This window comes from Lutibaculum baratangense AMV1 (assembly GCF_000496075.1).
Classification (GTDB): Bacteria; Pseudomonadota; Alphaproteobacteria; order Rhizobiales; family Tepidamorphaceae; genus Lutibaculum; species Lutibaculum baratangense.
In genome coordinates this window covers 169753-224142 of record NZ_AWXZ01000007.1, presented here as the reverse complement: position 1 = coordinate 224142, position 54390 = coordinate 169753, and the positions used below count along the sequence as shown (strand labels likewise).

46 protein-coding genes and 1 other RNA gene (1 of these 47 only partly in view) are annotated in these 54390 nt (G+C 68.7%); 37 read left to right on the top strand and 10 right to left on the bottom strand.

Translation table 11 applies throughout. The features are described 5' to 3' along the window. A partial coding sequence (locus N177_RS01720) for a methyl-accepting chemotaxis protein (protein WP_040484972.1) occupies nt 1–1528 on the bottom strand: 1528 nt, incomplete at its 3' end. Between the two features lie 304 nt (nt 1529–1832). Then, complete coding sequence (locus N177_RS01715; RefSeq protein ID WP_023430494.1) at nt 1833–2210, bottom strand: winged helix-turn-helix transcriptional regulator; 378 nt, start codon at nt 2208–2210, stop codon at nt 1833–1835. Nucleotides 2211–2303: 93 nt separating this feature from the next. On the opposite strand from N177_RS01715, the gene N177_RS01710 reads away from it, so the two are divergent. The 7 genes from N177_RS01710 to metH all read left to right on the top strand — a co-directional run bounded on the left by N177_RS01710 (nt 2304) and on the right by metH (nt 11016). After that, the gene (locus tag N177_RS01710) at nt 2304–2897 is read left to right on the top strand and encodes an NADPH-dependent FMN reductase (protein WP_023430493.1); all 594 of its coding nucleotides are present in this window, start codon (nt 2304–2306) and stop codon (nt 2895–2897) included. A 58-nt stretch (nt 2898–2955) separates the two neighbouring features. Further along, nucleotides 2956–3585, top strand: coding sequence for a LysE family translocator (locus tag N177_RS01705; protein ID WP_023430492.1), 630 nt, complete (start codon nt 2956–2958; stop codon nt 3583–3585). Between the two features lies 1 nt (nt 3586). After that, a complete protein-coding gene (locus tag N177_RS01700) occupies nt 3587–4225 on the top strand; it encodes a DNA-3-methyladenine glycosylase I (RefSeq protein ID WP_023430491.1) in 639 nt (212 codons plus the stop codon). A 232-nt stretch (nt 4226–4457) separates the two neighbouring features. Further along, on the top strand, nt 4458–5177 hold the full coding sequence (locus tag N177_RS01695) for a B3/B4 domain-containing protein (RefSeq protein WP_023430490.1): 720 nt from the start codon (nt 4458–4460) through the stop codon (nt 5175–5177). Nucleotides 5178–5322: 145 nt separating this feature from the next. Further along, entirely contained in the window at nt 5323–6321 is a 999-nt protein-coding gene (locus tag N177_RS01690; RefSeq protein WP_023430489.1) for an ArsR/SmtB family transcription factor, read from the top strand. Beyond that, nucleotides 6321–7220: a methylenetetrahydrofolate reductase [NAD(P)H] gene (gene metF, locus N177_RS01685; protein ID WP_023430488.1), complete on the top strand. Its 900-nt coding sequence runs from the start codon at nt 6321–6323 to the stop codon at nt 7218–7220. Before N177_RS01690 ends, metF begins: the two co-directional genes overlap by 1 nt. A 67-nt stretch (nt 7221–7287) precedes the next feature. Continuing rightward, nucleotides 7288–11016, top strand: coding sequence for a methionine synthase (metH, locus tag N177_RS01680; RefSeq protein ID WP_152527808.1), 3729 nt, complete (start codon nt 7288–7290; stop codon nt 11014–11016). A 357-nt stretch (nt 11017–11373) separates the two neighbouring features. On the opposite strand, the gene N177_RS01675 is transcribed toward metH, so the two are convergent. Continuing rightward, the gene (locus N177_RS01675) at nt 11374–11859 is read right to left on the bottom strand and encodes a hypothetical protein (protein ID WP_023430486.1); all 486 of its coding nucleotides are present in this window, start codon (nt 11857–11859) and stop codon (nt 11374–11376) included. Between the two features lie 40 nt (nt 11860–11899). Between N177_RS01675 and N177_RS01670 the strand changes: the two genes are divergently transcribed. From N177_RS01670 to N177_RS20850, 3 genes are all read left to right on the top strand, one after another. Continuing rightward, nucleotides 11900–12808, top strand: a complete 909-nt coding sequence (locus tag N177_RS01670; RefSeq protein WP_023430485.1) for an ABC transporter permease subunit — start codon at nt 11900–11902, stop codon at nt 12806–12808. Nucleotides 12809–12867: 59 nt separating this feature from the next. Beyond that, on the top strand, nt 12868–13527 hold the full coding sequence (locus N177_RS01665; protein WP_023430484.1) for an extensin-like domain-containing protein: 660 nt from the start codon (nt 12868–12870) through the stop codon (nt 13525–13527). Nucleotides 13528–13726: 199 nt separating this feature from the next. Next, entirely contained in the window at nt 13727–14698 is a 972-nt protein-coding gene (locus N177_RS20850) for a glycoside hydrolase family protein (protein ID WP_023430483.1), read from the top strand. A 24-nt stretch (nt 14699–14722) separates the two neighbouring features. Here N177_RS20850 and N177_RS01655 read toward each other — a convergent pair whose 3' ends face one another. Continuing rightward, entirely contained in the window at nt 14723–18361 is a 3639-nt protein-coding gene (locus N177_RS01655; RefSeq protein WP_023430482.1) for a hydantoinase B/oxoprolinase family protein, read from the bottom strand. Nucleotides 18362–18526: 165 nt separating this feature from the next. Between N177_RS01655 and N177_RS01650 the strand changes: the two genes are divergently transcribed. The 25 genes from N177_RS01650 (at nt 18527) to recN (ending at nt 46539) form a co-directional block, all read left to right on the top strand. Then, nucleotides 18527–19246 (top strand): TerB family tellurite resistance protein, encoded by a 720-nt coding sequence (locus N177_RS01650; RefSeq protein WP_040484931.1) that lies wholly within the window; start codon nt 18527–18529, stop codon nt 19244–19246. After that, nucleotides 19243–20163, top strand: a complete 921-nt coding sequence (locus N177_RS01645) for a DMT family transporter (RefSeq protein ID WP_023430480.1) — start codon at nt 19243–19245, stop codon at nt 20161–20163. Before N177_RS01650 ends, N177_RS01645 begins: the two co-directional genes overlap by 4 nt. A 53-nt stretch (nt 20164–20216) precedes the next feature. Continuing rightward, entirely contained in the window at nt 20217–21449 is a 1233-nt protein-coding gene (locus tag N177_RS01640) for an FAD-dependent oxidoreductase (RefSeq protein ID WP_023430479.1), read from the top strand. Nucleotides 21450–21459: 10 nt separating this feature from the next. Then, nucleotides 21460–22164, top strand: coding sequence for an N-acetylmuramoyl-L-alanine amidase (locus tag N177_RS01635; RefSeq protein WP_023430478.1), 705 nt, complete (start codon nt 21460–21462; stop codon nt 22162–22164). 155 nt (nt 22165–22319) lie between these two features. After that, nucleotides 22320–23093 (top strand): lytic transglycosylase domain-containing protein, encoded by a 774-nt coding sequence (locus tag N177_RS20365; RefSeq protein ID WP_023430477.1) that lies wholly within the window; start codon nt 22320–22322, stop codon nt 23091–23093. Between the two features lie 125 nt (nt 23094–23218). After that, nucleotides 23219–23596: RNase P RNA component class A (gene rnpB / locus N177_RS20370), an RNA gene on the top strand. Between the two features lie 370 nt (nt 23597–23966). Then, a complete protein-coding gene (gene mraZ, locus N177_RS21985) occupies nt 23967–24452 on the top strand; it encodes a division/cell wall cluster transcriptional repressor MraZ (RefSeq protein ID WP_023430476.1) in 486 nt (161 codons plus the stop codon). After that, a complete protein-coding gene (rsmH, locus tag N177_RS21980) occupies nt 24449–25492 on the top strand; it encodes a 16S rRNA (cytosine(1402)-N(4))-methyltransferase RsmH (protein WP_023430475.1) in 1044 nt (347 codons plus the stop codon). The genes mraZ and rsmH overlap by 4 nt, the downstream gene beginning before the upstream one ends. Next, on the top strand, nt 25489–25836 hold the full coding sequence (ftsL, locus tag N177_RS01610; protein WP_023430474.1) for a cell division protein FtsL: 348 nt from the start codon (nt 25489–25491) through the stop codon (nt 25834–25836). Before rsmH ends, ftsL begins: the two co-directional genes overlap by 4 nt. Next, nucleotides 25833–27548: a peptidoglycan D,D-transpeptidase FtsI family protein gene (locus N177_RS01605; protein ID WP_023430473.1), complete on the top strand. Its 1716-nt coding sequence runs from the start codon at nt 25833–25835 to the stop codon at nt 27546–27548. The genes ftsL and N177_RS01605 overlap by 4 nt, the downstream gene beginning before the upstream one ends. A 17-nt stretch (nt 27549–27565) precedes the next feature. Continuing rightward, the gene (locus N177_RS01600) at nt 27566–29032 is read left to right on the top strand and encodes a UDP-N-acetylmuramoyl-L-alanyl-D-glutamate--2,6-diaminopimelate ligase (protein ID WP_051402208.1); all 1467 of its coding nucleotides are present in this window, start codon (nt 27566–27568) and stop codon (nt 29030–29032) included. Further along, nucleotides 29029–30453: a UDP-N-acetylmuramoylalanyl-D-glutamyl-2,6-diaminopimelate--D-alanyl-D-alanine ligase gene (locus N177_RS01595; protein ID WP_023430471.1), complete on the top strand. Its 1425-nt coding sequence runs from the start codon at nt 29029–29031 to the stop codon at nt 30451–30453. Before N177_RS01600 ends, N177_RS01595 begins: the two co-directional genes overlap by 4 nt. Before the next feature lie 16 nt (nt 30454–30469). Next, nucleotides 30470–31558, top strand: coding sequence for a phospho-N-acetylmuramoyl-pentapeptide-transferase (gene mraY, locus N177_RS01590; RefSeq protein ID WP_023430470.1), 1089 nt, complete (start codon nt 30470–30472; stop codon nt 31556–31558). 4 nt (nt 31559–31562) lie between these two features. Then, nucleotides 31563–32966 carry a UDP-N-acetylmuramoyl-L-alanine--D-glutamate ligase gene (gene murD, locus N177_RS01585; protein WP_023430469.1) on the top strand — a complete coding sequence of 468 codons (1404 nt, stop codon included), beginning with the start codon at nt 31563–31565 and terminating at the stop codon, nt 32964–32966. Continuing rightward, nucleotides 32966–34114 carry a putative lipid II flippase FtsW gene (gene ftsW / locus N177_RS01580; protein ID WP_023430468.1) on the top strand — a complete coding sequence of 383 codons (1149 nt, stop codon included), beginning with the start codon at nt 32966–32968 and terminating at the stop codon, nt 34112–34114. The genes murD and ftsW overlap by 1 nt, the downstream gene beginning before the upstream one ends. Continuing rightward, the gene (gene murG / locus N177_RS01575) at nt 34111–35253 is read left to right on the top strand and encodes an undecaprenyldiphospho-muramoylpentapeptide beta-N-acetylglucosaminyltransferase (RefSeq protein ID WP_023430467.1); all 1143 of its coding nucleotides are present in this window, start codon (nt 34111–34113) and stop codon (nt 35251–35253) included. Before ftsW ends, murG begins: the two co-directional genes overlap by 4 nt. Beyond that, entirely contained in the window at nt 35250–36662 is a 1413-nt protein-coding gene (gene murC, locus N177_RS01570; protein ID WP_023430466.1) for a UDP-N-acetylmuramate--L-alanine ligase, read from the top strand. The genes murG and murC overlap by 4 nt, the downstream gene beginning before the upstream one ends. After that, entirely contained in the window at nt 36659–37621 is a 963-nt protein-coding gene (murB, locus tag N177_RS01565; protein WP_023430465.1) for a UDP-N-acetylmuramate dehydrogenase, read from the top strand. Before murC ends, murB begins: the two co-directional genes overlap by 4 nt. Nucleotides 37622–37803: 182 nt before the next feature. Next, nucleotides 37804–38724 (top strand): D-alanine--D-alanine ligase, encoded by a 921-nt coding sequence (locus N177_RS01560; protein WP_023430464.1) that lies wholly within the window; start codon nt 37804–37806, stop codon nt 38722–38724. A gap of 27 nt (nt 38725–38751) precedes the next feature. Then, the gene (locus tag N177_RS01555; RefSeq protein ID WP_051402200.1) at nt 38752–39669 is read left to right on the top strand and encodes a cell division protein FtsQ/DivIB; all 918 of its coding nucleotides are present in this window, start codon (nt 38752–38754) and stop codon (nt 39667–39669) included. Then, nucleotides 39666–40985, top strand: a complete 1320-nt coding sequence (ftsA, locus tag N177_RS01550) for a cell division protein FtsA (RefSeq protein WP_023430462.1) — start codon at nt 39666–39668, stop codon at nt 40983–40985. The genes N177_RS01555 and ftsA overlap by 4 nt, the downstream gene beginning before the upstream one ends. Before the next feature lie 57 nt (nt 40986–41042). Beyond that, entirely contained in the window at nt 41043–42656 is a 1614-nt protein-coding gene (gene ftsZ, locus N177_RS01545; RefSeq protein ID WP_023430461.1) for a cell division protein FtsZ, read from the top strand. A gap of 268 nt (nt 42657–42924) precedes the next feature. Beyond that, nucleotides 42925–43866, top strand: a complete 942-nt coding sequence (lpxC, locus tag N177_RS01540) for a UDP-3-O-acyl-N-acetylglucosamine deacetylase (RefSeq protein ID WP_023430460.1) — start codon at nt 42925–42927, stop codon at nt 43864–43866. 134 nt (nt 43867–44000) lie between these two features. Then, complete coding sequence (locus N177_RS01535) at nt 44001–44870, top strand: outer membrane protein assembly factor BamD (RefSeq protein ID WP_040484962.1); 870 nt, start codon at nt 44001–44003, stop codon at nt 44868–44870. A 7-nt stretch (nt 44871–44877) separates the two neighbouring features. Continuing rightward, the gene (gene recN, locus N177_RS01530; protein ID WP_023430458.1) at nt 44878–46539 is read left to right on the top strand and encodes a DNA repair protein RecN; all 1662 of its coding nucleotides are present in this window, start codon (nt 44878–44880) and stop codon (nt 46537–46539) included. Nucleotides 46540–46585: 46 nt separating this feature from the next. Here recN and N177_RS01525 read toward each other — a convergent pair whose 3' ends face one another. The 3 genes from N177_RS01525 to N177_RS01515 all read right to left on the bottom strand — a co-directional run bounded on the left by N177_RS01525 (nt 46586) and on the right by N177_RS01515 (nt 48622). Beyond that, nucleotides 46586–47305, bottom strand: coding sequence for a ZinT family metal-binding protein (locus tag N177_RS01525; RefSeq protein ID WP_040484929.1), 720 nt, complete (start codon nt 47303–47305; stop codon nt 46586–46588). A gap of 155 nt (nt 47306–47460) precedes the next feature. Beyond that, a complete protein-coding gene (locus N177_RS01520) occupies nt 47461–48033 on the bottom strand; it encodes a cytochrome b (RefSeq protein ID WP_023430456.1) in 573 nt (190 codons plus the stop codon). A gap of 13 nt (nt 48034–48046) precedes the next feature. Next, entirely contained in the window at nt 48047–48622 is a 576-nt protein-coding gene (locus tag N177_RS01515; RefSeq protein WP_023430455.1) for a YceI family protein, read from the bottom strand. Between the two features lie 164 nt (nt 48623–48786). On the opposite strand from N177_RS01515, the gene ligA reads away from it, so the two are divergent. Continuing rightward, a complete protein-coding gene (gene ligA / locus N177_RS01510; protein WP_023430454.1) occupies nt 48787–50910 on the top strand; it encodes an NAD-dependent DNA ligase LigA in 2124 nt (707 codons plus the stop codon). A 39-nt stretch (nt 50911–50949) separates the two neighbouring features. Here the strand turns inward: ligA and N177_RS01505 are convergent, their stop codons facing one another. Further along, on the bottom strand, nt 50950–52767 hold the full coding sequence (locus tag N177_RS01505; protein WP_023430453.1) for an aminopeptidase P family protein: 1818 nt from the start codon (nt 52765–52767) through the stop codon (nt 50950–50952). Nucleotides 52768–52972: 205 nt separating this feature from the next. Here N177_RS01505 and N177_RS01500 point away from each other — a divergent pair, with 205 nt between their 5' ends. After that, on the top strand, nt 52973–53191 hold the full coding sequence (locus N177_RS01500; protein WP_023430452.1) for a hypothetical protein: 219 nt from the start codon (nt 52973–52975) through the stop codon (nt 53189–53191). Here N177_RS01500 and N177_RS01495 read toward each other — a convergent pair. Together N177_RS01495 and N177_RS01490 are read right to left on the bottom strand one after the other, a co-directional pair. Then, nucleotides 53179–53997 carry a 50S ribosomal protein L11 methyltransferase gene (locus N177_RS01495; RefSeq protein ID WP_244444220.1) on the bottom strand — a complete coding sequence of 273 codons (819 nt, stop codon included), beginning with the start codon at nt 53995–53997 and terminating at the stop codon, nt 53179–53181. The genes N177_RS01500 and N177_RS01495 overlap by 13 nt on opposite strands. Before the next feature lie 99 nt (nt 53998–54096). Further along, nucleotides 54097–54390 carry the end of an ATP-dependent helicase gene (locus N177_RS01490; RefSeq protein ID WP_023430450.1) on the bottom strand. 2058 nt of this gene lie beyond the right edge of the window, so the window shows 294 of its 2352 coding nt (coding positions 2059–2352); its start codon lies off the right edge, out of view — the gene reads right to left on this strand; the stop codon is at nt 54097–54099.

Sequence of the window (54390 nt, the reverse complement as noted above, 5' to 3'; positions counted from 1 at the left end):
GGTCGACGCCGTCCTCGACCTGGCTCGACGAGGTCTCGATCAGCGTCTTGATCTCCTTGGCGGCCTCGGCCGAGCGCTGGGCGAGCGCGCGCACCTCGCTCGCGACGACGGCGAAGCCCTTGCCGGCATCACCCGCGCGGGCGGCCTCGACGCCCGCGTTGAGCGCCAGGAGGTTCGTCTGGAAGGCGATCTCGTCGATCACCCCGATGATCTGCGAGATCTGCTTCGAGGAATTCTCGATCTCCGTCATGGCGCCGACAGCGCTCTTGACGACCTCGCCGGACTGCTCCGCATCGCCCTTCGCCTTCGAGACGACGGAGCTTGCGTGGTTTGCGCCTTCGGAGGTCCGCCTGACCGTCGCGGTGATCTCGTCGAGGGCCGCCGCCGTCTCCTCCAGGCTCGCCGCCTGCTGCTCGGTGCGCCGCGACAGGTCGTCGGAAGCCTCGGAGATCTCGCCAGTCCCCGAACGGATCGCCGCAGTCGCCGCGTTGATCGTCCTCATCGTATCCTGCAGCTGCGTCATCGCCTCGTTGAAGTCGTCCTTCAGCTTGCGATAGTCGCCGGGGAACGCCGCCTGGATGCGGAAGGTCAGGTCGCCTTCCGAAAGCTTGGCCAGACCCGTCCCGATCTCCGCGACCACGATCGCCTGCTCCTCGGCCGCCTGCCGCTCGCGTGCCTCGTTGTGGCTGCGTGCGCTCTCGGCCTCCTTCCGCTGCGTCGCGACTTCCGCCTCCACGCGCTCCTTCTCGACGGCGGCCTCCTTGAAGGTGAGCACGGCCTGAGCCATCTCGCCGATCTCGTCGTGCCTCTCGACATGCGGCACCGCCACCATGTTGTCGCCTGCGGCAAGGGCCTTCATCGTTCCGGTCATGGCGACCACCGGCCGCGTGATCGAGCGGTTCGAATACCAGCCGAGGAAGGCGGCCATGGCGACGAGCAGCGAGACCCCGCCCGCGAGGGTGGCCACGGCCACAGCGGTCGCGTTGTTCTGGTCGACCTCGCTCGCCTGAACGCTCGCCAGCGCCGCGTCGCGGAACGCGTCGAGACCGTCTTCCACGGGCTCTATGAACTGGTCGGCCAGACCCGAGCTCAGGATCTGGACGGCCTCGCCATAGCTGAAGGCCTCAGATGCCCTGGCGATTGCCGGATCCGCGACCTGCGCGTGCCACGCCGCCGCGGCCTCCGCGATGGTTCGGACGCTCGCCTGTGCCTCGGCGTCGCCGCGGCTGAGCTCGGCGATCCTGTCGACCTGGGCCGTGAACGCGTTGTAGTGGTGCTTCACCCGGTCGGCATAGTACTGGTCCTTGAGGATCAGGTAGCCGCGCAGAGAATTCTCCTGCCGCGTCACGGCGGCTCGGGCCTCGGCCGCGGCGAGCACGATCTCGGTCTGCAGCTTCGTCCTCGCCTGCTCTTCTTCCAGCCGGCCCAGGCTCATGTACACGGCCGCGCCCATGATGGCAGCGGCAACGGTCATGACGGCGAAGGACATCGCAAGCTTCGCCGACAGTCTCAGATCAGTGATACGCACTTCCCACTCCACACATTCCGGCCGACACCGGTTCGCCCCCCGGCGATCCGTGGTGCATCGACACCCCCCGTGCCGCGTCCACACATCTTTCGGTGCTTGTCACGGTCGATCGACGGCGATCGAGATTGCTCCGAGCCGCCCGACGTCATCGAATGTAGAGATGAAGTTGTTGCTGCCAGCTTAAGCAGCCGGCGAGCGTCTACTGGTTTGCCGCGGAATTTCCGTGCCGGCTAACGGCCGAGTGCGAGGAGCCGAACTGCTCCACGGGGAAAATTAGGAGAAAGACGGCAGAAAGATCTTCTGGCTACGTGGAACCGCCGCACCGGCCGTCGAAATCTCGGCGGGCTGCGTCGATCCTTTCTCCGTGCCGCCGCGCCCAGTCGCCGAGAGCCGCCACCGGCCCCAGGAGGTCGCGTCCGAGTTCGGTCAACTCGTAGTCGACGCGCGGCGGGACCGTCGGGAACACCGTGCGCGTCACGAGACCGTCGCGCTCGAGGCCGCGCAGGGTGAGCGTGAGCATGCGCTGGGAAATGGAACCGATCGCGCGCCGGAGCTCGTTGAAGCGCATAGGGCCGCTGCCGAGCGTCACGACGACCAGCACGGTCCACTTGTCGCCGATCCTCTGCAGGATCTCGCCGACCCGGCGGCAGTCGGCGGGAACATGGATGTCACCAACGGACACGAAAGTGCCTCCTTGCGAGCCTCTCCCGGTAACCTATTTAGTGCAGGTCACAAAAGGTTACCACTGTCCTGCCACGGCAAGAAGGATCGGCTCATGACTCTCAAGCTCAACATCATCGTCGCCAGCACGCGGCCGGGCCGCCAGGGGCCTGCAGTGGGCGACTGGTTCGAGGAGTATGCGCGGGGCCATGGGGCGTTCGAGCCCGTGCTGCTCGATCTCGCCAAGGTCGGCCTGCCGCTCTACGACGAGCCGCGTCACCCGGCGATGCAGCAATACGAGCACGAGCACACGAAGCGATGGGCGAAGTCGGTCGCCGCGGGCGATGCGGTCGTGCTCGTGACGCCCGAGTACAACCACACAATGCCGCCGTCGCTCGTGAACGCGCTCGACTTCGTCTACAAGGAGTGGAACTACAAGCCGGTGGGCATCGTCAGCTATGGCGGCGTCTCAGGCGGCCTGCGGGCGGCGCAGACCGCGCGCGAGATGGCCGCGACGCTGAAGATGATGCCGATCCCGGAAGGCGTCCCGATCCCGAACTTCGCCCAGTCGATCGAAGAGGGGCGGTTCAAGTCGAACGAGCTGATCGACGCCAGCGCGAAGTCGATGCTCGACGAGCTCGCGAAATGGGCGAAGGCGCTGAAGCCGCTGCGCGAGCCGGCGCGCACCCCGGAGCCCGCCGCGGCCTGAGCTTGCGGGGAGGGGCGTTCGGCGCTATCGGCATGGAGGTCCGAGCGAGGATCTCCACATGCCGCTGCACACCTGGCTGCTCTTCCTGCCCGCCGTCTTCGCGATCAACGTCTATCCCGGTCCCAACAACCTGATGGCGCTCGGCAACGGCGCGCGGCGCGGCGGCCGGCAGGCCTTCCTCGCCGCCGCCGCGAGGCTGCCGGCCTTCGCGGCGATGATCGCTCTGGTCGCGCTCGGTCTCGGGGTCGTGCTGGCGGCCTCCGAGACGTTCTTCGTCGTGCTCAAGTGGATCGGTGCCGCCTATCTCGTCTATCTCGGGATCAGGATGATGCTCGCTCCCGTCGACGAGGCGGCGGTAGGGCGGGCGCCGGCGGAGCCGCTCGCCCGGCTCGCCCGGCGGGAGTTCCTGGTCGCCGCGACGAACCCGAAGGCGATCGTCACCTTCACGGCGTTCTTCCCTCAGTTCCTGACTCCGGGCGGCGAGCACTACGTCGAGATGGCGCAGATGGGGCTCGCGTTCCTGCTGCTCGAGGCCGTCGCCATCCTCATCTATGCCGGCCTTGGCAGCCGCATCGGCGCGCTCGCCGGCACCGCGCGCCGGATGCGTCTCGTCAACCGCCTGTCGGGCGGCGCTCTCGTTGTCGCGGGGGCGCTTCTGGCGCTGGCGCGCCGGCCGCAGGCGGTTTGAGATGGCCGGTCCCTCCGAAGCCGGGCTCGAGGCGACGTGCCCATGGCACGGCGGAGATCCGCTCTACCGCGCCTATCACGACGAGGAGTGGGGGAGGCCGGTGAAGGACGACCGGCGGCTCTTCGAGAAGCTGTGCCTCGAAGGCTTCCAGGCGGGTCTCTCCTGGCTGACCATCCTGCGGAAGCGCGAGAACTTCAGGCGCGCCTTCGAAGGTTTCGATATCGAGCGTGTGGCTTCGTTCGGCGAGGCGGAGGTGCGCCGTCTCCTGGCGGATCAGGGCATCGTCCGCCACGAGGGCAAGATCCGTTCGACGATCAACAATGCGCAGCGGACGCTGAGCCTCGTCGCGGAGGAAGGCTCGCTCGCGGGTTTCGTCTGGGCTCACGAGCCGGCGCCCGCCACCAGGCCGACGCACGTCACGCGTCAGACGCTCGCCGAGATGACGACGAGCCCGGAGTCGGTCGCGTTGTCGAAGGCGCTGAAGAAGCGCGGCTTCACCTTCGTCGGGCCGACGACGGTCTACGCCTTCATGCAGTCGATGGGTCTCGTGAACGATCACCTGTCGAACTGTCCTATCCGCGCGATCGTGGAAGAAAGACGCGCCAATTTCGTCCGTCCGGACCAGGCCTCTACCGGATAATTCGCCTTTCTGTCTGATTTCAGACAGAGCGGGTTGAATTCCCGTCCCCGAGGTCTCACCCTCTCTGAACAGAGATTTGCCGCTCATGTGTCGGAGTGCGGCCGGCCGGTCCCGAATGCCGGCTCGCCCGCCCCTGCACTTTTCCAAGGCACCGGCCGAGATTTCGGCGAACGGCATGCCGACACTGCCCGGCCCGGTAGCCCCACCCTTCTCCCCGACGAGAAAGGACCCGATGAACATCGACATTTCCGAGCTCGGAGAGGTCTATCCCGACTTCCGGGTTGCCGCGGTCACCTGCTGCAACCTGAGGATCGACGAGCAACGCTCCGAGGAGCTCCACGACGTGATCGCATCGCGCGAGGAGGAGGTCCGGCGTCGCTGGGTCGGCGTGGAGATGGGCGAGATCCCCGGCATCAAGGTCTGGCGCGATGCCTATCGCCGGTTCGGCATCAGGAGAGGCAGCTACCGTTCCTCGGTCGAGCGCCTGCTCCGGAATTGCGTGAACGAGCGGGCGCTGCCCCCCATCAACGCCTTCGTCGACGTCTACAACGTCGTCTCGCTGACGCACGTCCTGCCGGCCGGCGCGAACGACCTTTCCTGTGTGAAGGGTTGCCTGTGCTACCGCTACGCGGCGAAAGGCGACACGTTTCACGACCTCGCCGACAGCGGCGAACCGGTGGATAATCCCCCGAATGAGGGGGAAGTCGTCCTGGCGGACGACGAGAAGGTGCTCTGCCGGCGCTGGAACTGGCGCCAGGACAGCCGGTCCTTGATCCAGCCCACCACGCGCGAGGCCGTCGTCGTGATCGAGGACAATGGCTGCGGCAACATCGAGGCCGCCGTCGACGATCTCGTCGATCTCCTCGGCTATTTCTGCCGTGCGGACGCGGCCATCACCACGGCGACGGCCGAGGATCCCCGGCTCGAGCTGCGGCAGCCGGCCCCGGCCTGAGACGCAACGCCTCCGAGCGACCTTGCATGTCCGGTTCCGAGGCTCTCTGCTCCAGGGGCGCCGCCGGGCGCTCTCCTTGACAGTATAAACATATCTTTATATCGTTCTCCGCACATTGGCTCGCGAGGCAATTGGAGACACGGTATTGGCCGGCGTTTCGAGTGATCAGCTTCTTGCCGCGCTGCGTGCGTCAGGCGAACCGACACGGCTGCGGATCCTCGCGCTCCTCGCGGAGGGCGAGCGCAGCGTGAAGGATCTGACGGATATCCTGGGCCAGAGCCAGCCGCGGATCAGCCGGCATCTCAAGCTGCTGGTCGATTCGGGGCTCGTGAAGCGTCACCCGGAAGGCGCCTGGGCCTTCTTCCGTCTCGCGGAGGACGGCGGCAGCGTCGCCTTCGTGCGCCAGCTCCTGGCGGCGCTGTCCCCGGAGGACGCCCTCGTGGCGCGGGACCGGGAGCGGCTCGATGCCGTGCGGCAGGGGCATTCGGAGGCCGCGCAGGCCTATTTCGCCCGCCATGCCGGCGTCTGGGACCAGATCCGGTCGCTGCATGTCGACGAGAACGAGGTCGAGGCCGCCATACTCGATCTCCTCGGGGACGAGCGGTACGACACGGTCGTCGATCTCGGCACCGGCACCGGCCGGATGCTGCAGCTTCTCGCCGATCGGGCGGAACGGGGCATCGGTCTCGACGTGTCGCACGACATGCTGTCCTTCGCGCGCTCCAGGCTCGACGACGGCCGCCTGCGCCATTGCCAGGTCCGCCAGGGGGACATCTACGCGACGCCCCTCGACAGCGACGTCGCGGATCTCGTGATCGTGCATCAGGTCCTGCACTTCCTCGACGATCCGGAGCGCGCGATCGCCGAGGCGCGGCGGCTTCTGAAGCCCGCGGGCCGGCTGCTCGTCGTCGACTTCGCGCCGCACGATCTCGAGTTTCTTCGCGACCAGCACGCGCACCGGCGGCTCGGCTTCGACCACGACCACATGAGCGCCTGGCTCACGGGGGTCGGGCTCGAGCCCGACCGCCACATCGAGCTCGCCGGCACCGGCGACCGCAACAGTCTGACGGTGGTGGCGTGGTCCGCCCGCGACACCCGTTCCGCCGTCCGGACCCCAGATAGACTTTCAGAGGAGGCCGCGTGATGACGCAGCAGGATCCGAAGCCCTTGGCGCCCGACTTTTCGGTCTCGTTCGAGTTCTTTCCACCGAAGAACGAGGCGATGGAGCGCACGCTGTGGCGGTCGATCGAGCGCCTCGCGCCGCTGCAGCCGAAATTCGTTTCCGTCACCTACGGCGCCGGCGGCTCCACCCGCGAGCGGACGCACAACGTCGTCGCCCGCATCGTCAGGGAGACGCCGCTGCGGCCGGCCGCGCACCTGACCTGCGTCGGCGCATCCTGCGACGAGGTCGACGAGGTGGTCCGCCTCTATCACGAGGCCGGCGTACGGCACATCGTGGCGCTGCGCGGCGACCCGGCCGAGGGCGTCGGCGCCTGCTACGCGCCGCACGCGCAGGGCTATCAGACGACGGCCGACCTCGTCGCCGGCATCAAGCGTGTCGGAGATTTCGAGGTGTCGGTCTCGGCCTATCCGGAGAAGCACCCGGAGTCGCCCGATGTCGACGCCGACCTCGACGTGCTGGAGGCGAAGGTCGATGCCGGCGCCGACCGCGCGATCACGCAGTTCTTCTTCTCCAACGAGCACTTCTACCGCTACCGCGACCGCGTCGCGGCCCGGGGCATCGATGTCGATCTCGTGCCGGGCATCCTGCCGATCTCGAACTTCGCGCAGGTGAAGAAGTTCGCCGGCATGTGCGGCGCTTCGGTCCCGGACTTCCTCGGCGAGCGCTTCGAGGGTCTCGACGAGGATCCGGAGACCCGGCAGCTCGTGGCCGCTGGCGTCGTCGCCGAGCAGATCCTCGACCTGGCCGCCAACGGCGTGAAGGAGTTTCACTTCTACACGCTGAACAAGGCCGAGCTGTCCTACGCGGCCTGCCACATGCTCGGCCTGCGGCCGCACTTCGCGACCGACGCGGCCGCCTGAGGGCGGCTCCGGGACGCTTCATCCAAGCCTCAAGAACAAACCCCAAAAGGGATTGTGACCAGTGAATATTCCGCTCTCAGACGTCGACGCCGAGATCCGCAAGCTCGCCCGGGAGCGCATCCTCGTTCTCGACGGTGCCATGGGCACCATGATCCAGGAGCTCAAGCTCACCGAGGAGGACTATCGGGGGGATCGCTTCAAGGACTGGCCCTGCGACGTGAAGGGCAACAACGACCTCCTGACCCTCACGAAGCCGGACGCGATCAAGGAGATCCACAAGGCCTTCCTGAAGGCCGGCGCGGACATCGTCGAGACGAACACCTTCTCGTCGACCTGGATCGCCCAGGCCGACTACCAGATGGAGGAGATCGTCCACGATCTGAACGTCGAGGGCGCACGAATTGCGCGCGAGGCCGCCGACGAGGTCGGCCGCGAGGAGGGCCGGCGCTGCTTCGTCGCCGGCGCGATCGGCCCGACGAACCGGACGGCCTCGATCTCGCCCGACGTGACGGATCCGGGCTATCGCGCCATCACATTCGACCAGCTCGCCGACGCCTATGGCGCGGCCGCACGGGGGCTGATCGAGGGCGGCGCCGACCTCCTGCTGATCGAGACGATCTTCGACACGCTGAACGCGAAGGCAGCGATCTACGCGATCGAGGGCCTGTTCGAGGAGATCGGACGCCGCGTGCCGGTCATGATCTCCGGCACGATCACCGACCGCTCCGGCCGCACCCTGTCCGGCCAGACCCCGACGGCGTTCTGGAACTCCATCCGGCACGCCAGGCCGATCTCGATCGGCCTGAACTGCGCCCTGGGCGCCAGCGAGATGCGGCCGCACCTGGCCGAGATCGCGAAGATCGCCGACACGCTCGTCTGCGCCTATCCGAACGCGGGCCTGCCGAACCATTTCGGCGAGTATGACGAGAGCCCGGAGGAGACCTCCGCCCAGATCCGCGAGTTCGCCGACAGCAATCTCGTCAACATCGTCGGCGGCTGCTGCGGCACGACGCCTGCCCATATCGCGCGCCTCCGCGAGGCCGTGGAGGGGCTGAAGCCGCGGGAGATCCCGACCCCGCCGCAGTATATGCGCCTGTCGGGCCTCGAGCCCTTCGTGCTGACGCCGGAAACGAACTTCGTGAATATCGGCGAGCGCACGAACGTCACGGGCTCCGCGCGCTTTCGCAAGCTCATCAAGGAGGGCGACTACACCACCGCCCTCGACGTCGCGCGCGATCAGGTCGAGAACGGCGGCCAGATCATCGATGTGAACATGGACGAGGGCATGCTCGAATCCGAGCAGGCCATGAAGACCTTCCTGAACCTCGTCGCCGCGGAGCCCGACATCGCGCGCGTGCCGGTCATGATCGATTCCTCGAAGTGGACGGTGATCGAGGAAGGGCTGAAGTGCGTCCAGGGCAAGCCGATCGTGAACTCGATCTCGCTCAAGGAGGGCGAGGAACAGTTCCTGGCGCAGGCCGAGAAGCTGCGCCGCTATGGCGCGGCGGTGGTCGTCATGGCCTTCGACGAGACGGGCCAGGCGGACACGTTCGAGCGCAAGACCGAGATCGCCAAGCGCTCCTACGACCTGCTGGTCGAGAAGGCGGGGATCCCGCCCGAGGACATCGTCATCGATCCCAACATCTTCGCCGTCGCGACGGGGATGGAGGAGCACAACAACTACGGCGTCGACTTCATCAACGCCACGAAGTGGATCCGCGAGAACCTGCCCCACGCCCACGTCTCTGGCGGCCTGTCGAACCTCTCGTTCTCGTTCCGCGGCAACGAGCCGGTGCGCGAGGCGATCCACTCGGTCTTCCTCTACCACGCGATCCATGTCGGCCTCGACATGTCGATCGTCAATCCGGGTCAGCTCGGCGTCTATGACGAGATCGACCCGGAGCTCCGCGAGCTCTGCGAGGACGTCGTCCTGAACCGCCGGCCGGATGCGACGGAGCGTCTCGTGGAGGCGGCCGACCGCTTCAAGGGCGACGGCTCCAAGAAGGAGGAGAAGACCCTCGAGTGGCGCTCGCTGCCGGTCGAGAAGCGCATCGAGCACGCGCTCATCAAGGGGATCGACGAGTTCATCGAGGAGGACACGGAGGAGGCGCGCCAGAACGTGGAGCGGCCGCTCCACGTCATCGAAGGCCCGCTGATGTCCGGCATGAACGTCGTCGGCGACCTCTTCGGCGACGGCAAGATGTTCCTGCCGCAGGTCGTGAAGTCCGCGCGCGTCATGAAGAAGGCCGTCGCCTATCTCGAGCCCTTCATGGAGCAGGAGAAGATCGACATGGGCATCGTCGACAAGCCCGCAAAGGGCAAGGTCGTGATGGCCACCGTGAAGGGCGACGTTCACGACATCGGCAAGAACATCGTCGGCGTCGTGCTCCAGTGCAACAACTACGAGGTCATCGACCTCGGCGTGATGGTGCCGGCGGAGAAGATCCTGCAGACGGCGAAGGACGAGAAGGCCGACATCATCGGCCTGTCGGGCCTCATCACGCCGTCGCTCGACGAGATGGTGGGCGTGGCGACCGAGATGGAGAGGCAGGGGATGGACCTGCCGCTGCTGATCGGCGGCGCCACGACGTCGAAGATCCACACCGCCGTCAAGATCGCGCCGGCCTACAGGAAGGCGCAGGCGATCCACGTCACCGACGCGAGCCGCGCGGTGGGCGTCGTCTCGAACCTCCTGTCGGAGACCGAGCGCCCGAAGCTCTACGAGAAGGTGCGCGAGGAGTACGCGAAGCTCGCCGCCGGCCATTCGCGCAAGCAGGACAACAAGTCCCGCCTGCCGATCAAGGCGGCGCGCGAGAACAGGCTGAACGTCGGCTTCCGCGACTACGAGCCGACGCGGCCGGAGTTCATCGGAACGAAGACCTTCGAGGACTACGACCTCGCCACCCTCGCGAAGTACATAGACTGGGGGCCGTTCTTCCAGACCTGGGAGCTCGGCGGCCGCTTCCCGGCGATCCTCGACGACCCCGAACGCGGCGAGGCCGCGCGCGCGCTCTACGAGGATGCCCAGAAGCTCCTGGCCGAGATCATCGACCAGAAGCTCCTGACCCCGAAGGCCGTGATCGGCTTCTGGCCGGCGGAGACCCACGGCGACGACATCCGTGTCTTCGCTCACGAGGACCGGCACGAGGAGCTCGCGACGCTCTTCACGCTGCGCCAGCAGATGGCCCGCGGCGACAGCGAGCGCTCGAACCTCGCGCTCGCCGATTTCGTCGCGCCGCATGCAACGGGCGTGCGCGACTATGTCGGCGGCTTCGTGGTGACGGCGGGGCACAACGAGGACAAGGTGCTCGACCGCTTCGTTCGCGCGAACGACGACTACGGCAAGATCCTCTTCCAGGCCTTGGGCGACAGGCTCGCGGAGGCCTTCGCCGAGCACATGCACGAGCGGGTGCGCCGCGAGTTCTGGGGCTATGCCCGCGACGAGAACCTGTCGAACGAGGAGCTGATCGCGGAGGCCTATCGCGGCATCCGGCCGGCGCCGGGCTATCCCTGCCAGCCGGACCACACCGAGAAGGAGACGCTGTTCCGCATCCTCGACGCGGAGGCGCAGGCCGGCGTGAGGCTGACCGAGAGCTTCGCCATGTGGCCCGGCTCCTCCGTCTCGGGCCTCTACTTCTCGCATCCCGAGAGCCGCTATTTCGGCGTCGGCAAGATCGACCGCGACCAGGTCGAGGACTATGCGCGCCGGAAGGGCTGGTCGATGGACTATGCGGAGCGCTGGCTTGCCCCGTCGCTCGCCTATAGCCCCGGCGAGATCGCCGACAAGGCGGCCTGAGCGAGGGTCTTCGCGGGCGCCGGCGAGACCGCTGCCACGCTCCGCCTGAAACAGGTCCGGGAGGGCCGCGCTTTGCGGTCCTCCCGGCGTCCGTGGATCCCGTGTGGTGTGGTGGTGCGAACTCGCGGCGCTTGACTTAGAGGGCGCCGATCACGATCGCAGCGATGAACACGAACGCCGCACCCGCTGCGAGGAGGTTGTACCGCTGGACGTAGTTCATGGCGGTGCGTCCTTCTCTTGGCCTCTTGGCATGAGTCCCTCGGAGGGGCCCATGTCGCAAAACGGTAACCTTGATTAACGACTTGACAAAGCGCTTTCGTCGCTGCGGTGCGAAAATGGCTTTCGGGGCATTGGAAGCTACTGGGAAACCTGCGCTTTCTCGGCTTCGGGGTTGCGGGCATAGCCCGGGCCCACGGTGAGAGGTGCGCCGGGCAGCGCCTCCTGCCCGACATTCGAGCGGAAGCTGCGCTCGTGGCGCTCGATCACCGCGCCGTCGTTCAGGATCTCGAGGACCGCGAGGTAGGGGCGATCCTTCTCGACGCCGGTCACGCGCGGCGTGTCGAACACGAACTTCCGCAGGCCGGCGGCCGGCCGCTCGATCAGGAAGGGATCGCCCCCCGAAGGGTTCTCGAAGGTCGCGCGAACGCGGCTGCCAGCCGGCAGCTCGCGCACCGCCTCGGCGACGAGGCCGTAATGGGCTTCCGCGATGCGGTAGTTGAAGACGAAGCCGCCACCATCGATCTCGAGGTACTGGCCTTCCGGCTCGTCGCAGCCGCCGAGCACGGCGAGCAGGACGAGGAGCGGGATCAGGCTCATGTTCCGCCAGGCGATCTTCCCGTTCATGTGCGCGTTCCGTCGGGGCAGCCTCGCGCTATGATAGCGCATGTCGCAGGCCGCGTATCTCGCCCAGCAGGCGCTCAACACGTGCCAGATCGCGCTGCTCTATGCGCTGATCGCGCTCGCCTACGTTCTCTTTCACGGGGTCACGAACCGCTTCAACCTCGCCTTCGGCGCGCTCGTCACGTGGGGCAGCTACCTCGCCCTCGCCGCCTTCTCGGGCGGCCTTTCGCGGCGGGGCGTTCCTGATATCGCTCTGGCCGCGCTCGCGATCGCTATCGCCGTCGCCGGCGCGGCCGCCCTCGGCCACGGCGTCGGCCGGACGCTGCGGCCACTCCTCGTGGCGCCGCCGCTCGCCATCCTCGTCGCGACGCTCGGATGGGGGATCGCGCTCGAGGAGGCGGCCCGCATCAGCGCCGGCAGTCGGGAACTCTGGCTGCGTCCGTTGCTGGGCGGGCCCGCCGTGTCCTTCGCCGTCGGTGCCGCGCCGATGCGGATCACCCTGATGCAGGGGCTCGTGTGGGCGGCTGCGGCGCTCGCCATCGCGGCGACGCTCGTCTCCATGCGCCTGAGTGCCTTCGGCCGCGCCTGGCGGGCGGTCTCGCAGGATGCGCGCATGGCCGCTCTGGTGGGCGTCGACATCGGGCGCGTCTATGCCGTGACGGTGCTTTTCGCCTCGGCCCTGGCTGGCACGGCCGGCGCGCTGGCCGGCCTCGCTTACGGCAATGCGAGCTTTCACGGCGCGCTGATCGTGGCCACGAAGGCCCTGTTCGTCGCGATCCTCGGCGGTCTTCATTCACCTGCCGGGGCGATCCTCGGCGCCCTGCTGCTGGCCGCCATGGAGTCCCTCTGGTCGGCCTATCTGCCGGGCGACTGGCGCGACGTGGCGGTCTTCGTGGTGCTCGCCGCGCTCGTCGTGCACCGGCCCCGCCGAAGCTCGGCAGACCGCGTTTAAGGTTGCGCTAACCCTTTCGCTTAACAGAGCATTTTCTTAAGCTTGCGCATATCGGCCACATGAATGCGCATCATGTCCTCGCGGGCCTCGTGGGCCTCGCCGTCCTCGTCACCGGGTGCAGCACGTCGAAGATCGGCAGTCGCGACGACGCGTGGCGCCGCGAGGCGGAGGCGATCTGCGTCGCGAAGGATTCCATCGCCGACTCCCGCTACGTCCAGCGCATCAAGCGGCTGGACGGCGAGGGCACCTGCGGCATCCACTACCCCCTGAAGGCCTATGCCGCGACCGACGGACATGTCGGCTTCAACGCGCCGATCACGGCGAACTGCAACGTGCTGTCGGCCTTCGACGGCTGGATCAACCATGTGGTGCAGCCGGCGGCGGGGCAGCTCTACGGCACGCGCGTGACGGAGGTGAAGCTCATGGGCTCCTATTCCTGCCGCAACCGCAACAATAGCCGCAAGGGCAAGATCTCGGAGCACGCCTTCGGCAACGCGATCGACGTCGCCGGCTTCCAGCTCGCCGACGGCCGCTTCATCTCGGTGAAGAACGACTGGCGCAGCGACCCCTGGGCCCAGGCATTCCTGCGGATCACCCACCAGGGCGCCTGCGAGATCTTCACGACCGTCATCGGCCCCGACGGCGATCGCTATCACCAGGATCACCTGCACCTCGACCTCGCCCGCCACGGCACGAAGGGCTACCGATACTGCAAGTAGGAGTTGTGCGCGCCGGACTGCTCCCGGCGGTGCCGAGGCAGGCGACGAGGTGCGCCGCATTTCCAAGCCATCTATGGATCTGATGTCGCCACTGGAGCGCAACCAGGAGTTGTGGTAGCTATCAAGCCGTTGATGCGCGCGTCTCCTCACCGGAGGCAGTCGTCCCAGTGAGCCGCGCAAGGCTGCAGAGGGCAACGGCATGTCGATCTCGGAGAACGGGCTTTGTCTCATCAAACATTTCGAGGGTCTTCGTCTCGACGCCTATATCGATCCCGTGGGTGTGTGGACCATCGGCTATGGTCACACCGGCGAGGCGGCGAGGCCCGGCAACAGGATCACGGAAAGCGAGGCTGAGCAGCTTCTGCAACGGGACCTGGAGAAACACGAGCGGACGGTTCAGGATCTCGTTCAGGTGCAGATCACCGAAGGCGAGTATTCAGCTCTCGTGTCCTTCGCCTTCAATGTCGGCGATGGCGCCCTCAGAGGCTCCACGCTGCTGAGGAAGCTCAACGGCGGTGACTCATCGGGTGCTGCGGCTGAGTTCGAGCGCTGGGTGTATGGCACAATCGACGGCAAGAAGGTGGTGCTTCCCGGCCTGGTCCGGCGGCGGAAGTCGGAGCGCCACCTGTTCGAGACCGGCCGGTTCGACAGCTTCCAGCGACGGCTCATCACGACGGCAGAAGACGGGGGGCGTGATGCCTCGACGGCATCGGCGAGAGGCGACCTAGCGGCCGAGTTCGCGACCCACTTCAATGGTTGGAGCATCAGGAACTTCAAGCCTTACGAGCTCCTCGTCATGGGTGGCGCCCATCTCAATCCCCAGAGCCGCGGCTATGGTCTGAACGGCCTTCCGCCCCGGCAAAGCTGGAACAACATCAGGCGGACGATCGAAGTTCTTGATGCGCTGCGCGACCAATTGGCGGCGCCGGTGCGGACGCTCAGCGTCTACCGTACGCCCGCCTACAACGAGGCGATCGGCGGAGCGAAAAAGAGCCAGCACGTCGAGTTCAACGCGATCGACTTCTACGTCCAGTCGAACAGCGGGGCTGCCGACTGGGCCGCAAGCCTGCGGGCGATGCGCCATCGAGGAGAGTTCAGCGGCGGTATCGGCGTCTACAGCACGTTCGTCCATCTGGACACGCGGGGCGCCGACGCCGACTGGCAGGGCTGAAGAGTCGGTCGACACCTCGCGAAGCTAGCCCCGCCCGTATCCTCCCCCCGAGGGTGTCTTGATGACGATCGCGTCGCCCGGCTCGCAGACGGTCTGATCGCACCCTTCGAGCCGCTCGACCGTGCCGTCCTTCCGCCGCACGGCGTTCTCGCCGCATTCGCCGGGCTCGCCGCCGTCGAGGCCGAATGGGGGCACGCGGCGGTGGCCGGTCAGCAGCGACACGTCCATCCGCTCGAGGAAGCGGATCGTCCGCAGCGTCCCGTCGCCGCCGGTCCACTTGCCGCGCCCGCCCGAGCCGCGGCGCACCTTGAAGCTCTCGAGGATCACGGGATAGCGGAACTCGAGCACCTCGGGGTCGGTCAGGCGCGTGTTCGTCATGTGGGTGTGGACGGCGGAGGTGCCGTTCCAGCCGGGCCCCGCACCGGAGCCGCCGCAGATCGTCTCGTAATACTGGTAGGTGTCGTTGCCGAAGTTGAAGTTGTTCATCGTGCCCTGCGCCGCCGCCATGGCGCCGAGCGCCCCGAACAGCGTGTCGGTGACGGCCTGGCTCACCTCCACGTTCCCGGCCACGACGGCGGCCGGGTATTTCGGCGCGAGCATGCAGTCGTCCGGCACGACGATGTCGATCGGCTTCAGGCAGCCGGCGTTCATCGGGATCTCGTCGTCGACCATGCAGCGGAAGACGTAGAGCACCGCCGCGCGGGTCACGGGGCGGGGCGCGTTGAAGTTCGAGTTCTGCTGCGGGCTCGTGCCGGTGAAGTCGACGGTGGCCTGTCGTCTCTCGCGGTCGACGGTGATCTTCACCTTGATGACCGATCCCTGATCCATCTCGTAGGCGAACTCGCAGTCGTGCAGCGCGTCGATGAAGCGCCGCACGCTCTCCTCCGCGTTGTCCTGCACGTGGCCCATATAGGCCTGCACGATCTCGAGACCGAAATGGCCGATCATCTTCCTGAGCTCGGCGACGCCCTTCTCGTTCGCCGCGATCTGGGCGCGGAGGTCGGCGATGTTCTGCGCGGGGTTCCGGCAGGGCCAGGGGCCGGAGCCGAGAAGCTCGCGCAGCTCCGCCTCGCGGAAGCGGCCCTGGTCGACGAGCTGGAAGTTGTCGATGAGGACGCCTTCCTCCTCGATCGTCGTCGCCCGCGGCGTCATCGATCCCGGCGCCTTTCCGCCGACATCGGCATGGTGCCCGCGGCTCGCGACCCAGAAGAGGATCCTCGTGTCGTCCTCCTCGTCGAAGACGGGCGTGACGACGGTGATGTCCGGCAGGTGCGTGCCGCCGTTATAGGGGGCGTTGAGGACGAAGACGTCGCCCGGCCTGATCGAGGGGTTCTGCTCGATCACCGCCATGACGCTGCGGTCCATCGAGCCGAGATGCACCGGCATGTGCGGGGCGTTCGCGATCAGCGCCCCGTCGGCCGCGAAGACCGCGCAGGAGAAGTCGAGCCGCTCCTTGATGTTGACGGAATAGGCGGTCTTCTCGAGCGTCACGCCCATCTGCTCGGCGATCGACATGAAGAGGTTGTTGAAGACCTCGAGCATCACCGGATCGGCCTCCGTGCCGATCGCGTGGCGGCGCTGAAGCGCCTTCACCCGCCGCAACACGAGGTGCAGCTTCGGCGTCATCTCCGCCTGCCAGCCCTCCTCGACGACGACCGTGTTGTGCCTCTCCACGATCAGCGCCGGGCCAGAGACCGTCTGTCCGGGCTTCAGCCTCTCGCGCTCGAAGACCTTCGCCTCGCGCCACTCGCCGCCAGCGAAGACGCGCGTCTCGGCCATGGGAGAGGGATCTCCCGACACCGTCTCGTGGTCCGGCTCCTCGCGACGTGCCGATCCCCCGAGGCTCTCGACCTCGATCGCCTCGACGACGATGGCCTTGTCGGGCGTGGTGAAGCCGAACTGCACCTTGTGCTCGCGCTCGAAGGTCGCGCGCATCTCCTCGGGGGAGGCGAGGGGGACGACGATCGGCGTGTCGGTGCCGGCGTAGCGCAGATGCGCCTTGCGGACGACCTCGACGTCGCGCTCCGGCACGCCCTGCGCGACGAGCTCGGCCGCGTTCTCCGTCGCCAGGCGATCGGCGGTGGCTGAGACCGTCTTCATCACGTCGTCGGCAAGCCGGGCCTCGATCGCCTGCTGGCGGTTCGCGCGGATGTCGGCGAGGCCCATGCCGTAGGCCGAGAGGATGCCGGCGAGCGGGTGGATCAGCACCGTCTTCATGCCGAGCGTGTCGGCGATCAGGCAGGCGTGCTGGGCGCCGGCGCCGCCGAAGGTCGTCAGCACGTAGTCGGCGACGTCGTAGCCGCGCTCGACGGAGATCTTCTTGATGGCGTTCGCCATGTTCTCGACCGCGATGCGCAGGAAGCCTTCGGCCACGTCCTCGGGCGAGCGGCCGTCGCCGATCTGCGCGCTGAGCTCCGCGAAGGCCTGGCGCACGCCGTCGACGTCGAGCCGCTCGTCGCGATCCGGGCCGAAGATCGCAGGGAAGAACTCCGCGGAGATCTTTCCGAGCATCACGTTCGCGTCGGTGACCGCGAGTGGCCCGCCGCGGCGGTAGCAGCGGGGGCCGGGGTTGGCGCCGGCCGAATCGGGCCCTACGCGGAAGCGCGAGCCGTCATAGTGGAGGATCGAACCGCCGCCGGCCGCGACGGTGTGGATGCGCATCATCGGCGCGCGCATCCTCACGCCCGCGACCTCGGTCTCGAAGGTCCGCTCGAACTCGCCGTCATAGTGCGAGACGTCGGTCGAGGTGCCGCCCATGTCGAAGCCGATCATGCGCTCGAAGCCCGCCATCCGGCTCGTCTCGACCGCGCCGACCACGCCGCCGGCGGGGCCGGAGAGGATCGCGTCCTTGCCCTGGAAGAGATCGGCCGCGGTGAGCCCGCCGTGGCTCTGCATGAACATGAGGCGAGGGCCTTCGCTCGCGCCCTGCTCCCCGATATCGGCAGCGTCCGCGAGATCCGACGGCTTCGCGTCGAGCTCGCCCGCGACCTGCTCCACGTAGCGGCGCAGGATCGGCGAGAGGTAGGCGTCGACGACGGTCGTGTCGCCGCGGCCGACGAACTTCATGAGCGGCGACACCTCGTGGCTCACGGAGACCTGGGTGAAGCCGATCTCGCGGGCGAGGGAGGCGACCGCCTTCTCGTGGTCGGCGAAGCGATAGCCGTGCATGAAGACGATGGCGCAGGCGCGGATGCCGTCGTCGTAAGCCTGCTGCAGACCGGCACGGGCGCTCTCGATGTCGAGCGGCACGAGGACCTCGCCGGCCGCGTTCGCCCGCTCCTTCACCTCGATCACCCGCTCGTAGAGGAGCTCGGGCTTCACGATGTGGCGGGCAAAGAGCTTCGGACGGGCCTGGTAGCCGATCTCGAGCCCGTCCGCGAAGCCTTCGGTGACGACCAGCAGCGTCCGGTCGCCCTTGCGCTCGAGCAGGGCGTTCGTCGCCACGGTCGTGCCCATCTTCACGGCGGCGATGAGGTCCGACGGGATCGGATCCCCGCTGCCGATCCCGAGGAGGTCGCGGATGCCCTGGATCGCGGCGTCGCGATAGGCTTCCGGGTTCTCCGACAGGAGCTTGTGGGCGACGATGTCGCCGTCCGGCCGCCGGGCGACGATGTCGGTGAACGTGCCGCCACGGTCGATCCAGAAGTCCCACTTGCCGCTCATGTCCGCTCACCTTCGCGTCTGCAATCGGATGCTCCACATAGCTTGCGGGCCCGCCCGTGGTCGAGGGGCATGGCTCGAGCATGCGTCTTCGGCATGGCTTCCCCGCGAGACGATGCGGCCTCTGCGCCTGTCCCCCGATGGTAGCCTGCCCTATAAGACGGACCCATGAGTCTCTGGGGAAAGTTAGGCGGCGCGGCCGCCGGAATGGCGGTCGGTGGTCCTATCGGGGCGCTCCTGGGCGCGGTGGCCGGCCACTATGCCTTCGACCGTCAGGAATCGCCGGAAGCCGCCGAGGCGAGGCGCCAGATCGTCTTCACGATGGGCGTCATCGCGCTTTCGGCGAAGATGGCGAGGGCGGACGGCATCGTGACCGCTGACGAGGTCCAGGCCTTCGGTCGTGTCGTCGAGGTTTCGGAGTCGGAGCGGAGGAACGTCGAGCGGCTTTTCCATCTCGCCCAGCAGACGGTCGACGGCTACCAGGCCTACGCCAAGCAGATCGCAGACCAGTTCGGTGAGGACCGGGCGCTCCTGGAAGACGTTCTCGACGCGCTGTTCGAGATCGCGAAGGCCGACGGCGCGGTTCACGAGCGCGAGCTCGCCTACCTCTCCGATGTCGCCTCGATCTTCGGCTTCGGCGAGGCCGACTTCCGCCGCATCGCGGCGCGTCACGTCGCGGCCGGAAGCGATCCCTACACCGTGCTCGGCCTGTCTCCGGACGCCGACGCCGAGACGATCCGCAAGCGCTACCGCGCCCTCGTCGTCGAGAACCACCCCGACCGGGCGATCGCTCGAGGCCTGCCAGAGGAATTCGTGAGGGTCGCCACGGAACGGCTCGCCGCCATCAACGCAGCCTATGACCGCATCGCGCAGGAGCGCGGCCTTTGACGCCGGCGCAGCCGGTGCAGCATGGCTTCTTCCCGCCTTCGCACCTCGGCCTTCTCCTTCTGGTCCAGCTCATCTGGGGCGCGAACTTCGTCGTCTCGAAGCTCGCCGTCACCGACCTGCCGCCGCTCATGTTCATCGCGACGCGGTTCTTCGTCGTGTGGCTGCTCATGCTGCCTTTCATGCGGTGGCATCCGGGCCAGATGGGCAACGTGCTCGCCATCGCCTTCCTCGCCGGTGCCGGCCATTTCGCCGCGATGATCCTGTCGCTCGCCTGGGCCGACGACATCGGGCCGATCGCGATCGGTCTCCAGCTCGGGCCGCCGATCTCGACGGTGCTCTCCGTCGTCTTCCTCGGCGAGCGGCTGGGGCCGTGGCGGCTCGCCGCGATCGTCATCGCGTTCGGGGGCGTCGCCCTCATGGGGTTCGACCCGACGGTGCTCGAGTACTGGCCGGCGCTCCTGATGGTCATTGTCGCGGCGCTTTCGATGGCGGTGGCGCAGATCTTCATGCGAATGGTTCGCGGCGTCTCGGTCTACGACATGCAGGCCTGGGTGGGGTTCGGCACCTGGCCCCCGATTTTCGCCCTGTCGCTCCTCATGGAGGATCAGCCCGTCGCGCGGCTCCTCGACGCGAGCCTCTATGGCTGGGCGGCCGTGGCCTTCACGGCCGTCGGCGTCAGCCTCGTCGGCCATGGCGGCTTCTACTGGATCCTGCAGCGCCACGAGATCACGCGCGTCGCGCCCTTCGCGCTCCTGGCGCCGGTGTTCGGCGCGGTGCTCGGGATCGTCCTCCTCGGCGACGTCGTCACCTGGCGCATCGTCGTCGGCGGGCTCCTGACGCTCTCGGGCGTGTTCATCATCACCGTGCGGGAGGGCAGGCGACGGCAGGCCCCGCCACCGGTCACCAGCCGCACGTGAGCCTCCCGGCATCGGGCGGGCTCTGATAGGTTCGCCGCGGTAGGAGGGTCACCATGAGCGCCCAGTCCGAGAGCGTCCGGTCGATATCCACCCGCTGCTGCATCGTCGGCGGCGGGCCGGCGGGGATGATGGCCGGCTTTCTGCTGGCCCGCGGCGGCGTGCCGGTGGTCGTGCTCGAGAAGCACGGCGACTTCCTCCGCGACTTCCGGGGCGACACGATCCACCCCTCCACCATGCAGGTGATGCACGAGCTCGGGCTGCTCGAGAGGTTCCTGAAGCTGCCGCACCAGAAGGCGCCCGTCCTGATGGGGCAGGTCGGCGACGAAACGATCACGGTGGCCGACTTCTCGCACCTTCCGACCGTCGCCAAGTACATAGCCTTCATGCCGCAGTGGGACTTCCTGAACTTCCTGGCGGAGGAGGGGAGGCGCCATGCCGCCTTCGATCTGCGCATGGGCACGAAGGGGCTCGGCGTGCTGGAAGAGGGCGGCCGCGTCGTCGGGGTGAGGGCGCGCGACGAGGAGGGGCCGATCGAGATCCGCGCCGAGCTCGTCGTGGCGGCCGACGGGCGGCATTCCGAGCTGCGCTCGGCGGTCGGGTCCCGGGTCCTCGATCTCGGGGCGCCGATGGACGTCCTGTGGATGCGCGTCCCGCGTCGCGGTGACGATCCCGAGAGCTCGCTCGGCCGCTTCGATGCCGGCCGCGTTCTCGTGCTGATCGACCGCGGCGACTACTGGCAGGTCGCCTTCGTCATCCCGAAGGGCTCGGCCGACGAGTATCGGCGTCGCGGGGTCGGCGCCATTCGCGACGAGATCGCCAGTCTCGCGCCGTTTCTCGCCGACAGCGTCGACGCGCTCTCCTCCTGGGACGATCTGAGCCTGCTCACGGTGACGGTCGACCGTCTGGAGCGCTGGCACCGGGAGGGGCTCATCTGCATCGGGGACGCCGCCCACGCCATGTCGCCGATCGGCGGCGTCGGCGTGAACCTCGCCGTGCAGGACGCGGTGGCGACCGCGAACATCCTCGGGCCGCGATTGAGGGACGGGCGGGCGGGCGACGAGGATCTCGCCGCCGTGCAGGCGCGCCGCGAGCCCCCGACGAAGGGCACGCAACGCATGCAGGTCTTCCTGCAAAACAGGATTGTCTCGAACGTGCTCGCGAGCCGGTCGCGGCCGGCGCCGCCATGGCCGCTGCGGCTCCTTCGGGCGTTTCCGCCGGCGCGGCGGATCCCGGCGCGGCTGATCGGCATGGGGCTGAGGCCCGAGCACGTCCAGTTTCCCGCCTGACCGGATGAGCATGACCTTCACAGACGCACCGTCACCCAACCACGACGAGCGCGGCGGCTGCCCCGTCGACATCCTGCTCCTCCACTACACCGGCATGCCGGATGCGGAGGATGCGGTGGCGCGGCTGCGCGATCCGGTCGCGAAGGTCAGCTCGCACTGGTTCGTCCACGAGGACGGTCGCGTCCTGCGCCTCGTGCCGGAGGAGAGGCGGGCCTGGCACGCCGGCGTCGCGTTCTGGGCGGGAGCGCGGGACATCAACGCGCGCTCCGTCGGCATCGAGATCCAGAACCCCGGCCACGAGTGGGGTTATCGGTCCTTTCCGGACGTCCAGATCGCGGCCGTGATCGACCTCTGCCGCGAGATCCTCGAACGGCACCCGATCCCGCCGGAGCGCGTGCTCGCCCATTCCGACGTGGCGCCGGCCCGAAAAGAGGATCCGGGCGAGCTCTTTCCGTGGCGCCTCATGGGCGAGGCTGGCGTGGGATTGTGGTGCGAGCCCTGTCCCGCGGAAGGCGAGGGGCGGCGGCCACTGGCATCGGGCGAGGCGGAGGCGCTGCGTGCTGGCCTCGTCCGTCTCGGATACGAGCCCAAGCGTGCGGCGGAGGCGCCGGTAATTTCCGCCTTCCAGCGCCACTGGCGCCCGGAGCGCTGCGACGGGATCGCCGACCTGTCGACGCTTCTGACCCTCGAGCGGCTCCTGCAGCACCTCCGTTAACCCCGTGCAACAACACCGCGAAAAGTTCCGAGGTCAAGGAATCATCACCTCCTCGCCCGATTCGCTGCCGGTTCTCGTCACACTCCGCCGGTAGGTCGCCGCCTCGCCTGCGGAGGCTTTGTCCTCCGCGACGAACATGGAGAGGTGAGAGTTATATGAAGCGCTACGCGCGTGCAGCCGTCGCAGCCCTGGTCGCCGGATCGACCCTGGCCCCGGTCCACTCGATGGCGAAGGTGCAGGACGATCCCGCCGCCCCCCTCGTCCCCCAGAGCCAGGCCGAGCCTGCGGCCGAGGCCGCAACTTCGCCCGGCCCGGCTCCGGATGCCGTTCCCGCCGCAGCCGAGGCCGCACCGGAGGAAGAAGCCGCCACGACGCCCGACGCCGACATGGCCGCGCCCGTCCAGGCCGCGACGTCCGCCGACCCCGCGGCGCTCGTGATCCCTGCGCCGGCGGAGAACGCGCAGGGCGCGGACGCCACGCAGCAGGCAGCCGAGCCCGAGGTCGCGGAGCCCGCTCCGGCTTCCGCCGCCACGGCGGCTGCCGCGGCGCCGGCCGCCGGAGGCCTCGAGGCCCTCATCGCGGCACATGCGCAGCGCAGCGGCATCCCCGTCGCCCTGGCGCGCGCCGTCGTGCGCGTCGAATCGAACTTCAATCCCGGCGTCACAGGCGCCGCGGGAGAGGTTGGCCTCATGCAGATCAAGCCGGCCACGGCGCGCGGCATCGGCTATGGCGGCAGCGTCAAGGCGCTCTACGACCCCGACACGAACCTCCGCTGGGGTATGAAGTACCTCGCCGCGGCCTACCAGCTCGCCGGCGGCGACATCTGCGGCACGATCATGCGCTATCAGGGCGGGCATTACGCGACGGCGATGAACCCGATCAGCACGCGCTACTGCGCCCGGGTGAAGCAGATGATGGGCAGCGCCTGATCGCGGTCCGTCGCAGCAGGTGTTCCTCGGGGGCTCGCGGCCAGGTCGCGGGCCCCTCTTCTTTTTGAGCGCCCGGGCCCGGCCTGCGCTTGACCGCTCCGCGCTCCGTCCATTTATAGAGCGTGCCAGTCGGCCGGGCGGCCGCTCCCCATCGGGGAGAGGAAAGTCCGGGCTCCACGGGAACACGGTGCCGGGTAACGCCCGGCGGGGGCGACCCCAGGGAAAGTGCCACAGAAAGCAGACCGCCCGGCTCTTCTGCCGGGTAAGGGTGAAAGGGTGCGGTAAGAGCGCACCGCGTCGCCGGCAACGGGGACGGCACGGTAAACCCCACCGGGAGCAAGACCGAATAGGGGTGGCAGGAGGCCTCCGCGGCCTCGCGCGCGTTCCTGCGCCGCCGCCCGGGTTGGTTGCTTGAGGCGTCCGGCGACGGGCGTCCCAGATGAATGGTCGCCGCGGGCCCTCCGGGGGCCGCACAGAACCCGGCTTACAGGCCGACTGGCACCCACTCCGTCTCGAGGTCGAGCATTGCCGGCGCCTGCTCCCCCGCAGGCCGCCAGATGGCGGATTCCGCCCCGGTTTTCATCAACTTAGCCTTAAGTGTTGGGCGGTTAATCTGGCGTCAAGGTTACCCGGCCTTTCATGCTCGACCGACTCCGTTCCATTGACGCCCATAGATGCCCATGCTATCCCAAATCATCCCATCTGCGCTGCAGGTGGACCACGATCCGACAGGCCGAAATGCGGGCGTGATGGGGCTGCCGTTCCTTGGAGCGGGCGGGTTCATGGCGGCGCCCCGGGCGGGGCTGGACGATCTTCGGCAGACTGGCCATGACGATTCGGGCACCCGGTCGGGCCCCCAGTGCGAGGCGCGTGATGGACCGGTTCGTGTCCACCTTCACGAACAGGATCGACGCCAAGGGGCGCGTGTCGGTTCCCGCCACGTTCCGGACACTGCTCGCGCGGGACGGATTCGAGGGGGTCTATGTGTATCCGGCACTCGACATGGAAGCGCTGGACGCGGGCGGCAGTCGCCTCGTCGCGGAGATCAATGCGCTTCTCGACCGGTTGCCGCCTTACTCGGAGGAGCGCGACTACCTCTCGGCGGCCCTCTACGGGGACAGCGAGATTCTGAAGCTCGATGCGGAGGGGCGGATCGTCCTGTCCGATCGGCTTCGCGAGCACGCGGTCATCTCGGATCGCGTCACATTCGTCGGTCTGGGGCACAAGTTCCAGATCTGGGAGCCGGATCGCTTCGTCGCGCATCAGAAAGAGGCCAGAAATCGGGTGCGCGATCTGAAGCAGATGCTCGGGGCAGTTCCCCGCGAGGGGGCTGCGCCGTCAGGCGGAGAACGGGGATGATGGCGAGCCGCGACACTTCCACCGGGGGTGTCGCTGGCGGACTGGCTCGTCACATTCCCGTCCTCGCCCGAGAGGTTCTCGAATGGCTCGAGCCGGCCGCCGGCGGCGTCTACGTCGATGGCACCTTCGGGGCGGGCGGATACGCGCGCCTCGTGCTGGAGGCGGCGGATTGCCGTGTGGTCGGCATCGACCGCGATCCCGGCGCCATCGCCGGGGCTGCTTCCCTCGCGAGCGAGTTCCGGGGGCGGCTCGACATCTGCGAAGGCAGGTTCTCCCAGATGGCGGAGATCGTCGCGGGGCTCGGGCTCCCCGGCGTCCGGGGCGTGATGCTGGATCTCGGCGTCTCCTCCATGCAGCTCGACGAGGCCGAGCGGGGCTTCTCCTTCATGCGGGACGGGCCGCTCGACATGCGCATGTCGCAGTCCGGGCCGACCGCCGCCGACGTCGTGAACACCGCCGAAGAGGACGATCTGGCGAGGATCGTCAAGGTTCTGGGCGAAGAGAAGAAGTCGCGCCGCGTCGCTCAGGCGATCGTGAGGCGGAGGGGCGAGCGGCCCTTCACGCGAACGGGCGATCTGGCCGAGGTTGTCGCGGCCGCCGTCGGTCCGAGCCGCGAGAAGATCAATCCTGCCACGCGCACGTTCCAGGCGCTGCGCCTGCACGTGAACCAGGAGCTCCAGGAAGTGGCCGAAGGCCTCCTGGTCGCCGAGCGCATTCTTGAGCCGGGCGGCCGGATCGTCGTCGTGTCGTTCCACTCGCTCGAGGACCGCATCGTGAAGCGCTTCCTCGCCTCGCGCAGCGGCAAGGTCGGTGGCTCCCGTCACCTGCCCGCCGCCGTCGGGCCGGCGCCGACCTTCGAGCTCCTCACCCGGCAGGCCGTGATGCCGGGCGAGGGGGAGATCGAAGCGAACCCCCGCGCCCGCTCGGCGCGCCTTCGGGCCGCTCGCCGCACAGAGGCGCCCGCGATTGACGGCCTGCCCGACGACATCTCCCTGCCGCGTCTTCCAGAAGTTCCTGCGTATCGGAGTGGCCGCGAATGATCCGTCTCCTCGCACTCGTCACCGTCGGCCTCGTGCTCGGCTCCGCGATCATGCTCTACCGCTTCAAGGAAGAGGCGGCCGGCATCAGCGCGCAGATCGACACCCTGCGCACCCAGATCGCGCGGGAGCATGAGACCATCAACGTGCTCCGGGCGGAATGGAACTACTTGAACCAGCCGAGCCGCGTGCAGAGCCTCGCGCAACGATACCTCGAGATGGAGCAGCTCGCGGTCGAGCAGGTCGGGCACGTGTCCGAGCTTCCGATGCGCCCGCTCGACATCGATCCTTACGAAGGCGGAAGGCTCGGCGGTTTCGCGGGCGGCAGCGAGAGGGTGATCCAGTGAGTGTGCGTGAGGATCTCGAAGCCGGGCAGCGGCAGTCGCGCCGCCATGATCGGGCAGCCAAGGTCGAGAAGCGGATGCGGGGGCGCCTCCTTCTCGCGAAGATCGCCTTCGTCTGCCTCTATGGCGTCATCATTGTGCGTCTGGCCATGCTGGCGGAGATGCAGACCGGGCCTCTGGCGCGTCATCTCGATCCGGGCGAGGCGGTCAGTCACGCCCGCCCGGAGATTCTCGATCGCAACGGCGTCGTCCTCGCCTCGGACATCATGGTGCCCTCGGCCTATGCCGATCCCAAGCGCATCATCGACGTCGACGAGGCGGTCGAGAAGATCACGGCGGTTCTTCCGGGGCTCGATGGCCGGGCGCTTCGCACGAGCCTTTCCCAGAAGGACAAGCGCTTCGTCTGGGTGAAGCGCGAGATCACGCCGCGCCAGCGCGCCGCGCTTCATCGTGCGGGCATACCGGGCTTGGGTTTCGTGCAGGAGAACCAGCGCGTCTACCCGGCGGGCAGGACCGCGGCTCACATCGTCGGCTTCGTGAACATCGACAATCTCGGCATCGCGGGGATCGAGAAGCATCTCGACGACACCTGGCTCGGCGCGCTCCACGCGGCCGGGCTGGCACGCACGCAGAAGCTCGAGCCCGTCCGTCTCTCGCTCGACCTGCGCGTCCAGCACGCGATGCGCGACGAGATCCAGGCCTCGATCGAGGAGTTCGAGGCCGTGGCCGGTGCGGGCACGGTGATCGACGTGCGCACGGGCGAAGTGGTAGCGATGGTCTCGCTTCCGGACTTCGATCCGAACGTGCCGGCGGAGGCATTGGAGCCCGATCGCATCAACCGCCTGACGACCGGCGTCTACGAGCTCGGGTCCGCCTTCAAGGCCTTCACCACGGCCATGGCGCTCGATTCGGGAAAGGTCACGCTCCAGTCGTCCTTTGACGCGCGCAATCCGATCCGGGTGGGTCGCTTCACGATCGGAGACTATCACGGCGAGCATCGCTGGCTGACCGTGCCGGAGGTCTTCATCCACTCCTCCAACATCGGCACCGCCTACATGGCACGGGCGGTCGGCATCGAATCGCACCAGCAGTTCCTCCGGAAGCTCGGCTTCTATGACCGCATCGTCACCGAACTGCCGGAATCCGGTGCACCATCGATCCCCAGAAAGTGGGCCGAGGTCACCCAGATGACGATCTCCTTCGGCCACGGCCTCTCGGTCCCGCCGATGCAGGCGGCGGTCGCGGGGGCAGCGCTCGTGAATGGTGGGCGGCTCATTCCCCCGACCTTCCTGCCGCGCAGCCGAGAGCAGGTGGAGCAGCTCGCCAGGCAGGTGATCAGTGAGAAGACCAGCGCCGAGATGCGGTATCTGATGCGCCTGAACGTCGTGAAGGGCAGCGGAAAGAAGGCCGACGTGCCCGGCTACAGCGTCGGGGGCAAGACCGGCACCGCCGAGAAGGTCGTGGACGGCCGTTATTCCGGTAACAAGGTGCTCAACACCTTCCTCTCGACCTTCCCCACCACCGACCCGCGCTATCTCGTGATGGTCATGCTGGACGAGCCGAAGGGCAACAAGGAGACTTACGGCTACCGGACCGCGGGCTGGAACACCGCGCCGACGACCGGCAGGATCGTCCGCCGCATTGCCCCCCTTCTTGGCGTGCCGCCCCAGATCGCGCCGGCCGACGGCGAGGCCGCGGTCAGCGTCTCCTATTGAGCAAGGTGTTCGACGTGATCCGACTTGCCGACCTCGTGGACGTCCCCGACGAGCTCGATCCCGCGCAGAGAGACATCGAGATCGTCGGCGTGACTGCGGACTCGCGCGAGGTTCGCCCGGGCTATCTCTTCGCCGCCCTCCCGGGCACCCGGGTCGATGGCGCGCAGTTCCTGCACGGTGCGCTGGAGGCCGGTGCAGCAGCGGCCATCGCCGCGCGCTCCGCCGCCGTGCATGTCGAGGATGCACGCCACGCACCGGTCGTGCGGGTGGACGAGCCGCGTGGCGCCTTCGCCCGCGCCGTCGCGCGCTTCTATCACAGCCAGCCCGAGACGATCGTGGCCGTGACCGGGACGAGCGGGAAGACGTCCGTGGCGTCGTTCGTGCGGCAGATGTTCGAAGCTTCGGGCTTCATGGCGGCGAGCCTCGGAACGCTCGGCGTCGTCGCGCCCGGCAAGGCGGCATACGGCTCGCTCACCACGCCCGACACCGTGCGCCTCCACCAGGTTCTCGCGGAACTCGCCGGTGCGGGCGTGACTCATCTCGCCATGGAAGCCTCGAGCCACGGGCTCGACCAGCACCGGCTCGATGGCGTGCGCATACAGGCCGCGGGCTTCACCAATCTCGGCCGCGACCATCTCGACTACCATCCGACCGTCGAGGCCTATCTCGAGGCGAAGCTCAGGCTCTTTCGATCGCTGCTGCCGGACGACGGCACGGCCGTCGTCGATGTCGACAGCGCCGAGGGGCGCGCCGTCGCCGAGGTGTGCGAGGGGCGGGGCGTGGAGCTCTTGCGGGTCGGCCGCGAGGGCAAGGAGATCAGGCTGCTCGGGCTGCGGCCCGACGGCTTCCAGCAGCATCTCGAGCTCGAGGTGCTCGGCGCGCGCGTCGACCTCTCTCTGCCGCTGGCCGGCGAGTTCCAGGCGGCGAACGCCCTCGTGGCCGCGGGCCTCGCCCTGGCCGGGGGCGCCGCGCTGCCGGACGTGCTGCAGGCGATGACGCGGCTCGAAGGCGCGAAGGGCCGCCTCGAGCTCGTCGGCAGCCGCGGGAACGGCGCGCTGGTCTTCGTGGACTACGCCCACAAGCCCGACGCGCTCGACAACGTGCTGCGCGCGCTGCGGCCCTTCGCGAAGGGCCGGCTCGCGGTCGTCTTCGGCTGCGGCGGCGATCGCGACCCCGGGAAGCGCCCGATCATGGGAGAGGTCGCGACGCGGCTCGCGGACCGGGTCTACGTCACCGACGACAACCCGCGCTCCGAGGAGCCGGCAGCGATTCGTGCGGCCATCATGGAGACCGCTCCCGGCGCGACGGAGATCGGCGACCGCCGGACCGCCATCGCGCAGGCGATCGCCGACCTCGATGCGGGCGACATCCTCGTCGTGGCGGGGAAGGGACACGAGACTGGCCAGATCGTCGGCAGCAGGACGCTGCCGTTCTCCGACCACGAGGTCGTGGCAGAGGTGCTGGCCGAGGAAAAGGCAGAATGAACGCGCTCTGGACCGGCAGGTCCCTTCTCGAGGCCGTCAATGGCCGCTCCGTCGGCGGCGAGGTCGGCGACATCAACGGCGTGTCGATCGACAGCCGGACGATCGGCGACGGCGACGTGTTCTTCGCCATTCGCGGCGACCGCTTCGACGGCCACGACTTCGTCGCCCAGTGCTTCGAGCGCGGCGCCGCGGTCGCGGTCGTCGCCGAGCGGGAGATGCACCGCTTCGACCCGCCGCCGGGGCCGCTGGTCGTGGTGGCGGACGTGCTCGCCGCGCTGACCGCTCTCGGGGCCGCCTCGCGTGACCGGACGGCCGCGCGCATCGTCGGCGTGACCGGCAGCGTCGGCAAGACCTCCACGAAGGAGGCGCTGCGCCTCGCGCTCGGCAAGGCGGGCCGGACGCACGCCTCGGTCGCCTCCTTCAACAACCACTGGGGCGTGCCGCTGTCGCTCGCCCGGATGCCGCAGGACACCGAGTACGGCGTCTTCGAGATGGGGATGAACGCGGCCGGCGAGATCGCGGCGCTGACGCTGCTCGTCCGGCCCCAGGTCGCGATCATCACCACGGTCGCCCCCGTGCATCTGGCCTTCTTCAACTCGGTCGAAGAGATCGCCGACGCCAAGGCCGAGATCTTCGAGAGCATGGAGCCGGGCGGCACCGCGATCCTGAACCTCGACAACGAGCATTTCGACAGGCTCGCGGCGAAGGCTCAGGCGCGCGGTCTCAACGTCGTGTCCTTCGGAGAGCGGGAGGGCGCGGCCGCGCGCGTCCGCCGTTACAAGCTTCACGCCGACTGCTCCTGCGTCGTCGCCGACATCCTCGGCACAGAGGTCACTTACAAGCTCGGCGTCCCCGGGCGCCATCTCATCCTCAACAGCCTCGCGGTCCTCGCCGCCGTGAAGATCGCCGGCGCGGATCTGGCGCTCGCGGCCCTCGCCCTCGGCGAGCTCGCGCCGCCGGCCGGGCGCGGCGCGCGCTTCCAGCTGAAGCTGCCGCGGGGCAGTGCGACGCTGATCGACGAGAGCTACAACGCCAATCCCGTCTCGATGCGCGCCGCGATCGAGATGCTCGGCCAGGCCGACACCGGCTTCCGCGGGCGCAGGATCGCGGTCCTCGGCGACATGCTCGAGCTCGGCGAGGAGGGGCCGGGCATGCACCGCGAGCTCGCCAACGATCTTCGGCGGTGCGAGATCGATCTCGTCTACGCCTCGGGGCCGCTGATGAACGAGCTCTGGCAGGCCGTCCCGCACGCCAGGCGCGGACGCTACGCCGCCGGCTCCGATGCTCTGCTGCCACACCTCGTGGCGGAGTTGCGGGACGGCGACGTCGTCATGGTAAAGGGGTCCCTCGGCAGCCGCATGGGGCCGATCGTCAAGGAGCTGCGACAGCGCTTTCCCGACGATGCGGCCGGAGCGGCGTAGAACCCGGAAGACCCGAATGCTCTATTTTCTCGGCGAGTTTGGCGACCAGTTCCCGCTGCTGAACGTCCTGCGGTACATCACCTTCCGCACGGGCGGCGCCGTCATGACCGCCCTTCTCTTCGTCTTTCTCTTCGGCCCGGGCATCATCCGGATGCTGCGCCTGCGGCAGGGCAAGGGCCAGCCGATCCGCACCGACGGGCCGGCCGGGCACCTTCTGACGAAGCAAGGCACCCCCACCATGGGCGGGCTCATGATCCTGACGGGGCTCGTCGTCTCCGTCCTGCTCTGGGCGAATCTCGCCAACCCTTACGTGTGGATCGTGCTCTTCGTCACGCTCGGCTTCGGCCTGATCGGCTTCTACGACGATTACCTGAAGGTCACGAAGGCCTCTGCCAATAACGGCTTCTCCGGCCGCCAGAGGCTCGCCATCGAGACGCTGATCGCGGGCCTCGCCGTCTTCGCCGTGACGCTGGTAGGGCAGCCGCCGTTCTCCACGTCGCTCGCCCTGCCGTTCTTCAAGGACCTGATCATCAATCTCGGCTGGTTCTTCATTCCCTTCGGCGCCTTCGTCATCGTCGGCGCGGGGAACGCCGTGAACCTGACCGACGGCCTCGACGGCCTCGCCATCATGCCGGTCATGATCGCCGCCGGCACGTTCGGGATGATCTCCTATCTCGTCGGCAACGCCGTCTTCTCGGAATACCTGCAGATCCACTTCGTGAGCGGGACAGGCGAGCTCGCGGTCCTCTGCGGCGCGGTCATCGGCGCCGGCCTCGGCTTCCTCTGGTTCAACGCGCCGCCCGCCTCGATCTTCATGGGCGACACCGGCTCGCTCGCCCTCGGCGGCATGCTCGGCGCGATCAGCGTCGCCATCAAGCACGAGATCGTGCTGGCGATCGTCGGCGGCCTCTTCGTGCTCGAGGCGGTGTCGGTGATCGTGCAGGTCGTGTCCTACAAGCTGACGGGCAAGCGCATCTTCAAGATGGCGCCGCTCCATCACCATTTCGAGCAGCTCGGCTGGGGCGAGGCGCAGATCGTCGTGCGGTTCTGGATCATCGCCGGCGTGCTCGCGCTGATCGGCCTCTCCACGCTGAAGTTGAGGTGAGCTGATGATCCCGGTCACCTGCCTCGAGGGACACAAGGTCGCGATCTTCGGGCTCGCGCGCACCGGTCTCGAGGCCGCGCGCGCGCTGATCGCGGGCGGCGCCGAGGTGGTGCTCTGGGACGATTCCGCACCGCGCGCCGAGGAGGCGAGGCGGCAGGGCTTCCCCGTCGACGACCTGCGCGGGCTCGACTTCGGCGGGCTCTCCGCGCTCGTCCTCAGCCCGGGCGTGCCGCTCACGCACCCCGCGCCGCACTGGACGGTGGAGCGCGCGCTGGCCGCCGGGATCGAGATCATCGGCGACACCGAGCTGTTCTTCCGCGAAAGGGCGCACCGCGCTCCCGGGGCGGCGGTCGTGGCGATCACCGGCACCAACGGCAAGTCGACGACCACGGCCCTGATCGGGCACCTGCTCAGGCAGGCCGGTCGCCGCGTCGGCGTTGGAGGCAATATCGGCACCGCCTGCCTCAGCCTCGACGACCTGTCGCCGGACATCACCTACGTCCTCGAGATGTCGTCCTACCAGATCGACCTGACACCGACGCTGAACCCGAGCGTCGGCATCCTCCTCAACGTGACGCCGGACCACATCGATCGGCACGGCACCTTCGAGAACTACGCCGCCGTGAAGGCGCGCATGGTCATGGAAGCCGACAGGGCCGTGCTCGCCGTCGACGACGACGTCACGCGCGTCGTCGCGGCACAGGCGCGGGAGAGCGGTCGCGCGGTGACCGAAGTCTCCTGCCTCGGATCGCTCGACGCCGGGCTTTTCGCCGACGGCACCCGCCTCGTGTGGCGTGACGGCGAAGGGGACGGCGCCGTCGCCGATCTGGCCTCCGTTCCTGCCCTGCGCGGACAGCACAACGCACAGAACGCGGCCGCGGCCGTGGCCGCCGTCGTCGCGCTCGGCGTGCCGATGGAGGAGGCGACGCGCGGGCTGACGAGCTTTCCCGGCCTCGCTCACCGGATGGAAGAGGTGGCGCGGCACGGCCGCATCGTCTTCGTGAACGATTCAAAGGCGACGAACGCCGACGCGGCCTCCCGCTCCCTGTCGAGCTTCGAGCACATCCACTGGATCGCCGGCGGAAGGGCTAAATCGGGCGGGATCGACAGCCTCGAGGCGCTCTTCCCCCGCGTCGCGCGCGCCTATCTCATCGGCGAGGCGGCCGAGGCGTTTGCTCAGACCTTGGCGCACGCGAACGTCCCGCACGAGATCGCCGGTGATATGGAGGCGGCCGTTCGCGCGGCGGCAGAGAACGCGGAGAAGGACGCCGCCCCCGGCGTCGTGCTCCTCGCGCCTGCCTGTGCCTCCTTCGACCAGTTCGCAGACTTCGAAGCCCGCGGCGATGCGTTCCGGCGGTGTGTCGGCGCGCTCGACGGTGTCGCACTCAAGCCCAGAGAGGCTGTCTGATGCTTTCCCGCACCGATAGAAACGCGCTATCCGACTGGTGGTGGACCGTCGACCGCACGATGCTGGCGGCGCTCGCGGCCCTCATCTCGATCGGGCTCATCCTGTCCCTCGCGGCCAGTCCGGCGGTCGCGGAGCGCATCAACCTGTCGAGTTTCTACTTCGTCGAGCGCCAGGCCATGTATCTCGTGCCGGCGATCGCCGTGATGATCGGCGTCTCGCTTCTCGACGAGCGTCAGGGCAGGCGCGCGGCGCTCGTCATCTTCGTGATCGGCTGCGCTCTCATGGTGGCCACCCTCTTCGTGGGCGCCGAGGTAAAGGGCGCGCGGCGGTGGCTCTCGGTCGGCGGGGTGAACCTGCAGCCGTCGGAGTTCGTGAAGCCGGCCTTCGTGGTCCTCGTCGCCTGGCTCTTCGCGGAGCGCATCAAGCGGCCGGACATGCCGGGCAACCTCCTGGCCTTCGTGCTCCTCGGCATCTTCGTCGCGCTCCTCGTCCCGCAGCCGGATTTCGGCCAGACGATGCTCGCCACGCTCGTGTGGGGCGCCCTGTTCTTCGCGGCCGGCCTGTCATGGATCTGGATCTTCGCCCTTGCCGGCATCGCCGCGATGGGCATCGTGCTCGCCTATTTCATGCTGCGCCACGTGAGGGAGCGTATCGACGGCTTCCTGACCCCCGGTTCGGCCGACACCTACCAGGTCGACCGGTCGCTCGAGGCCTTCGTGAATGGCGGCTGGCTCGGCCGCGGCCCGGGCGAGGGCATCGTGAAGCAGTCGCTGCCGGACAGCCACGCCGACTTCGTGTTCGCCGTCGCCGGCGAGGAGTTCGGCGCGGTCGCCTGCATGCTGCTCGTCCTGCTCTTCGCATTCATCGTGCTCCGCGGCATCGGACATGCGGGTCGCAGCGAGGATCCCTACCCGCGCCTCGCGATCACCGGGCTCGTCGTCCTGTTCGGGCTGCAGTCGGTCATCAACATGGCGGTGAACCTCAGTCTCATGCCGGCAAAGGGCATGACGCTCCCCTTCGTCTCGTTCGGCGGCTCGTCGATCATCTCGCTCGCCTACGCGATGGGCATGGTGCTGGGGCTCAGTCGCCGCCGCGCGCAGGCCGCTCCGATCATCAAGGACCTCGTCCCCGGCGCGGGGCGGGCATGAGCGGGAGGCAGCGCGACAAGCCGCTCATCCTGCTGTCCGCCGGTGGCACGGGGGGCCATCTCTTCCCGGCCCAGGCGCTGGCGGAGGCGCTCGTCGAGCGAGGCTACGAGGTCGACCTCGCGGCCGACGAGCGCGTCGACCGTTTCCGCTCGAGCTTTCCCGCGCGGGAAGTCCACGTGGTGCCGTCGGCGACGCTCAGCGCGCGCAACCCGGTCGCCTATGCCCGCACGGGCCTCGTGCTCGGCTCCGGCTTCCTGAGGGCTCTCGGCATCCTGCGAAGGACCGGGCCGAAGGCTGTCGTGGGGTTCGGCGGGTATCCCACGGTGCCGCCGCTCCTGGCCGCGCGGACCCTCCGCATCAAGACGGCCATTCACGAGCAGAATGCAGTCCTCGGACGCGCGAACCGGATGCTCGCCTCGAAGGTGGATCTCGTCGCGACGAGCTTCCCGAAGGTCCACATGCTGGGCGAGAACGCGGCGAAGGCCGTCTTCACGGGCGCCCCGGTACGGGCGGCGGTGAAGGCGGCCGCGCGGCCCTATGAGGCGCCTGCCGTGGATGGAGAGTTCCGCCTCCTCGTCTTCGGCGGCAGCCAGGGCGCGAAGATCCTGTCCGACGTCGTGCCGGGTGCCGTCGCGAGGCTTCCCGAGGCGGATCGCAGGCGACTGAAGATCGTGCAGCAGTGCCGCCAGGAGGACATCGCGCGCGTCCGGGCGGGATACGGGGCGCTCGGCGTCGAGGCCGAGCTTCAGCCCTTCTTCATGGACATGCCGCAGCGGATCGCCGACGCCCACCTCGTCGTCTCGCGGTCCGGCGCGAGCACCGTCGCCGAGCTGGCCGTGATCGGGCGGCCGGGAATCCTCATCCCGTTGCCGCACGCACTCGACAACGACCAGCTTCTGAACGCCACCGCCATGGCGAAGGCAGGGGGCGGCTGGCTCCTGCCGCAGGCCTCGCTCGACGCACACAGGCTGGCCGACGAAATCAAGAACCGGATGGACGACCCTCAGGGGCTCGCCGCCGGAGCGTCCGCGGCGGGGCAGGTCGGGAACGCCGATGCCGCCGCGACGCTCGCCGACGTGGTGATCGCCCTCGCCGAGGGCCGGGCCATCCCCAACACGAAGTCTGGACATCACGAATGAAGCAACCGCAGGAAACCGGCATCATCCATTTCGTCGGGATCGGCGGCATCGGCATGAGCGGCATCGCCGAGATCCTCCACAATCTCGGCTACTCCGTGCAGGGCAGCGACATCGCCGAGAACGCGAACGTCAAGCGGCTCCGCGACATGGGGATCGCCGTCTCGATCGGCCACGACGCGAAGAACCTCGGCGACGCCACCGTCGTCGTCGTGTCTTCCGCGGTGAAGCGCGACAACCCGGAGCTTTCGTCGGCGCGCCAGCAGCGCCTTCCCGTCGTGCGGCGGGCCGAGATGCTGGCGGAGCTCATGCGCCTCAAGGACTGCGTCGCCGTCGCCGGCACGCACGGCAAGACGACGACCACGTCGATGGTGGCTGCGCTCCTCGATGCCGGCCAGTTCGATCCGACCGTCATCAACGGCGGCATCATCAACGCCTGGGGCACGAACGCCCGGCTGGGTGCCGGCGACTGGATGGTCGTCGAGGCCGACGAATCGGACGGGACCTTCGTGAAGCTGCCGGCCGAGGTCGCGATCGTCACGAACATGGACCCCGAGCATCTCGACCACTACGGCTCCTTCGACGGGGTGAAGGCGGCGTTCCGCGCCTTCGTCGAGAACGTGCCGTTCTACGGCTTCGCCGTGATGTGCACCGACCACCCGGAGGTCCAGACGCTCGTGCGCACGATCGAGGATCGCGAGGTCGTGACCTACGGTGAGAACCACCAGGCCGACGTGCGCCTGGTCGACGTCTCGTTCGCAGGCGGCAAGACGCATTTCTCGGTCGTTTTCCGCGATTACCGTACCGGCGCGACGCGCCGGCTCGACGATCTCGTCCTGCCGATGCCGGGCAAGCACAACGCGCTGAACGCGACCGCCGCGATCGCCGTCGCCGACCGGCTCGGCGTGCGGGGAGAGCAGATCGCCCGGGCGCTTGCAGGCTTCGGCGGCGTCAATCGCCGCTTCACGCTGACGGGCACCTGGAACGGCGCCTCGATCTACGACGACTACGGCCACCATCCCGTCGAGATCTCGGCGGTGCTTCGCGCCGCTCGCAGCGCCACCGACAAGAAGGTGATCGCGATCGTGCAGCCGCACCGCTACACGCGGCTCCAGAGCCTGTTCCCGGAGTTCTGCACCTGCTTCAACGACGCCGATACCGTCTTCGTCGCCGACGTCTATTCGGCGGGGGAAGCGCCGATCGAGGGTGCCGACCGTGACGGGCTCGTCGCGGGTCTCAGGACCTCGGGCCACCGCGACGCGCGTCCGCTCTCTTCGCCCGACGCCCTTGCCGGGGAGGTGCGGAACCTGGCGGGGCCGGGCGACATCGTCGTCTGCCTCGGGGCCGGAAACATCACACAGTGGGCGCATGCGCTCCCGAAGCAGCTTGCCGAAAGCGACCGTCCGGCATGAGCCACGCCGACATCCTTCCCGCCCTGCGCGAGGCCGCGCCGGACCTCAGGGGCCGGCTCTCGGCCAACGAGGACATGGCGCCGATCACCTGGTTCCGCGTCGGGGGACCGGCACAGGTCCTGTTCTCGCCGGCCGACGAGGAGGATCTCGCATATTTCCTCTCGAGGGCCCCGTCCGACCTTCCCGTTCGGGTGATCGGCCTCGGCTCGAACTCTCTCATCCGCGACGGCGGCGTGCCCGGCGTGGTCGTGCGGCTCGGGCGCGGCTTCGCGAAGGTCGAGGTGGAGGAGGGCGGTCGGCTGCGTGTCGGGGCGGCGGTTCCGGACGTGAAGGTCGCGCGCGCGGCCGCCGATGCTGCGCTGTCGGGCCTCTCCTTCTTCCGGGGCATTCCCGGCGGCCTCGGCGGGGCACTGCGGATGAACGCGGGGGCCTATGGCGGCGAGACGAAGGACGCGCTCGTCTCCGTCCGCGCCGTCGACCGCTCCGGCCGCATCCGCGAGGTGCCGGCGGCGGAACTCGGCATGAGCTACCGCCACAGCGAGGCGCCGGCCGACTGGATCTTCACCGAGGCGCTGTTCCAGGGCGATGAGGGTGATCGCGAGACGATTCTCGCCGAGATGAACGCGATCACGGACAGCCGGGAGTCGTCCCAGCCGGTGAAGAGCCGCACCGGCGGCTCGACCTTCAAGAACCCGCCGGGCGGCAAGGCCTGGCAGCTCGTCGACCAGGCGGGATGCCGCGGCCTCAGGATCGGCGGCGCGCAGGTCTCCGAGATGCACTGCAACTTCCTCATCAACACGGGCGACGCGACCGCCCACGACATCGAGACGCTCGGCGAGACCGTCCGCGCCCGCGTGCTCGAGACGAGCGGCGTCGCGCTCGACTGGGAGATCAAGCGGGTGGGCGACTTCGCCGCCGGCCGCGAGGTCGAGCCGTTCCTCGGCCGCCGCGCCGCCTGAGGAGCCGCGCCCGTGGCCGGAGACGGCCGCCCCATCCTCCGTGTCCGCACGGGCCGCGCCGGAGCGGCCGCGGACGTCAGACGCCGACGAGCCTCGACACGAAGTCCGCGATCGATCCTGTGCACGAGCCCGTCGGCCATCCGAACGGCAGAGCCTGTTCGCAACAGAAGGGTTGAGAAGCGATGACGAAGCACGTTGCCGTCCTGATGGGCGGCTGGTCCGCGGAGCGTGAGGTCAGCCTCTCCTCCGGCACCGCCTGCGCGAAGGCCCTCGAGGAGGCCGGCTACCGCGTCACGAAGGTCGACGTGGACAGGACGATCGGCTCGGTGCTGCAGGAACTGAAGCCCGACGTCGTCTTCAACGCCTTGCACGGACCTTTCGGAGAAGACGGCAAGGTCCAGGGATTGCTGGAGTTTCTCGGCATCCCCTACACCCACTCCGGCGTTCTCGCCTCGGCCCTGGCGATGGACAAGTCGCGGGCGCGGACGATCTTCAAGGCGGCCGGAATCCCCGTCGCGGAGGGCAGGCTCGTCGACCGCCTGGAGGCGGCGAGGCGGCACGTTCTGCCGCCTCCCTACGTCATCAAGCCGAACGCCGAAGGGTCGAGCTTCGGCGTCTTCATCGTGCCCGAGGGCCGCGAGCATCCGCCGCAGGAGCTCTACTCCGACGAGTGGAAGTTCGGCGACGAAGTCCTTGTGGAACGTTACGTTTCCGGCCGCGAGCTGACCTGCGCGGTGATGGGCGACGTGGCCCTCGGCGTGATCGATATCGTGCCCGAGCAGGGCTTCTACGATTTCCAGGCAAAATATGCCGCCGGCGGCTCTCGCCACATTCTGCCGGCCGAGATTTCACCCTTTGTTTACCAAGAAGTGCAGAGAGTAGCGCTCAAGGCGCATCAAGCGCTCGGGTGTCGCGGCGTGAGTCGAGCGGACTTCCGGTACGACGAAAGGGCGGAGGGTGCCTCCGGTCTCGTCTGCCTCGAGGTCAACACGCAGCCCGGCATGACGGCGACGTCCCTCGTGCCGGAAATGGCCGCGCACGCGGGGCACAGCTTTCCCGAGCTGGTGCGCTGGATGGTCGAGGATGCCGGGTGCAACCGCTAGGGCGCAGGTATGGGTAGAGTTCACGAAATGCTCCAGTCGTCGGGTGCCGGGAGGCAGAGAAGGTCCCGCCTTCTCGATGCGCTCGGCGTCGGTGCCTACGCCCCCGCCCTTAGGGTGGCGCGGAGCTTCGTCGAGCTGCACCTGCCGCGCCGCGCGGGGCTGATGGCGACGGGCGCCTTCTTCGCGGCGACGACCGCCTACGGCATCGTTCTCGGCGACCACATCCAGAGCTTCCGCGAAGGGGCCGTCCGCGCCACGGCGGAGGTCGCCGCCGTGACGGGCCTCGGGGTCCACAGCATCCAGATCACGGGGGCGGACGAGACGAGCGAGGACGAGATCGTCCAGGCGCTCGACCTCGCCTCGTCGCCGTCGATCCTGACCTTCGATCCCTTCCTGGCCCGGCAGCGCCTCATGGAGCTGCCGTGGGTCGAGGAGGCGACCGTCCAGAAGCTGTACCCGAACACCCTCCGGATCGACGTCAAGGAGCGCGAGGCGTTCGCCCTCTGGCAGATCGGCGGGATCGTCTCGATCGTCGGCCGGGATGGCGGCGCGATCGAGGAGCTGACCGAGCCGCGCTTCGCGAGCCTCCCGCTCCTCGTCGGCTACGGCGCGAACCGCGGCGCCGCCGACCTCATGGACATCGTCCGGGCGCATCCGCGCGTCGCGGCCCGCTTCCGCGCCGCCGTCCGGGTCGCCGACCGGCGCTGGAACGTGCGGCTCGACAACGGGGTCGAGGTGAAGCTTCCCGAGGTGGACGCCGCGGGGGCGGTCGCGGAGCTCGCGGAGCTCGATCGCGACGAGGCCCTTCTCTCCCGCGATCTCGTGGCCGTGGATCTACGCCTCCCCGACCGCATCATCCTGAAGCTCTCGGAGCAGGCCGCCATGCAGCGCAAGGCGAGCTTCGAAGGCCGCAACGGCCGCAAGAACAAGGGCAAGAGCATATGACGAGGCGTCAGGACGACTGGCTGCCCCGGTCGAAGGGCGTCGCCGCCGGCAAGGCCGCCGTGGTCGCCGTGCTCGACATCGGATCGATCAAGATCACCTGCGTGATCGCCCGGCTGAAGCCGCAGGGCAAGGAGCAGGAAGCGCGCAGCCACGCCATCGAGGTGCTCGGCGTGGGCCACCAGCGCGCGACCGGCATGAAGCGCGGCGCGATCGTCGACATGGAGGCGACGGAGCGCTCCATCCGCCTCGCCGTCGACGCGGCCGAGCGGATGGCCGGCGTCACCGTCGCGTCGGTGATCGTCAATCTCGGCGCCGGGCGCCTGAACAGCCAGAACTTCTCGGCCTGCGTCGACGTCGTGGGCCCGGAGGTCAAGGAGGGCGACGTTCGCCGCGGCCTTGAGGCCGGCCGCGCCCATTCCATACAGTCGAGCCGCGTCGCCCTGCACGCCCTGCCGATCGCCTTCTCGCTCGACGGCGCCGGCGGCATCCGCGATCCGCGCGGCATGGCCGGCCACGAGCTCGGCGTCGACATGCATCTCGTCACCGCCGAGGCCGCGCCCGCGCGCAACCTCGTCCTGTGCGTCGAGCGCTGCCACCTGACCGTCGAGGCCGTCGTGGCGAGCCCGTATGCGGCGGGGCTGGGCGCAATGGTCGGCGACGAATCGGAGCTTGGTTCCGCCGTCATCGACATGGGCGGCGGCACGACGACCTACGGGATCTTCGCTCATGGCCGCTTCGTCTACTCCGACGGGGTGGCGATAGGCGGTCACCACATCACCATGGACCTGGCGCGCGGCCTCTCCACCTCGCTCGAGGCGGCGGAGCGGATCAAGACGCTCTACGGCAGCGCGCTCGGCGCGGGCTCCTTCCATGGCGACGGCATCAGCGTCCCGCTGGTGGGGGAGGTCGAGGGAGCCGGCGGCAGCCACCTCGTCTCGCGGGCCCAGATCACCGAGATCGTACGCCCCCGCGTCGAGGAGATCCTGGAGCTCCTGCGCGAGAGGTTCCGCGCCACGCCGTTCTCCGGCCTCGCCGGCGGGCGGGCGGTGCTCACGGGCGGCGCGAGCCAGCTGCCCGGGATGGTCGAACTGGCCGAGAGGATCCTCGGCCTCAAGATCCGCATTGGCAGGCCCGTCGGCGTGAAGAACTTGCCCGACGCGGCCAAGGGCCCGGCCTTCGCCGTCACGGCCGGTCTGCTCGCCTACCCGCTGGTGGCCAATGTGGAACATCACCGGCGCGGGGCCGGTGGCGCTCATGCGGGTACGTCCGGCGGCTATCTCGCGCGCGTCGGGAACTGGATACGCGAAAGCTTCTGAAGTGTCTGCGGCGGCCACGGTGCCGGCAGAGAACAAGTGATTAGAGACGAGGGTGCCATGACCATCAACCTGAAGATGCCGGACATCACCGAGCTGAAGCCAAAGATCACGGTTTTCGGCACCGGCGGCGCCGGCGGCAATGCCGTCAACAACATGATCGAATCGGGGCTCAAGGGCGTCGAGTTCGTCGTGGCCAACACCGATGCGCAGGCGCTGTCGACCTCGGCGGCCGAGCGCATCATCCAGATGGGTGTCGCCGTCACCGAGGGTCTGGGCGCCGGCTCCCAGCCCGAGGTCGGCCGCGCGGCCGCCGAGGAGGCGATCGACGAGATCAACGACCACCTTTCCGGCGCCCACATGGTGTTCATCACCGCCGGCATGGGCGGCGGCACCGGCACGGGCGCCGCACCTGTCATCGCCCAGGCGGCGCGGGATCTCGGCATCCTGACGGTGGGCGTCGTGACGAAGCCCTTCGACTTCGAGGGCAAGCGCCGCATGAAGGTCGCGGAGGCGGGCATCGAGGAGCTGCAGAGCTGCGTCGACACGCTGATCGTGATCCCGAACCAGAACCTGTTCCGGATCGCGAACGAGCGCACCACCTTCGCCGAAGCCTTCGCGATGGCCGACCAGGTGCTCTACTCGGGCGTCGCCTGCATCACCGACCTCATGGTGAAGGAAGGCCTCATCAACCTCGACTTCGCCGACGTGCGCGCCGTCATGCGCAACATGGGCAAGGCGATGATGGGCACCGGCGAGGCGTCGGGCGACAAGCGCGCGATCCAGGCAGCCGAGGCGGCCATCGCGAACCCGCTTCTCGACGAGATCTCGATGCGCGGTGCGCGAGGCCTCCTGATCTCGATCACCGGCGGCAACGACCTCACTCTCTTCGAGGTCGACGAGGCGGCCACCCGCATCCGCGAGGAGGTCGACCCGGAGGCGAACATCATCCTCGGCGCCACCTTCGACGAGAGCCTCGAGGGCGTCATCCGCGTCTCCGTCGTCGCCACGGGCATCGACCAGGCCGGCACCGCCGTCGAGCGCACGGCCGAGGCGGCGATCAACGACCTCACCGAGCGTCTCCGCAAGCCGAAGGAAAGGCCGGTCCAGATCCAGGCGCAGCGCCCGGAGCCGCAGGCCTACCAGCCGGAGCCGTCCTACGAGCACGCTCAGGCGGCCGACCTGCAGGATGACGCGCCGGAGAGCTTCGTCTCGCAGGACGAGCAGGACTTCTATGCGGACGAGGCCTACTACGGGCACGAGGAGCCGCAGCAGGCGATCGAGCCGCAGACCCCTCATGGCGGTCCCAGGCTGCCGCGCGTCGAGGACTTCCCTCTCGTCGCGCAGCGCGAGATGCGTGCGCACGGCATGATCCCGGGGGCGGCCGAGGCCGCGCCCGAGGCCGCGCGCCGCAAGCCTGGCCTGCTCGGCCGTCTGGCGCAGAACTTCGCGCGCCGGGACGAGGAGCCCGAGGCGCAGCAGCAGCCGCAGCGGGAGGCTCCGGCCCCGGCACGCGAGCCCGTCTCGGAGTTCGCGAAGCCCGCGCCCCGGCCGCAGGCTCCTGCGCCGCAGCAGCGTCACGCCCCGCAGGTGGCGAGCGCCCCCCGTCGCCCGGCCGCGGTGGAAGACGACCAGTACGAGATCCCGGCCTTCCTCCGCCGGCAGGCGAACTGAGGCGGGACGCGACGAAGCTGGGGACGGAGGGCGCGAAAACGCCCTCCGTTCCCGCGTAACAGAGCGTAAACAAGCGTGATTTGGCTCGACCAGGGGGACTCGCTAAAAGCTGACGCATCGGGATCCCGCGTCGCGCACGCGAGTTCGATTCCCGATCGCTCCGGAGCTCTCCCGGATATCTCACGACCGAGCCGGCCGCAGCACCGCGACGAAAGCTCGGACTGACAGACCTCGGTCGGCGCTTCGCCGGCTCCTCGAGACGGGCACGATGAACACCACGCTTCAGACCACGATCCGCAACGAAATCCGGCTCTCGGGCGTGGGGGTCCACAGCGGCGACAGGGCGACCGTCAGGCTGCAGCCGGCAGGCGCTGATGCGGGTATCGTCTTCGTGAGCGTCGCCAACGGCGGCGAGATCGAGATTCCTGCACTCCATTCCTCCGTCGTGTCGACGGCACGTTGCACCGTGCTGGGCAACGAGCGCGGCTCGATCGCGACCGTCGAGCATCTGATGGCGGCGATCGCGGGTCTGGGGATAGACAACCTCCTCGTCGAGGTCGACGGCCCGGAGATGCCGATCATGGACGGGAGTTCCGCCCCGTTCGTGGAGGCGATCCTCGCGGTCGGAATTCGTGCGATCTCGGCGCCGCGCCGCTACATCAAGGTTCTGAAGCCCGTTCGCGTGCAGGAAGGCGGAGCGTCCGGCGAGCTTCTGCCGTTCGACGGCCGGCGCGTCGAGCTGGAGATCCGTTTCGACGACGAGCTGATCGGCAGGCAGTCCTACGCGTTCGATTTCGCGGGCGGCAGCTTCGCACGGGACGTCTCGCGGGCGCGCACCTTCGGCTTCCTCAGAGACGTCGAGACGATGTGGGCGAAGGGCCTCGCGCTCGGCGCGTCCCTCGACAACACGCTCGTGGTCGGCGAGGGCGAGGTGGTCAATCCGGAGGGGCTGCGTTACGCCGACGAGTTCGTGCGCCACAAGGTGCTCGACGCGATCGGCGATCTGAGCCTCGCTGGGGCGCCCATCCTGGGCTCGTATCGCTCGGTGCGCGGCGGCCACCGGATCAACGCCGCGGTCGTGTCCGCACTGATGGCCGATCCCGATGCGTGGAGCTGGAGCTACGGCCAGCCCTCCGGGCGGCGCAGCGCGGCCCATGCCGATCTCGGGGCTCGGCTGCCGGCTGCCGCCTACGGACCGGAAGTGTCCTGAGCGCGTGTCACATTTCCGCTCGATTGCACCGGCAGCGAGATCCCGCGGCCAATGGTTGCGCCGGCGCGGGTTTCAGCTAAAGTCCGCCCGGCTCGGCCGAGACGAGCGGAGATAGCAACGGTTTGCACGACCTCATGAGCACGCCAAAGAGTACGAGCCGCGCACGCGCCTTCCCGATCCAGTCGCTGCGGGCCCTCATGCTCGCGAGCGTGGCCCTGACGGCTGCCGGCTGCAGCGGGTTCGGCGGCAAGAGCGAATTCGCCAACATCCAGGAAGACCCGGCCGACCAGCTCTACAACGAGGGTCTCGCCCTCATCAGCTCCGGCTCCTACAACGAGGCCGTGAAGAAGTTCGAGGAGGTCGACCGCATCCACCCGTACTCGGAGTGGGCGCGCCGGTCCCTTCTCATGGCGACCTACGCCAACTACGAGGGCGGCAACTACACCGACGCGATCGCGTCGGGCAGGCGCTACGTCACTCTCTATCCCGGCAGCGAGGATGCGGCTTACGCGCAGTACCTCGTCGCGGAATCCTACTATCAGGAGCTTTCCGACGTCGGCCGCGACCAGCAGCGCGCGGAGCGGGCGTCGGCCGCCTATCGCGAGATCCTCGAGAAGTACCCGAACTCCGAGTATGCGGTGCAGGCGCGCGAGAAGCTGGATGTCGCGCGTGACCAGCTCGCCGGCAAGGAGATGGAGGTCGGGCGCTACTATCTCGGCAAGCGCCAGTACCTCGCGGCGATCAACCGCTTCCGCACGGTCGTCACCGACTATCAGACTACCCGCCATGTCGAGGAGGCGCTGCTGCGCCTGACCGAGTCCTACTACGCGCTCGGCATCGTGCAGGAAGCCCAGACCGCCGCGGCGGTCCTCGGCTACAACTATCCCGACAGCCAGTGGTACAGGGACGCCCACACGCTTCTCCAGAAGGGCGGCTACGAGCCCGAGGAGAACAAGAAGTCCTGGATCAGCCGGGCCTTCAGCAGCTCGGGCTCGCTCCTGTGAGAGGGCGATGCTGTCGACCCTGTCGATCCGCGACATCGTCATCATCGACCGGCTCGACATCCACTTCACGCCGGGCCTGAGCGCGCTCACCGGCGAGACCGGAGCGGGCAAGTCGATCCTGCTCGATTCGTTCTCGCTCGCCCTCGGCGGCCGGGGCGACGCGGGCCTCGTGCGACGCGGGGCCGATCAGGGGCAGGTGACGGCCCTGTTCGAGCTCGAACCGCACCATCCCGCGCGGTCCGTGCTGCAGGAGGCGGGCTTCGACGCCGAGGGCGAGCTCATCCTGCGCCGGATCCAGAGCGCCGACGGCCGCACCCGCGGCTTCGTGAACGACCAGCCGGCGAGCGCCCAGATGATGCGCCGCGTCGGTGCCGCCCTCGTCGAGATCCACGGCCAGCACGCCGACCGCGCCCTCGTCGACCCCACCGAGCACCGCCGCCTGCTCGACGCCTTCGCGGGCCTCGAGCCCGACGTCGCGGAGATCGGCCGGCTGTGGCGCGAGTGGCGCTCCCTGCGCGAGGCGCACGAGGAGGCGCGGGAGGCGCTCGAGAAGGCCGCGTCCGAGCGTGAGTATCTCGAGCACGCCGTCGAGGAGCTCGACCAGCTCGGCCCCGAGCCAGGCGAGGAGGAGCGGCTCGCCGACCGTCGCCAGGTCATGATGCACTCGGAGAAGCTCGTCGGCGAATTGAACGAGGCGAACGAGATCGTGGGCGGCCACGCCTCGCCCGGGCCCGTCGTCGCGGCGGCGCTCCGGCGGCTCGAGCGGCGGGCGGGCGACCTGCCGCAGCTCCTCGAGCCCGTCGTCGCGGCGCTCGAGCGGCTCTACAACCAGATCGACGAGGCGCAGCAGGCGATCGAGCACGCGCTCTCCGAGGCGGCCTTCGACCCGCGCGAGCTCGAGGCGACGGAGGAGCGGCTCTTCGCCTTGCGCGCCGCCGCCCGGAAGCACCAGGTGCAGGTCGACGATCTCGCGGCATTGCGCGAGAGGCTGCGTTCGCAGCTTCAGGAGATCGACACCGGCGGACAGCGCCTGGAGGCGCTCGAGGCCAGTCTCGCCGATGCGAAGCGCGCCTATGACGCCGCGGCCTCGCGCCTGTCGGAGGCGCGCCGCGCGGCGGCCACGCAGCTCGACGAGGCGGTCGCGCACGAATTGCCGCCGCTGCGGCTCGAGCGCGCGAGGTTCGAGACGCGCGTCGACACCGACGGGCGACCCGGCGCCGAGGGGCTCGACCGGGTGGAGTTCTGGGTCCAGACGAACCCCGGCACCCATCCCGGCCCACTGCTGAAGGTCGCCTCCGGCGGCGAGCTTTCGCGCTTCCTCCTCGCCCTCAAGGTCGCCCTCGCGGACAGGGGCAGCGCGCCGACGCTCGTGTTCGACGAGATCGACGTCGCCGTCGGCGGCGCCGTCGCCGACGCGATCGGCGCGCGGCTCGCCCGCCTCGCCGAGCGGGTCCAGGTGCTGAGCGTGACGCACGCGCCGCAGGTCGCGGCGCGCGCGAGCCGGCATCTCCTCATCCGCAAGGACGGCGATGCCGACACGGTGTCGACGCGCGTCGAGCCGCTGGAGGGCCCGGCGCGGCGCGAGGAGATCGCGCGCATGCTCTCGGGCGCCACCATCACCGACGAGGCGAGGGCGGCGGCCGAGCGGCTGATGAAGGCGGGCGGCTAAGCTCCGGGTTGTCTGACGCCGGAAGCCGCGCTGCGCCGCCCGTGGCTCAGTGCGCCATCATCTCGCGGACGATCTCCTCTGCGCTGAGCGAGGAGGGGTAGTAGGTCGGCCAGTTCGTGACCTCCTCGAGAAGCGCCGCGCGATCGTCGCCCCAATAGAGGTGGTAGTGATCGGCCTTCTCGGGGGCGATCCGATGGTCGCTGAACTGGATGAAGTCCGGCGCCGCCTCGTCGCCGTCGGTCTTCTCGAAGATGAAGCGCACGCCTCGGTTTCCCGCCTTGTATGTCAGGATCTCGTAGCCGTCGCTGGCGTACCGGCCCTCCAGTGGCTCGCCGTTCTCGTAGAAGGTGACGGTGTCGCCGCTGATCGTGATGCGCTCGACATCCGTCCTGTAGCCGGTGTCGTAGTACGCCCGGTACTCCTCAGCGGTCTTGTCTCCGTGGGCCGCCTTGTGGACCATGACCTCGTCCAGGCTGCCGTCCTGCAGATACGGGTAGACCGACTGCCAGTCCCCCTCCCAGTCCGAAAGCTGCCGCGCCTCGATCTGGCTGTCCTCGAAGTGCCCCTTGTAGATCGCGTCGGAGCCGTGCGAGTGGCCGTGGGCCTGCTCCTGGCCGTGATCATGGTCGTGATCGTGCGCGTGGCTGTCCGCCTGCGCGGCCGGCTCCTGGTTGTTTCCGCCGTCCTGGGCCTTTGCCTGGCCGGCAGCGAACAGTGCTGCGCCCAGCATCAGCGCGCCGAAAGACCGCGTCATTCCCCTACGCATCAGGTAGATCCTTCCTTCTTGCCGCACCTCGGTGCTCGGAGACCGTAATGTTATAACATTACAATCGGTGGCTTAACGGGCTGTCGGCGCGATGGCAAGGCGGTAATGCGTGTTGGCGATGGCGGTGTCGCAGGGGGCGGGCAGCCGCGTGGGAGCTAACGCCCCCACGCCATGCGCTTCAGAACATCGTCCCGGTCGACGAGATGGTGCTTCAGCGCCGCGGCTGCATGCAGGGCGAGGATCGCGATCATCGCCCAGGCGGCCCATTCGTGGACGGTGCCGGCCGCGTCGGCGATCGCCTTGTTGCCCGGCACCCACGGATCGGGCATCTCGAACAGCCCGAACACCATGTTGCGGATCGAGAACAGGTCCTGCGTCGTCGAGGCGGACGCCATGACCCACCCCGACAGGGGCAGGACGAACATCAGCACGTAGAGGGCCGCATGCGTCGCGTGCGAGGCCGCGGCCTGCCAGCGCGGCTGGCCCGGCGGGTGGCGTGGCGACCGCCGGTTGGCGAGCCGCCACGCGATCCGCGCGAGGACGAGCACGAACACCACGAAGCCCCAGCTCTTGTGGAGCTGGAACAGCCGGAACTGCTCCGTCAGCTCGGAGACGACATCCGTCATGTAGATCCCGAGACCGAGCTGGAAGAGGATGATCGCGGCGATCGACCAGTGGAGGAGGCGCGCGACCCAGCCCCAGCTCTCGGTGGTGTTCCGGCCTCGCATATCGTGCCTCGCCTCAGCCTTCGTTGTTGAGCTCGACGTTGATCGTCACCGGCAGCACCGTGCCGATGGCCGGGGCATAAGCGTCGACGCCGAACTCCGTGCGGTCGATCTCGCCGGTCAGGGTGAAGCCCGCCACCTGCTGGTCGGGATTCATCGGGCTCGGCGCGATCTTGTTGATCTTCGCCTGCAGCGTGACGGGCTGCGTCACGTCCCTGATCGTCAGGTCGCCGGTGATCTCGGCCGTGTCGTCACCCGTCCTGGTGATCTCGCCGGAGACGAAGGTGATCTCGGGATAGTTCGCCACGTCGAGGAAGTCGCCGCCGCGAATGTGCTCGTCGCGCGCATCCCAGAAGGTCGTGATGCTGCCTGCGTCGATCGTGACGGAGAACGAGGCGTTCTCGAGGTTCTCGGGATCGAAGCTCTCGATGTCGGCCGCAACCTCGGGGAAGACGGCGGTCACGTTCGAGTAGCCGAGATGCTCGACCTCGAACACGACGGCGCTGTGGGAGGGGTCGAGCTGCCAGTTGGCGGAGGCCGCGACGGGGGCCAGGGCGAGCGTTGAGGCGAGGGCGATAGAGCGAAGAATCATGCGAATGCTCTCCTTCTTGGGGTTGGTTCGCGCCGAACATGGCGGTTTTCGCCTGCGAGTTAAGCCCTCGCCGGAGAACAGCTTGTTCACCAGATGCAGACAGTCGCGACTTGCGCGACAATGTGCGACACCTCTCCCAGACTTGTGACAGCGTGGAGCGAACGGTGGCGAAGGAACCTGGCGATCGGCCGGTCGAGGAGCTCGACCACGAGGCGGCGGCGGCCGAGCTGAAACGGCTGTCCGAAGAGATCGTGCGGCACGACCGCCTTTATTATCAACAGGATGCGCCGGAAATCTCCGACGCAGGTTACGACGCGCTCCGCCGGCGGAACGCCGCCATCGAGAAGGCCTTCCCCGATCTCGTCAGGCCCGACAGCCCTTCGCTCCGCGTGGGCGCGGCACCGTCGGAGAAGTTCGCGAAGGTGCGGCACACCGTGCCGATGCTGTCGCTCGACAACGCCTTCGATGCCGAAGACGTGACCGCCTTCGTGGAGCGGATCCGGCGCTTCCTGCGTCTGGAGGCCGACGAGCCGGTGGCCGTGACGGCGGAGCCGAAGATCGACGGGCTGTCCGCCTCGCTGCGCTACGAGAACGGACGGTTCGTTCAGGGCGCCACGCGCGGCGACGGCGTGACGGGCGAGGACGTGACGCGGAACCTCGAGACGATCGACGACATCCCGCTGAAGCTGAAGGGGAAAGGCTTCGGCGAGGTCTTCGAGGTGCGGGGCGAGGTCTACATGACGCACGCCGATTTCGAGGCCATGAACGCGCGGCAGGAGGCGGAGGGCAAACCGCTCTTCGCCAACCCCCGGAACGCCGCTGCCGGATCCTTGCGTCAGCTCGACCCCAGGATCACGAGGAGCCGCCCCTTGCGCTTCTTCGCCTATGGCTGGGGCGAGGTGAGCGAGGTGCCGTCGACCAGCCAGTGGGGCGTCTACGAGGAGATGAGGGCGTTCGGCCTGCCGACGAATCCGCTGATGAGGCTCGTGAGTTCCCCCGAGGAGATGATCGCGTTCCACGCGGAGATCGAGGAAAGCCGGGCGAGCCTCGGCTACGACATCGACGGCGTCGTCTACAAGGTCGACCGGCTCGACTGGCAGCGGCGGCTCGGCTTCGTCTCGAGGAGCCCGCGCTGGGCGATCGCCCACAAGTTCCCGGCCGAGAAGGCGACGACCGTGCTCGAGGACATCGAGATCCAGGTCGGACGCACGGGGGCGCTCACCCCGGTGGCGAAGCTGAAGCCGGTGACGGTCGGCGGGGTCGTCGTGAGAAACGCCACGCTCCACAACGAGGACGAGATCGCCCGCAAGGACGTCCGCATCGGCGACACCGTCATCCTCCAGCGCGCGGGCGACGTCATTCCGCAGATCCTCGGCGTCGTGTTCGAGAAGCGCCCGAAGGACGCCGTGCCTTACGTCTTCCCGACGACCTGTCCCGTCTGCGGCAGCCATGCGACGCGGGAGGTCAGCCCCCGCACGGGCAAGGAGGACGCGATCCGGCGCTGCACCGGCGGCCTGGTCTGTGCGGCGCAGGCCGTCGAGCAGATGCGGCACTTCGTGTCGCGGGCCGCCTTCGACATCGAGGGCTTCGGGGAGAAGCAGGTGAAGGCCTTCCACGCCGACGGGCTGATCGCGACGCCCGCCGACATCTTCACGCTGAAAGCGCGGCAGGAGGCTGGCGAGATCGACATCCACGCGCGCGAAGGCTGGGGCGACACCTCCGTGCGTAATCTCTTCGCGGCGATAGACGAGCGTCGTCGGATCGAGCTGCCGCGCTTCGTCTACGCCCTCGGCATCCGCCATGTCGGTGAGACGAACGCGAAGCTCCTGGCACGCCATTACGGGACGTTCGCGGCCCTGCGCGAGGCGGTCGTGGCCGCGGCGGACAAGGAGGGACCAGCCTGGGCCGACCTCCTATCCATCGACGGGATCGGCGAGACGGTCGCCGAGGCTCTCGTCGAGTTCTTCGCGGAGCCGCGCAATCTCGAGGTGATCGATGCCCTCCTCGGGGAGGTGGAGGTCCTGGAGGCGGAGCAGCCGACAGGTGCCGCGTCGTCGCCGGTCGCGGGCCTCACCGTCGTCTTCACCGGCTCGCTGGAACGGCTGACGCGGGACGAGGCGAAGGCGATGGCCGAGCGCTACGGGGCGAAGGTCGCAAGCTCAGTCTCCTCGAAGACCGATCTTCTGATCGCGGGCCCCGGCGCCGGCTCGAAGCTCAAGAAGGCGCAGGAGCTCGGCATCGAGACCATCGACGAGAACCAGTGGTTCGAGAGGGTCGGAGCGGAGTAGGCCGCGGGAGACCGCGGCCTATCGGGCACCCGGCCGAGGCTAGATGGCCTCCGTCGCCTGTTCGAGCCAGGCCCGGTCGGCATCGTCGAGATGGGGCGCCATGCGCTCGAGCGTCACGAGGTGATAGCTGTTGAGCCAGGTTCGCGCGTCGAGGCCGAGCAGGTCGGCGTCGATCAGCCGCCGGTCGATCGGCACGAAGCTCAGCGTCTCGAACGAGAGCACCGGCCTGTCGCCGCCCGGCACGAGCTCGGCTTCGTTCACGACCATCAGGTTCTCGATCCGGATGCCGTATTCGCCGGCCCGGTAGTATCCCGGCTCGTTCGAGACGATCATCCCGGGCTCGAGCGGCACCGTGCCCGTCTTCGCGATGCGCTGCGGCCCTTCGTGCACCGACAGGTAGCTGCCGATGCCGTGGCCGGTGCCGTGGTCGAAGTCGAGCCCGGCCTGCCAGAGGAAATAGCGGGCGATCGGATCGAGCTGCGCTCCCGTCGTGCCGACTGGGAAACGGGCCGTCGCGAGTGCCACGTGGCCCCGCAGCACGAGCGTGTTGTGGTGGATCATCTCGGGCGTCGGCTCGCCGACCACGACGGTCCGCGTGATGTCGGTCGTGCCCTCGCGGTACTGGCCGCCCGAGTCGATCAGGTAGAGCGAGTTGGGCTCTATCGGGCGGTTGCTTCCGGTCGTGACACGGTAATGCGGGATGGCGGAGTGCGGGCCGGCCGCGGAGATCGCGTCGAAGGAGAGGTCGCGAAGCGCACCCGTTTCGACGCGGAGCGCCTCGAGCTTCTTCGCGGCCGCGATCTCGTCGAGCCCTCCCTTCGGGGCTTCCCGGTCGAGCCAGGCGAGGAAGCGGCACATCGCGACACCGTCGATCTGGTGTGCGCCGCGCGCGCCCCGCACCTCGGCGTGCGTCTTGCGGGCCTTCGAGAGCATGAACGGGTCGGCGGCCTCCACGACCACCGCTCCCGCCGAACGGAGCCGGTCGGCGATCCACTGCGACACCACCGCGGGGTCCAGGCGGACGCGGGAGTGGCTGTCCCCGAGGGCGTCGATCAGGCCCGGGAAGCTCTCCGGCTCCACGATCTCGGTCAGGCTTCCGAGATAGGCCCGCGCGTCCTCGCCGAGTTTCGCGGACGAGACGGCGAATGTCGGGCGCCCCTCCTTCCTGAAGACGGCGAAACCGAGCGGCAACGGCGTGTGCGGCACATCCGAGCCCCGGATGTTGAATAGCCAGGCGATGACGTCCGGGCTCGTGATCACGCAGGCGTCCTGGTTCGCGCGCTTGAGGACGTCGCGCACCTCGTCGAGCTTGTCCTCCGCCGTCCTGCCGGCGAGCTCGACGGGGTGGGGCTCGATCCGTCCTTCCGGCGGAGCGGGGCGGTCGGACCAGACATCGTCGATCGGGTTGTCGGCAACCGGGATGAACTCGGCCCCGGTCTCGCGCGCGATCTTCTCGAGCTGGCGCACGTTCTTCACCGTGTGCAGCTTCGGGTCGAAGCCGATGCGCTGACCGGGTGTCAGGTTGTCCCGGAGCCAGCCTTCCCAGCCGCCGTCGGCGATCAGGTGCGGCGTCTCGAACAGCTCGAGGTCGACCTGCTGGCGGACCTGGATCGTGTAGCGTCCGTCTACGAAGACGGCCGCGCGCGTCGCGAGCACGAGGCCGAGGCCCGCCGACCCGGTGAAGCCCGTCAGCCACGCCAGGCGCTCCGCCGAGGGCGGCAGGTACTCGTTCTGGTACTCGTCCGTGCGTGGAACGAGGAAGCCGTCGAGCCGCAGCGATACGAGCTGGCGGCGCAGCAGCGGCAGCCGTTCGGCGCTGAGGCTCGGGTCAGTCGTCTCGTCGAAGTGCTGAAACATCATGCATTCCTGGTGGTCACGACGCGGGCAGGGCGGCTGGAACCTTGCGGAACAAGGGATTGCTGCGCTGCAGTAGCTAATATGTTGCGCATGCGAAGAGCTCGCCGCAGCCATGCGTTTGCGGCGGTGGCCATTAGGGCAGTTTTCCTTACCTTTCGACGTGGAACGGCAATCCGGTACCCAACGCTGACGAGGGAGCCACGAGATGGCCACCACCTATGCACATGATCATGCCGCCCGCGAGATTAAGGCGTCGTCGCCGGGCCTCTTTTCCCGCATTCTGACCCGCCTCCTGCGCGCCCGCGAGGCGGAGGCGAGGCGGCGGATCGCCGGCTACGCCCACCTCATCGACGCCGAGGCGCTCGAACAGGCGGGGCTGACGCGCGCCCAGATGGAGCGCCTCTACAACCCCTACGAGCGGTAGGCCCCGGCGGATCGGCGCTGGAGGACGAGCGTCGCCCAGCCGTCGCGGAACAGGCGGTCCCTGGCGACGAAGCCGCGCGTCCGCCACACCGCCTCGACCTCGCGGCGTTGCCAGGTGAGCAGCCCCGACAAGACGACGCTCGCCCGGTCGGCCGCGATCCGCTCGACGTCCGGGGCAAGGGCCACCAGCGGATTCGCGAGAATGTTCGCGACGATCAGGTCGTAGGGCGCGTGCCGCGTCACCGGCAGCGCCTTCACGCCGTCCGCCGTGTGCGCCTCGATCAGCGCCGACACCCCGTTGAGGCGCGCGTTCTCGACCGCGATGCGGGTCGCCACCGGGTCGATCTCCGTCGCCACCACCTTGCGACGCAGGGCCTTCGCAAGGCCGATCGCGAGCACCCCGGTGCCCGTGCCGATGTCGAGCGGGCGCTCGTAGCGGCGAGCCTTCAGCAGCGTGTCGAGCGCCTTCAGGCAGCCCCAGGTGGTGCCGTGGTGGCCCGTCCCGAAGGCCTGCGCCGCCTCGATCTCGATGCCGATCTGGTTGGCGCGGATGCGGCCGCGGTCGTGCCCGCCATAGACGACGAAGCGCCCGGCCGAGACCGGCGGCATGGCCTCGAGGCTCTCCTTCACCCAGTCGCGGTCGGCGAGCGGCTCGACCCGAAGTTCGAGATCCCGCGCCCGCTCGCCGAACGCGTAGGAGAGCGCCTGGCGCAGCGCGTCCTCGGAGGGCTCGTCGGTGTAGAAGGCCTCGGCGAGCCAGGCGCTGCCGGTGTCGAGTGAGCCCGTGGTCGGCGTCTCGGGTTCGATCGCCGCGAGGAGCGCGTCAGCGATCGCGTCGGCGTCGCGTTCGTCGCGGGCTGGGATGCGAAGGCGGTAGATGTCTGTCCCCCCGACGGACGACCGCGGTCAGCGCGCCGTCCCGTGCCTCTCGATGAAGGAGTCGAGCACCCGCTTCGGGCCCGACGTCTCGAAGTCGACCGTCAGCTTGTTGCCGTCGATCGACTTCACCTCGCCATAGCCGAATTTCTGGTGAAAGACACGCTCCCCGAGGGAGAATTCGGAGTTCGGGCCGCCGGACCGGGCGAGAATCTCGCCCTCGATCAGTCTCGGACCGCCCTTGCGGGTCTCCTGGCGCTCCCGGCCCCGCTGCGCGCGCTGCCAGCCGGGCGTCGCATAGGTCGAGCCGAACGGCTCGGCCCG

Bases quoted from the DNA above. Each gene is read 5' to 3' on its own strand.
- N177_RS01710 (WP_023430493.1), top strand. From the start codon at position 2,304: ATGACTCTCAAGCTCAACATCATCGTCGCCAGCACGCGGCCGGGCCGC.
- N177_RS01705 (WP_023430492.1), top strand. From the start codon at position 2,956: ATGCCGCTGCACACCTGGCTGCTCTTCCTGCCCGCCGTCTTCGCGATC.
- N177_RS01700 (WP_023430491.1), top strand. From the start codon at position 3,587: ATGGCCGGTCCCTCCGAAGCCGGGCTCGAGGCGACGTGCCCATGGCAC.
- N177_RS01695 (WP_023430490.1), top strand. From the start codon at position 4,458: ATGAACATCGACATTTCCGAGCTCGGAGAGGTCTATCCCGACTTCCGG.
- metF (WP_023430488.1), top strand. From the start codon at position 6,321: ATGACGCAGCAGGATCCGAAGCCCTTGGCGCCCGACTTTTCGGTCTCG.
- N177_RS01675 (WP_023430486.1), bottom strand. From the start codon at position 11,859: ATGAACGGGAAGATCGCCTGGCGGAACATGAGCCTGATCCCGCTCCTC.
- N177_RS01670 (WP_023430485.1), top strand. From the start codon at position 11,900: ATGTCGCAGGCCGCGTATCTCGCCCAGCAGGCGCTCAACACGTGCCAG.
- N177_RS01665 (WP_023430484.1), top strand. From the start codon at position 12,868: ATGAATGCGCATCATGTCCTCGCGGGCCTCGTGGGCCTCGCCGTCCTC.
- N177_RS20850 (WP_023430483.1), top strand. From the start codon at position 13,727: ATGTCGATCTCGGAGAACGGGCTTTGTCTCATCAAACATTTCGAGGGT.
- N177_RS01655 (WP_023430482.1), bottom strand. From the start codon at position 18,361: ATGAGCGGCAAGTGGGACTTCTGGATCGACCGTGGCGGCACGTTCACC.
- N177_RS01650 (WP_040484931.1), top strand. From the start codon at position 18,527: ATGAGTCTCTGGGGAAAGTTAGGCGGCGCGGCCGCCGGAATGGCGGTC.
- N177_RS01640 (WP_023430479.1), top strand. From the start codon at position 20,217: ATGAGCGCCCAGTCCGAGAGCGTCCGGTCGATATCCACCCGCTGCTGC.
- N177_RS01635 (WP_023430478.1), top strand. From the start codon at position 21,460: ATGACCTTCACAGACGCACCGTCACCCAACCACGACGAGCGCGGCGGC.
- N177_RS20365 (WP_023430477.1), top strand. From the start codon at position 22,320: ATGAAGCGCTACGCGCGTGCAGCCGTCGCAGCCCTGGTCGCCGGATCG.
- mraZ (WP_023430476.1), top strand. From the start codon at position 23,967: ATGGACCGGTTCGTGTCCACCTTCACGAACAGGATCGACGCCAAGGGG.
- rsmH (WP_023430475.1), top strand. From the start codon at position 24,449: ATGATGGCGAGCCGCGACACTTCCACCGGGGGTGTCGCTGGCGGACTG.
- ftsL (WP_023430474.1), top strand. From the start codon at position 25,489: ATGATCCGTCTCCTCGCACTCGTCACCGTCGGCCTCGTGCTCGGCTCC.
- N177_RS01595 (WP_023430471.1), top strand. From the start codon at position 29,029: ATGAACGCGCTCTGGACCGGCAGGTCCCTTCTCGAGGCCGTCAATGGC.
- mraY (WP_023430470.1), top strand. From the start codon at position 30,470: ATGCTCTATTTTCTCGGCGAGTTTGGCGACCAGTTCCCGCTGCTGAAC.
- murD (WP_023430469.1), top strand. From the start codon at position 31,563: ATGATCCCGGTCACCTGCCTCGAGGGACACAAGGTCGCGATCTTCGGG.
- ftsW (WP_023430468.1), top strand. From the start codon at position 32,966: ATGCTTTCCCGCACCGATAGAAACGCGCTATCCGACTGGTGGTGGACC.
- murG (WP_023430467.1), top strand. From the start codon at position 34,111: ATGAGCGGGAGGCAGCGCGACAAGCCGCTCATCCTGCTGTCCGCCGGT.
- murC (WP_023430466.1), top strand. From the start codon at position 35,250: ATGAAGCAACCGCAGGAAACCGGCATCATCCATTTCGTCGGGATCGGC.
- murB (WP_023430465.1), top strand. From the start codon at position 36,659: ATGAGCCACGCCGACATCCTTCCCGCCCTGCGCGAGGCCGCGCCGGAC.
- N177_RS01560 (WP_023430464.1), top strand. From the start codon at position 37,804: ATGACGAAGCACGTTGCCGTCCTGATGGGCGGCTGGTCCGCGGAGCGT.
- N177_RS01555 (WP_051402200.1), top strand. From the start codon at position 38,752: ATGCTCCAGTCGTCGGGTGCCGGGAGGCAGAGAAGGTCCCGCCTTCTC.
- ftsA (WP_023430462.1), top strand. From the start codon at position 39,666: ATGACGAGGCGTCAGGACGACTGGCTGCCCCGGTCGAAGGGCGTCGCC.
- ftsZ (WP_023430461.1), top strand. From the start codon at position 41,043: ATGACCATCAACCTGAAGATGCCGGACATCACCGAGCTGAAGCCAAAG.
- lpxC (WP_023430460.1), top strand. From the start codon at position 42,925: ATGAACACCACGCTTCAGACCACGATCCGCAACGAAATCCGGCTCTCG.
- N177_RS01535 (WP_040484962.1), top strand. From the start codon at position 44,001: ATGAGCACGCCAAAGAGTACGAGCCGCGCACGCGCCTTCCCGATCCAG.
- recN (WP_023430458.1), top strand. From the start codon at position 44,878: ATGCTGTCGACCCTGTCGATCCGCGACATCGTCATCATCGACCGGCTC.
- N177_RS01525 (WP_040484929.1), bottom strand. From the start codon at position 47,305: ATGCGTAGGGGAATGACGCGGTCTTTCGGCGCGCTGATGCTGGGCGCA.
- N177_RS01520 (WP_023430456.1), bottom strand. From the start codon at position 48,033: ATGCGAGGCCGGAACACCACCGAGAGCTGGGGCTGGGTCGCGCGCCTC.
- N177_RS01515 (WP_023430455.1), bottom strand. From the start codon at position 48,622: ATGATTCTTCGCTCTATCGCCCTCGCCTCAACGCTCGCCCTGGCCCCC.
- N177_RS01505 (WP_023430453.1), bottom strand. From the start codon at position 52,767: ATGTTTCAGCACTTCGACGAGACGACTGACCCGAGCCTCAGCGCCGAA.
- N177_RS01500 (WP_023430452.1), top strand. From the start codon at position 52,973: ATGGCCACCACCTATGCACATGATCATGCCGCCCGCGAGATTAAGGCG.